At 60.2% G+C, this 57451-nt stretch carries 49 protein-coding genes (1 of these 49 running past the window's edge); 26 read left to right on the top strand and 23 right to left on the bottom strand.

Annotated elements, in window-relative coordinates:
- A protein-coding gene (locus tag AB1E33_RS09035; RefSeq protein ID WP_372576933.1) for a branched-chain amino acid aminotransferase crosses the window boundary here: on the bottom strand, window positions 1–550 show its 5' portion. The gene continues 314 nt to the left of window position 1, outside the view; only the first 550 of its 864 coding nucleotides appear in the window; the start codon lies at window positions 548–550; its stop codon lies off the left edge, out of view.
- Window positions 551–621: 71 nt separating this feature from the next.
- Entirely contained in the window at window positions 622–1080 is a 459-nt protein-coding gene (locus tag AB1E33_RS09030; protein ID WP_372576932.1) for an Lrp/AsnC family transcriptional regulator, read from the bottom strand.
- Window positions 1081–1206: 126 nt separating this feature from the next.
- Here AB1E33_RS09030 and AB1E33_RS09025 point away from each other — a divergent pair, with 126 nt between their 5' ends.
- Entirely contained in the window at window positions 1207–2256 is a 1050-nt protein-coding gene (locus AB1E33_RS09025) for a Glu/Leu/Phe/Val family dehydrogenase (RefSeq protein WP_372576931.1), read from the top strand.
- 74 nt (window positions 2257–2330) lie between these two features.
- Here the strand turns inward: AB1E33_RS09025 and trpS are convergent, their stop codons facing one another.
- The gene (trpS, locus tag AB1E33_RS09020) at window positions 2331–3359 is read right to left on the bottom strand and encodes a tryptophan--tRNA ligase (protein ID WP_372576930.1); all 1029 of its coding nucleotides are present in this window, start codon (window positions 3357–3359) and stop codon (window positions 2331–2333) included.
- An 88-nt stretch (window positions 3360–3447) separates the two neighbouring features.
- Here trpS and AB1E33_RS09015 point away from each other — a divergent pair, with 88 nt between their 5' ends.
- Entirely contained in the window at window positions 3448–4134 is a 687-nt protein-coding gene (locus AB1E33_RS09015; protein ID WP_372576929.1) for a rhomboid family intramembrane serine protease, read from the top strand.
- 533 nt (window positions 4135–4667) lie between these two features.
- Here the strand turns inward: AB1E33_RS09015 and pdxR are convergent.
- Window positions 4668–6167: a MocR-like pyridoxine biosynthesis transcription factor PdxR gene (gene pdxR, locus AB1E33_RS09010; RefSeq protein WP_372576928.1), complete on the bottom strand. Its 1500-nt coding sequence runs from the start codon at window positions 6165–6167 to the stop codon at window positions 4668–4670.
- 4 nt (window positions 6168–6171) lie between these two features.
- Here pdxR and AB1E33_RS09005 point away from each other — a divergent pair, with 4 nt between their 5' ends.
- On the top strand, window positions 6172–6912 hold the full coding sequence (locus tag AB1E33_RS09005; RefSeq protein ID WP_372576927.1) for a GNAT family N-acetyltransferase: 741 nt from the start codon (window positions 6172–6174) through the stop codon (window positions 6910–6912).
- Window positions 6909–8105, top strand: a complete 1197-nt coding sequence (locus tag AB1E33_RS09000; protein ID WP_372576926.1) for an MFS transporter — start codon at window positions 6909–6911, stop codon at window positions 8103–8105. Before AB1E33_RS09005 ends, AB1E33_RS09000 begins: the two co-directional genes overlap by 4 nt.
- Window positions 8106–8354: 249 nt before the next feature.
- On the opposite strand, the gene murJ is transcribed toward AB1E33_RS09000, so the two are convergent.
- From murJ to AB1E33_RS08985, 3 genes are read right to left on the bottom strand one after another with little or no spacing between them, the layout of a single operon-like run.
- The gene (murJ, locus tag AB1E33_RS08995) at window positions 8355–9896 is read right to left on the bottom strand and encodes a murein biosynthesis integral membrane protein MurJ (protein WP_372576925.1); all 1542 of its coding nucleotides are present in this window, start codon (window positions 9894–9896) and stop codon (window positions 8355–8357) included.
- Window positions 9893–12721, bottom strand: coding sequence for a [protein-PII] uridylyltransferase (locus AB1E33_RS08990; RefSeq protein ID WP_372576924.1), 2829 nt, complete (start codon window positions 12719–12721; stop codon window positions 9893–9895). Before AB1E33_RS08990 ends, murJ begins: the two co-directional genes overlap by 4 nt.
- Window positions 12681–13853 carry a penicillin-binding protein activator gene (locus AB1E33_RS08985; RefSeq protein WP_372576923.1) on the bottom strand — a complete coding sequence of 391 codons (1173 nt, stop codon included), beginning with the start codon at window positions 13851–13853 and terminating at the stop codon, window positions 12681–12683. The genes AB1E33_RS08990 and AB1E33_RS08985 overlap by 41 nt, the downstream gene beginning before the upstream one ends.
- An 86-nt stretch (window positions 13854–13939) precedes the next feature.
- Between AB1E33_RS08985 and rsmI the strand changes: the two genes are divergently transcribed.
- From rsmI to gshB, 3 genes are read left to right on the top strand one after another with little or no spacing between them, the layout of a single operon-like run.
- The gene (rsmI, locus tag AB1E33_RS08980) at window positions 13940–14794 is read left to right on the top strand and encodes a 16S rRNA (cytidine(1402)-2'-O)-methyltransferase (protein ID WP_372576922.1); all 855 of its coding nucleotides are present in this window, start codon (window positions 13940–13942) and stop codon (window positions 14792–14794) included.
- 1 nt (window position 14795) lies between these two features.
- The gene (locus AB1E33_RS08975) at window positions 14796–15167 is read left to right on the top strand and encodes a YraN family protein (protein ID WP_372576921.1); all 372 of its coding nucleotides are present in this window, start codon (window positions 14796–14798) and stop codon (window positions 15165–15167) included.
- Between the two features lie 60 nt (window positions 15168–15227).
- The gene (gene gshB / locus AB1E33_RS08970; RefSeq protein ID WP_372576920.1) at window positions 15228–16160 is read left to right on the top strand and encodes a glutathione synthase; all 933 of its coding nucleotides are present in this window, start codon (window positions 15228–15230) and stop codon (window positions 16158–16160) included.
- Here the strand turns inward: gshB and AB1E33_RS08965 are convergent.
- The 4 genes from AB1E33_RS08965 to cobU all read right to left on the bottom strand — a co-directional run bounded on the left by AB1E33_RS08965 (window position 16157) and on the right by cobU (window position 19612).
- Window positions 16157–17671: a YifB family Mg chelatase-like AAA ATPase gene (locus AB1E33_RS08965; protein WP_372576919.1), complete on the bottom strand. Its 1515-nt coding sequence runs from the start codon at window positions 17669–17671 to the stop codon at window positions 16157–16159. The two genes, gshB and AB1E33_RS08965, sit on opposite strands and share 4 nt — an antisense overlap.
- Window positions 17672–17741: 70 nt before the next feature.
- Window positions 17742–18431, bottom strand: a complete 690-nt coding sequence (locus AB1E33_RS08960; protein ID WP_372576918.1) for a glutathione S-transferase — start codon at window positions 18429–18431, stop codon at window positions 17742–17744.
- A gap of 60 nt (window positions 18432–18491) precedes the next feature.
- Complete coding sequence (locus AB1E33_RS08955; RefSeq protein ID WP_372576917.1) at window positions 18492–19070, bottom strand: histidine phosphatase family protein; 579 nt, start codon at window positions 19068–19070, stop codon at window positions 18492–18494.
- The gene (gene cobU, locus AB1E33_RS08950) at window positions 19067–19612 is read right to left on the bottom strand and encodes a bifunctional adenosylcobinamide kinase/adenosylcobinamide-phosphate guanylyltransferase (protein ID WP_372576916.1); all 546 of its coding nucleotides are present in this window, start codon (window positions 19610–19612) and stop codon (window positions 19067–19069) included. The genes AB1E33_RS08955 and cobU overlap by 4 nt, the downstream gene beginning before the upstream one ends.
- A 77-nt stretch (window positions 19613–19689) precedes the next feature.
- Between cobU and AB1E33_RS08945 the strand changes: the two genes are divergently transcribed.
- From AB1E33_RS08945 to AB1E33_RS08920, 6 genes are all read left to right on the top strand, one after another.
- Complete coding sequence (locus AB1E33_RS08945) at window positions 19690–20568, top strand: RNA polymerase factor sigma-32 (RefSeq protein ID WP_372576915.1); 879 nt, start codon at window positions 19690–19692, stop codon at window positions 20566–20568.
- A complete protein-coding gene (locus AB1E33_RS08940) occupies window positions 20565–21386 on the top strand; it encodes a ChaN family lipoprotein (protein ID WP_372576914.1) in 822 nt (273 codons plus the stop codon). Before AB1E33_RS08945 ends, AB1E33_RS08940 begins: the two co-directional genes overlap by 4 nt.
- An 81-nt stretch (window positions 21387–21467) precedes the next feature.
- Window positions 21468–22664 (top strand): bifunctional phosphopantothenoylcysteine decarboxylase/phosphopantothenate--cysteine ligase CoaBC, encoded by a 1197-nt coding sequence (gene coaBC, locus AB1E33_RS08935; RefSeq protein ID WP_372576913.1) that lies wholly within the window; start codon window positions 21468–21470, stop codon window positions 22662–22664.
- A 15-nt stretch (window positions 22665–22679) separates the two neighbouring features.
- Window positions 22680–23135 (top strand): dUTP diphosphatase, encoded by a 456-nt coding sequence (gene dut, locus AB1E33_RS08930; protein ID WP_372577267.1) that lies wholly within the window; start codon window positions 22680–22682, stop codon window positions 23133–23135.
- On the top strand, window positions 23135–24193 hold the full coding sequence (locus tag AB1E33_RS08925; RefSeq protein ID WP_372576912.1) for a HesA/MoeB/ThiF family protein: 1059 nt from the start codon (window positions 23135–23137) through the stop codon (window positions 24191–24193). Before dut ends, AB1E33_RS08925 begins: the two co-directional genes overlap by 1 nt.
- A gap of 36 nt (window positions 24194–24229) precedes the next feature.
- Entirely contained in the window at window positions 24230–26242 is a 2013-nt protein-coding gene (locus AB1E33_RS08920) for a M3 family metallopeptidase (RefSeq protein WP_372576911.1), read from the top strand.
- A gap of 31 nt (window positions 26243–26273) precedes the next feature.
- Here AB1E33_RS08920 and AB1E33_RS08915 read toward each other — a convergent pair whose 3' ends face one another.
- The 7 genes from AB1E33_RS08915 to AB1E33_RS08885 all read right to left on the bottom strand — a co-directional run bounded on the left by AB1E33_RS08915 (window position 26274) and on the right by AB1E33_RS08885 (window position 34967).
- Window positions 26274–27206, bottom strand: a complete 933-nt coding sequence (locus AB1E33_RS08915; RefSeq protein WP_372576910.1) for a 2-hydroxyacid dehydrogenase — start codon at window positions 27204–27206, stop codon at window positions 26274–26276.
- Window positions 27207–27220: 14 nt separating this feature from the next.
- Window positions 27221–28360, bottom strand: coding sequence for a rod shape-determining protein RodA (gene rodA, locus AB1E33_RS08910; RefSeq protein ID WP_372576909.1), 1140 nt, complete (start codon window positions 28358–28360; stop codon window positions 27221–27223).
- Window positions 28357–30303 (bottom strand): penicillin-binding protein 2, encoded by a 1947-nt coding sequence (gene mrdA, locus AB1E33_RS08905; RefSeq protein ID WP_372576908.1) that lies wholly within the window; start codon window positions 30301–30303, stop codon window positions 28357–28359. The genes rodA and mrdA overlap by 4 nt, the downstream gene beginning before the upstream one ends.
- Window positions 30300–30839, bottom strand: coding sequence for a rod shape-determining protein MreD (locus AB1E33_RS08900; RefSeq protein WP_372576907.1), 540 nt, complete (start codon window positions 30837–30839; stop codon window positions 30300–30302). Before AB1E33_RS08900 ends, mrdA begins: the two co-directional genes overlap by 4 nt.
- Window positions 30832–31743 carry a rod shape-determining protein MreC gene (gene mreC / locus AB1E33_RS08895; protein ID WP_372576906.1) on the bottom strand — a complete coding sequence of 304 codons (912 nt, stop codon included), beginning with the start codon at window positions 31741–31743 and terminating at the stop codon, window positions 30832–30834. Before mreC ends, AB1E33_RS08900 begins: the two co-directional genes overlap by 8 nt.
- 79 nt (window positions 31744–31822) lie before the next feature.
- Entirely contained in the window at window positions 31823–32869 is a 1047-nt protein-coding gene (locus tag AB1E33_RS08890; RefSeq protein WP_249707463.1) for a rod shape-determining protein, read from the bottom strand.
- Between the two features lie 139 nt (window positions 32870–33008).
- Window positions 33009–34967, bottom strand: a complete 1959-nt coding sequence (locus AB1E33_RS08885; protein WP_372576905.1) for a bifunctional 2',3'-cyclic-nucleotide 2'-phosphodiesterase/3'-nucleotidase — start codon at window positions 34965–34967, stop codon at window positions 33009–33011.
- 434 nt (window positions 34968–35401) lie between these two features.
- On the opposite strand from AB1E33_RS08885, the gene AB1E33_RS08880 reads away from it, so the two are divergent.
- On the top strand, window positions 35402–37003 hold the full coding sequence (locus AB1E33_RS08880) for an adenylate/guanylate cyclase domain-containing protein (protein WP_372576904.1): 1602 nt from the start codon (window positions 35402–35404) through the stop codon (window positions 37001–37003).
- Window positions 37004–37126: 123 nt separating this feature from the next.
- On the opposite strand, the gene AB1E33_RS08875 is transcribed toward AB1E33_RS08880, so the two are convergent.
- Window positions 37127–38701: a 2-isopropylmalate synthase gene (locus AB1E33_RS08875; RefSeq protein WP_372576903.1), complete on the bottom strand. Its 1575-nt coding sequence runs from the start codon at window positions 38699–38701 to the stop codon at window positions 37127–37129.
- Between the two features lie 259 nt (window positions 38702–38960).
- On the opposite strand from AB1E33_RS08875, the gene AB1E33_RS08870 reads away from it, so the two are divergent.
- A complete protein-coding gene (locus tag AB1E33_RS08870) occupies window positions 38961–39626 on the top strand; it encodes an SDR family NAD(P)-dependent oxidoreductase (RefSeq protein ID WP_372576902.1) in 666 nt (221 codons plus the stop codon).
- A 3-nt stretch (window positions 39627–39629) separates the two neighbouring features.
- Here the strand turns inward: AB1E33_RS08870 and AB1E33_RS08865 are convergent, their stop codons facing one another.
- Window positions 39630–41027: a 2-isopropylmalate synthase gene (locus AB1E33_RS08865; protein WP_372576901.1), complete on the bottom strand. Its 1398-nt coding sequence runs from the start codon at window positions 41025–41027 to the stop codon at window positions 39630–39632.
- Between the two features lie 157 nt (window positions 41028–41184).
- On the opposite strand from AB1E33_RS08865, the gene AB1E33_RS08860 reads away from it, so the two are divergent.
- Together AB1E33_RS08860 and AB1E33_RS08855 are read left to right on the top strand one after the other, a co-directional pair.
- The gene (locus AB1E33_RS08860) at window positions 41185–42843 is read left to right on the top strand and encodes an NAD+ synthase (RefSeq protein ID WP_372576900.1); all 1659 of its coding nucleotides are present in this window, start codon (window positions 41185–41187) and stop codon (window positions 42841–42843) included.
- A 663-nt stretch (window positions 42844–43506) separates the two neighbouring features.
- A complete protein-coding gene (locus tag AB1E33_RS08855; RefSeq protein WP_372576899.1) occupies window positions 43507–44127 on the top strand; it encodes a peptidoglycan-binding domain-containing protein in 621 nt (206 codons plus the stop codon).
- A gap of 409 nt (window positions 44128–44536) precedes the next feature.
- On the opposite strand, the gene ettA is transcribed toward AB1E33_RS08855, so the two are convergent.
- Window positions 44537–46192: an energy-dependent translational throttle protein EttA gene (gene ettA / locus AB1E33_RS08850; protein ID WP_372576898.1), complete on the bottom strand. Its 1656-nt coding sequence runs from the start codon at window positions 46190–46192 to the stop codon at window positions 44537–44539.
- A gap of 139 nt (window positions 46193–46331) precedes the next feature.
- On the opposite strand from ettA, the gene AB1E33_RS08845 reads away from it, so the two are divergent.
- Window positions 46332–46946, top strand: a complete 615-nt coding sequence (locus AB1E33_RS08845) for a nicotinate-nucleotide adenylyltransferase (protein ID WP_372576897.1) — start codon at window positions 46332–46334, stop codon at window positions 46944–46946.
- Between the two features lie 92 nt (window positions 46947–47038).
- Window positions 47039–48514 (top strand): D-alanyl-D-alanine carboxypeptidase/D-alanyl-D-alanine endopeptidase, encoded by a 1476-nt coding sequence (gene dacB, locus AB1E33_RS08840; RefSeq protein WP_372576896.1) that lies wholly within the window; start codon window positions 47039–47041, stop codon window positions 48512–48514.
- 3 nt (window positions 48515–48517) lie between these two features.
- Here the strand turns inward: dacB and AB1E33_RS08835 are convergent, their stop codons facing one another.
- Entirely contained in the window at window positions 48518–48940 is a 423-nt protein-coding gene (locus AB1E33_RS08835) for a tellurite resistance TerB family protein (RefSeq protein WP_372576895.1), read from the bottom strand.
- 273 nt (window positions 48941–49213) lie between these two features.
- Between AB1E33_RS08835 and AB1E33_RS08830 the strand changes: the two genes are divergently transcribed.
- The 3 genes from AB1E33_RS08830 to AB1E33_RS08820 all read left to right on the top strand — a co-directional run bounded on the left by AB1E33_RS08830 (window position 49214) and on the right by AB1E33_RS08820 (window position 53667).
- The gene (locus AB1E33_RS08830; protein WP_372576894.1) at window positions 49214–50788 is read left to right on the top strand and encodes a lysine--tRNA ligase; all 1575 of its coding nucleotides are present in this window, start codon (window positions 49214–49216) and stop codon (window positions 50786–50788) included.
- 57 nt (window positions 50789–50845) lie between these two features.
- Window positions 50846–51247: a DUF4864 domain-containing protein gene (locus AB1E33_RS08825; RefSeq protein WP_372576893.1), complete on the top strand. Its 402-nt coding sequence runs from the start codon at window positions 50846–50848 to the stop codon at window positions 51245–51247.
- Between the two features lie 125 nt (window positions 51248–51372).
- Window positions 51373–53667 (top strand): right-handed parallel beta-helix repeat-containing protein, encoded by a 2295-nt coding sequence (locus AB1E33_RS08820; RefSeq protein WP_372576892.1) that lies wholly within the window; start codon window positions 51373–51375, stop codon window positions 53665–53667.
- 42 nt (window positions 53668–53709) lie between these two features.
- Here the strand turns inward: AB1E33_RS08820 and AB1E33_RS08815 are convergent, their stop codons facing one another.
- The gene (locus tag AB1E33_RS08815; protein WP_372576891.1) at window positions 53710–54528 is read right to left on the bottom strand and encodes a hypothetical protein; all 819 of its coding nucleotides are present in this window, start codon (window positions 54526–54528) and stop codon (window positions 53710–53712) included.
- Here AB1E33_RS08815 and parA point away from each other — a divergent pair.
- The 4 genes from parA to AB1E33_RS08795 all read left to right on the top strand — a co-directional run bounded on the left by parA (window position 54520) and on the right by AB1E33_RS08795 (window position 56362).
- A complete protein-coding gene (gene parA / locus AB1E33_RS08810; protein WP_372576890.1) occupies window positions 54520–55152 on the top strand; it encodes a ParA family partition ATPase in 633 nt (210 codons plus the stop codon). The two genes, AB1E33_RS08815 and parA, sit on opposite strands and share 9 nt — an antisense overlap.
- A gap of 29 nt (window positions 55153–55181) precedes the next feature.
- Window positions 55182–55502 carry an antibiotic biosynthesis monooxygenase family protein gene (locus AB1E33_RS08805; RefSeq protein ID WP_372576889.1) on the top strand — a complete coding sequence of 107 codons (321 nt, stop codon included), beginning with the start codon at window positions 55182–55184 and terminating at the stop codon, window positions 55500–55502.
- A 70-nt stretch (window positions 55503–55572) separates the two neighbouring features.
- Window positions 55573–55980: a universal stress protein gene (locus tag AB1E33_RS08800; RefSeq protein WP_372576888.1), complete on the top strand. Its 408-nt coding sequence runs from the start codon at window positions 55573–55575 to the stop codon at window positions 55978–55980.
- Window positions 55981–56050: 70 nt separating this feature from the next.
- The gene (locus AB1E33_RS08795) at window positions 56051–56362 is read left to right on the top strand and encodes a DUF5665 domain-containing protein (RefSeq protein WP_372576887.1); all 312 of its coding nucleotides are present in this window, start codon (window positions 56051–56053) and stop codon (window positions 56360–56362) included.
- Window positions 56363–57451: the final 1089 nt, after the last annotated feature.

Here is a 57451-nt window from a genome sequence, read left to right as displayed (position 1 = left end):
TGCCCATCGCATCGGCAGCCAGCGCGTTTGAAAACCCCTTCTCGTGGGCCTCGCGCAGCATCCGCGCGTTGTTGGGATAAAGCGCGCCGGCCTTGGCGTTCACCACCGCCGCCTCCAGCACCGGCCGCCGGAACCGTGTCGTGGTCAGGGTTGCAGTGGCATGCGCCGGGGCCATTGGAATCTCTTCGAGGCAGATCGCAAAGCCAGTCTTGTCTTGTGACGGCACGACGGCCGTGCTGTCGCCGTCGATGCCCCAATACATCGGCCGGATATAAACCGCCGCATCCGGGGCGTATTCCTTCAGCCCTTCTTTCACGATTGCGACCATTTCGTCAGCGGTGACGGTGGGTGTCAGCATCATCGCCTCGGCCGAGCGGTTGACCCGTGCGCAATGGGCGTCCAGATCGGGGCTCAGCCCGTTCACATGCCGCGCGCCGTCGAATACATTTGTGCCCAGCCATGCGCCGTGATCTGCCGCCCGCATGATCGGCACATCACCCTCGTGCCAGTGATCGTTGAAATAGGTGCGGATGTTCTTGCCCGTCGCCATCTGGTCCTCCCTGAACGGACGAAACCTAGGCAGGATTGTCGCAGGCGTCCAGAACAGATTCACCAGAGGGATCACGCGGGCGCCGGCAACTCGTTGCGCTTCATGATGGTTCTGAGTGCGAAGTTCGACCGCAGATTGCGGATGCCGGGGATCTGCATCAGCCGGTTTTCCAGGAACCGGTCGAATGCCGCAAGATCAGCGGCGACTACGCGCAACAGGATGTCGCGCGATCCGGTCATCAGGTAACATTCCATGACCTCGTCGCAGATCAGTATCGCCTTCTCGAAGGCATCGATCGCGGATTTGTCTTGGCGGGCCAGTTCCACCGAGACAAAGATAGACACGCCCAACCCGAGCTTTCCTGGATCGACCCGTGCGCCGTAACCGGTGATGACGCCCTTTGTCTGCAACCGCTCCACTCGCCGCGCGCAAGGCGTCGCGGACAGCCCCACTATCTCGGCCAGATCAGTCACTGTCATCCGTCCGTCTTTTTGCAGGTGGTGCACGATTCGATGATCAATGGCGTCCATAGTGGAATCTCCAAAAATTCGACTGATGTTAGAGAATACTTTCAAAATTTATTTAGTGAATAGTCGAAATTGGAGGGAATTGCTGCACGCTTCGTGAGAAAATTCGATCAAGGACGGAGGAGAGAGATGAATCTGACGCAAATCGAGGCGCCCGGGCATGAAGGCGTTTACCGTATTGAGGACCTCGAAAGCGGTCTGTTGGGCCTGATCGCCATCCATTCGACACAACTTGGCCCAGCGGCGGGTGGTGTGCGGATGCGACCCTATGACAGTTTCGACGCGGCGCTCGAGGATGCGCTGCGCCTGTCGCAGGGCATGACGCTGAAGAACGCCGCCGCCGGTCTGCCATTGGGCGGTGGCAAGGCGGTTATCGTCGGCGATCCTGTGCGCGACAAGACACCCGGCCTGTTGCAGTCTTTTGGCCTCGCGGTCGCGCAGCTCGACGGGCGCTATTGGACAGCCGAGGATATGGGTATGACCCCGGCCGACATGGCCGAGATTGCGCGCGAGACGGATTGTGTGGCTGGGCTTGAGCAGGGCAGTCACGCGAGCGGCGATCCATCCCCAATCACGGCGCGCGGCATCTTCAACGCGATCCGGGCGGTGGCGCGGCACCAGTTCGGTTCCGATGATCTGTCGGGCCGGACCGTGAGCGTGCAGGGGCTTGGCAATGTCGGCTGGCATCTTTGTAGATTCCTAAGGGAACAGGGCGCGCGGCTGGTGGTGACCGATATCGACGCGACACGAGCTTCGCGAGCCGAGGCCGAATTCGGTGCACGCGCGGTGGCGAGCGATACGATTTTCGATGTCGACGCCGATATCTTCGCGCCCTGCGCCATAGGCGGGATTCTGGATGCGGACAGGATCGACAGATTGCGGGTCAAGGCGGTAGCGGGTGGGGCGAACAACCAGCTTGCGACGCCCGAAGATGGGCACCGACTGCACCAGCGCGGCATTCTTTATGCGCCGGATTTCGTGGCCAATGGTGGCGGTATCATCAATGTCGCGACCGAGATTTTGCGCATCGACGCACGCGAGGATTGGGTGGCGCAGAAACTCGAGGCGCTGGACAGGACGATGGACCGCATCCTGCACGCCGCAAAGACGCGTGATGTCAGCCCGCACTACGTGGCCGAGGCGATCGTTGCGGATGTATTGCGACCGGATGCGGCATAGCGGTCAGCGAGGTCACATGACCTGTCCCACGGCGCTTCGGAGCGCCTTGACCCAGCGCCATTGGAGGCGCTGTGTCAGAGCGCGACCGGCGGCACCATCCCGATAATGTCATAGGTCTGGCGCAGGATCGGCGCGGTGATCTCCCGCGCGCGTTCCGAACCGCGACTCAGAATGCGGTCGATTTCCGTCTGGTCGTTCATCAGCCGCGCCATCTCGGTCGCGATCGGGGCCAGTTTAGCCACTGCCAGATCTGCCAGCATCGGCTTGAATTCGCCAAACTGCTTGCCACCAACCTGGGCCAGCACCTGATCTACACTCTGATCGCTTAGCGCGGCATAGATATCGACCAGATTGCGCGCTTCGGGGCGCTCTTCCAGCCCGTTCGCCTCAGATGGCAACGCATTGGGATCGGTCTTGGCCTTGCGGATTTTCTTCGCAATTGTATCCGCGTCATCGGTCATGTTGATACGGCTGGCATCCGAAGGGTCGGATTTCGACATCTTCTTCGACCCGTCGCGCAGGCTCATCACTCGCGTTGCGGCGCCTTCGATCACCGGTTCGGTGACCGGGAAGAAATCGACGCCGAAATCGTGGTTGAACTTGATCGCGATGTCGCGGGTCAGTTCCAGATGCTGCTTCTGATCCTCGCCCACTGGCACATGGGTGGCGTGGTAGACAAGGATATCCGCCGCCATCAGCGCCGGATAGGCAAACAGTCCCAGCGAGGCGTTCTGCGCGTTTTTGCCCGCCTTGTCCTTGAATTGCGTCATCCGCTGCATCCACCCCATCCGGGCGACGCAGTTAAAAACCCAGGCCAGTTGCGCGTGTTCGGGAACCTGGCTCTGGTTGATCAGGATCGACTTTTCGGGATCGAGGCCAGACGCGATATATCCCGCGCAAAGCTCACGTGTGGCCCTACGCAGTTCAGCCGGGTCCTGCCAAACGGTGATCGCGTGCAGGTCAACCATGCAATAGATGGTCTCGAACTCTGATCCCTGCATCCGCACCCAATTCCGCAGCGCCCCAAGATAATTGCCCAAGTGCAGGTTGCCCGAAGGCTGCGCACCGGAAAACACGCGGGGCGTGAACTTGGTCTCGGTCATGGAAAGCGACTCCCGTCTGGAAAATTCGGCCTTCGTCGCTTACCCATGGGGTCAACAGACGTCAACAGGCGCAAAAGGGACCAAAGTCATGAGCAGCCCCACCCATACCCCACCCGTGAACCCGTTGCCGCCCGTGGTGGTGGCGCTGGTTCTGGTCCTGATGGGGATCGAGATTCTCTTCATGGCAGGCTCCAAAGGGTTGATCGGCGGGCCCGAGGCGGTTGGCTGGCGCGTGGCAGCGATGCAAAAATACGCCTTTTCGGGTGATATATTCGATTGGATGGTTGAGACCGGGCGCTGGCCTTTCGAGCATCTAATGCGCTTCGTAACCTATCCTTTTGTCAGCGTTACCTTCACCCAAACGATCTTTGTCTGTGTCTTCGTGCTGGCTATGGGCAAGTTGGTGGCCGAGACCTTTGGCGCGGTAGCGATGCTGCTGATCTTCGTTCTGAGCGGGATCGGTGGCGCGTTGCTTTATGCACTGTTGCTGAACGAACCTTATCCTCTGGTGGGTGGCTTCCCTCCGGTCTACGGGCTGATCGGCGCCTTTACCTTTCTGCTCTGGCGCAAGCTGTCGCTGGTGGGTGAGAATCAGGCGCGAGCCTTTACGCTCATCGCGTTTCTGATGGGTGCGCAGCTGTTGTTCGGGTTGCTGTTTGGCGGGTCAAGGGACTGGACCGCCGATCTGGCGGGGTTCGCCACCGGGTTCGGCCTGTCCTTCTTTTTGGGTCCCGGTGGCTGGGCACGGATACGCAGTCGCATCCGCCATGACTAAAGCACCTCTTGATTGACTTGAAACACCCAGCAACACCTAACGCGTTGAAATATTTGATCTCGGGTGGCGTTGGCTGATCCAGGTGTTTCGCGAAGGGTCACATGGGGGTTGTTTGCAGCAAAGTGTGATAGCCAACGTTAGTGACCGGGACACCGTTTCCTGTAATCGCGCAGGTTGCTCTTGGGATCGACCGACCGACAGAGCGTGTCGGGCTTGTCCCCAGGCTCTCTGCAGAATTCTGAATCTGACCTATTGCGGTTTTGCGATTACGTCCTGCGCCATCCGAAACCGCGCTTCAGCTCTGCGTATTGCGTTATCTTGGTCAAACCCATTTTCCCAGAGAGATCATCGCGGCAAAAATCACTAGCTTTCTGGCCGCTCAATTGGCGCTGCGTGGAGAGGGTTTAACAATTATGCCGTACGCGATGAGACCCTGCGCGTGCGTATGGCTGCACAAGTTTTGAGTTGGTAACATTTAGCGGGGGCGAGGCGCATTATGCTTCGAAGAACGCCCTTCGGATCTGAGCAATAGGCTAGCCCTTTGAGAAACAAGTCTTCAAAATAGCTAGGGCGGGCTTCATTTCTTCTTCCGAGCACGCGCAAAAGCCAATAATCAGGCCGTTATGACGGGGATTTCCAATCGAGAAACGTGATAGCGGTTGAACCACCACACCCTTGTCAAACGCCCGATGACAAATGTCTATGTCCGAGAATGCACTCGTCAGGTGGAGCACGACCTGCATACCCGCTTGATGATCAAAAAAACTCCCGAAAGCGGAGAAGTCTTGCGAAAGCTTCCCCAACAAGAATTTGCGGCGCTCGCCGTAGATGCGGCGCACGCGCCGCAGGTGCCGGTAAAACTCACCGGAAGCCATGAATTCAGCCAGTGCCTGTTGAGGCATGTAGCTTGCCTTCTGCCCGAGCAGTTTCATTGTTTTCCGGAACTGGTCCAACAGCGTTTCGGGGACAACGACGTAACCAAGCCTAAGAGAATTCGAGAAGATCTTTGAGAAACTGCCGACGTAGATCGTCCGGTTCAGTCGGTCAAATCCCGTCATGGCCGGGATTGGGCGGCCCGCATAACGAAACTCGCTGTCATAATCATCTTCGATGATCCATGCATCCTGTGTCTCAGCCCAGTTAATGAATTCCAGCCGACGATTTGGTGCCATAGCGCCGCCAAGCGGGTATTGATGTGAAGGCGTCAGAACAACGAGCCTTGGTGTGGCAGGAGGATCAGGCAATCGGGCGCCGTGTTCATCCAAATTCAGAAAAACCGACACCAAATCCTGAGCATCGGCAAACCGACGCATTGGCAAATAGCCAGGGTTTTCAAGCCCGATGATTTCACCTTTGTTGATCAGGCTGCGCATGCAGATCTCAAGCGCATCTGTAGAACCGGCCGTTACAATGATCTGATGAGGCGAGGCTTCGATACCGCGCCACTCTGATACATGTTCGGCGATGGCCTGGCGCAGGTCAGCGTTTCCAAAACTGCCCCCCCCGATGAGCATCGCCTGAGGGTTCGTCCTGCACACACGGGCAACGGATTTCGCCCATTGTCGATGCGGGAACAGGCGCATGTCAGGTTGGCTTGCCTCAAAAGGGACCGACACCTTTGCGCAATCATCTTGCGGGGATGATTTGATGTTAGGTGTCTGACCAGACAACTCGACTTCACCGAGCGCGCAGACAGTGTAACCCGACCCTCGCAGGCTATTCAAATAACCCTCGGCCACAAGCTGTTCGTAGGCAGTTACTACGGTTGAGCGTGACACGCCGAGCTCCGTTGCGAAGACGCGCGTCGGTGGCAGTTTTGTGCCCTCAATCAGTTCACCGGCAATCGAGCGCTCGCGGATGGCTGTGCAGATCTGCTCGAATACGGGCACCCTCGAAGAACGGTCGATGGAAAAGGCAAGCCAAGGACACTGTTTCATTTTGGTATGCTCGTTTTGTTCAGTATTGGACATTAAGGGATGCCAAAAATTGTGACAATTCATACCGCATTCGAAACCCTTGATGAGTGAGTGCATTACAATGTGCATCAATGAACACGGTCAGCCAATTGGATCGGCTTTGCCCGATTGGACCGGTGCTTGCCATCCCGGCCACCAAGGGATGGTGGGGCGCTTTGCCTGTTTGGTGTCGCTTGATCCGCTGGCACATGTACAGGAATTGTTTCAAGCCTTCGGTCGCGATACCTCGGGCAAGATCTGGGCCTACAATTTCATTGGGCCGTTCAATACCGTTTCAAGTTTGAGAGAATGGGCCGAAGGCGCCAGTGGCGTCCAGGAACAACCCTATTTTCCGGTGGCAGATCAGGAAACCGGCAAAGCTTCAGGCATTGCCAGGCACTGGCGCATCCAGCCTGATCATGGCGTCATCGAGATTGGCGGCATTACGTTTGCGCCAAGTCTTCAACGCACTCGGATTGCCACTGAAGCCATCTTTCTGATGATGTGGCGGACAATGCGCGACCTGGGCTATCGACGCTTGGAATGGAAATGCGATGCGCTGAATGCCCCTTCGCGGGCGGTGGCAAAGCGCTTTGGATTTCGTTATGAGGGCACTTTCGAGCAGGCAGCGACCTATGAGGACCGCAACCGAGATACCGCCTGGTATGGGTCGCTTGACCGCGACTGGTTTCCAGTTGAGCGCGGATTCCAATCCTGGCTGGCACCGGAAAACGTCGACGATGATGGACAGCAGCGCCTGAAACTTGCCGATCTGATTGTGCTTGAGCGATCAGTGCGCGCACAAAGGGAGACCGCAACATGACGCGCTCGACCATGTTTACATTGTTCTATCTGGCCAGTTTCCTTCAGGCTGGGGCCTATGGTCTTACTTTCATGCTGCCGCGCCTATTTGAAGGCTTTGGAGGCAACGAAAAGGTGGTGGGGGTTATGCTGTTCATCACGGCCATAGCAACCTTGCTCACGGTCTATTTTTCGGGCCACCTCTCAGACCGGTTTGGACGGGTACCCACATTGGGCGGAGCTTGTCTTTCTATCGCCGCCGCACTTGCATCTTACGGACTCGCCACCGACGTCGGGGTATCGCTGGTATTCGCCAGCGTCGCGCTTGGGGTCGGCTGGGGCCTGACCTACGCTCTATCACCCATCGTGCTGACCGGGCTTGTGAACGTGGAAGAGCGTGTGCGCTACTTCGCCATCCTGTCTGTGGCAGTCATGGCCGGATTTGGCCTGTCGCCTGTGATGACCTCTCTGATGGAAAAATCGGGGATGACTGTTAATGATGCCTTCTTTGTGACGGCGGTTCTTTGTGCATTAGCTGGGACGATCTTCTTTGCGATTACTGGCAGTGTGCGAAACCAGGCATCCGCCAGAGGACCTGAGGTGCGATCTTCGCTGTCTTTTGCCAGTGTTGTCGTGATCATGAAATCAAAGGCCAGGCTGCCAGTCATCATGGTCTGCATGGGGGCCTCCGTTTTTGCCGGCATGAACAATTTTCAGACGGTGTTTGCCGACGAGCGTGGGCTGAATTATGCTGACTACTTTCTGGCCTACACAATCACAGTCGTGCTGTTCCGCCTGGTGTTGGCTCGGTTCAAAGGTGGGCGGAACCCCTATCTGACCATCGCGATCCTGCAATACGTTATGTTCGGGTCGATCGCGCTGTTTCTCGGGATCGGCGGCCATGTATCCTTGTATCTGTTGGTCGCGTTCCTTTTTGGCATCGGCTATGGTGTCAGCTATCCGATACTGGCGGCCATGGCCGCCAATGATGCTGAGCCGGAAATTCTGCCCCAGACCCTGCAATTTTTTGCGTTAAGCTATTTCATCGGGATCTTCGGTTTCCCGCTGGTAGCGGGTTGGATGATGGTCGAAATGGGCAGCAGCGCACTTTTGATGTTGGTTGTGGCAATGGCGGGCATTGAGGCCACAATGGCGCTGATGCGATCTATTTCAGTTCGCGCAGCATTGGCGTCTGTTGCCTCAGACACGCGTTAGGAGCTGTGTCTGACTGGCGGGCTTTGGGTGTAGCGCTTCGATCTGCTGTATTTCGGCATCGTCGGCGACCCCCTGCCTCTTTGCGCGGCGCTTCTGTGATGAACTTGTCCCATAGAGAAGCCTTCCATTCTTGCGAAAAGATCACTGCATCAAAACCCTGGATCAAACACTTGGGTGCGCGGAACGCGAACGGCTGGTATCCCGCTAACAGAGGCTTTCACACCCACCCGTAAACGACCCCAAAAAGAGTCAGCCACGCCGCATCATCTGCCGTAACTCGCTCAGGCGGAAGGCGCCCAAGACATGCCCGGCGACGAAATAGACAACGCTTCCGAATATCACCAGCGCCAGCAAGGCAAGATAGCGCCATCCCGGCACCTGGAACGACCAGCCAAAGAGCTGATTGACGAGGGTCAGCGTCACACCCATCACGGCGGAGGCCAGAACGATCCGCCAGGCCCGGTCGAACAGTCGCCGGTCGGGGTGTGCCATCGGCCCCATGCGGCGTGATCCAAGCGCCAAAAACGCGATCATCACCCAGCCCGCGACCGAGGCCGCGATCGCGGGAGCAATCCAGCCGACAACCGGGTAAAGACCAAAGGCAAGCACCGCGTTCACCACCATGGCCACCATCGCATAACGGAAGGGGGTCTTGGTATCCTCGCGCGCGAAATAGAGCGGTTGCAGCAGTTTCTGCAGCACGAAGGCGGGCAGGCCCAGACCGTAGATCGCCACTGCCAGCGCCATAGCGGCGCTGTCCTCGGCCCCGGTGGCACCACGTTCGAACAGGACCGAGATAAGCGGCAGCGGCACCGTGACGAGCGCCACGGCGGCGGGCAGCGACAGCATCAGAGTGAACTCTCCGGCGCGGGAATAGGCGGTGCGTGCGCCCGCGTCATCGCCCGCCCGCAGTTTGCGCGACAGGTCCGGCAGCAGAACCACTCCGACGGCGATGCCAACCACGCCCAGCGGTAGCTGATAGAGGCGGTCCGCCGCAAACAGCCAGCTGACCGCGCTTTCGGTGCGCGAGGCAACCAGTTGTCCAACCACCAGATTGATCTGCGTGACTCCCATTGCCAGCGCCGCGGGAACCGCGATCGCCACCATATGGCGCATCTCGGGCGTTAACCGGGGCAGGCCGGGCCGGATGTGGATGCCCGCCCGCTCGGTTGCTCCCCAGACCAGAGCCAGCTGCGCTACGCCCGCGACCGGGATCACCCAGATCAGCCAGGTGATGACATCACCGCCGCCTTTCGCGCCCAGCAGCATCGCGGCGCAGGCCAGGATATTCAGCAGGACCGGTGCGGCAGCGGCGGCGGCAAACCGCCCGGTGGCGTTCAACACGCCTGAAAACAGCGCCGCCAGCGCCATGAACAGAATGTAGGGAAAGACGACATGGCCATAGCCAACCGCCAGATCAAATCGCGCATCCCCGGCAAAGCCGCCCGCCGTGGCCCAGACAAGCGCGGGCATGAAGACCATGCCAAGCCCAACCAGCGCCAGCACCGCCAATCCCAGCAGGTTGAAGGCCTGATTGGCAAAGCCCTGCGCGTCCTCGCCCCCTTCGAGGCGTTTTGAGAACATCGGCACGAAGGCGGCATTGAACGCGCCTTCGGCAAAGAAGCGGCGGAACATGTTGGGCAGGCGGAAGGCTGCGACAAACGCGTCCATCACTGGGCCGGGGCCAATATAGGCGGTGATAAGAATCTCACGCACAAAGCCCAGAATGCGGCTAGCCAGTGTCCAGAACCCGACGGTGAATAACCCCGAGAGCAGCCTGATCTGCTTCATGAATCGGCGCGCTCCGCGCCCTCAACGATGGCTGTGCGCAGGCGTTTCTCCAGCGTGCGCTGCTTGCCTTCGGAGTAGTATTTTAACCCGAACATGTCCTTCACATAGAATGTGTCGACCACCTGCTCGCCATAGGTCGCGATGACCGCATTGGCGACATAGACATTCGAGGCCGCCAGCACGCGGGCCAGATCATAAAGCAGGCCGGGCCGGTCGCGAGTATCGACCTCGATGATCGTGTAGATCTCGGACCCGTCATTGTCGAAGGTGATATGGGTCGGGACGTTGAACGCTTTTTCCCGCTTCTTGATCTTGTCGCGCGACTTGAACGCATCGCTGGCCACCACTTCGCCCTTCAGGGTCTTGTGGATCATCTGGGTCAGGCGCGGCAGGCGGGCGGCCTCATAAGGGCGACCTTCGGCATCCTGTATCCAGAAGGCGTCGGTCACGTAACCGTCTTTGGTGGTATAGCTGCGGGCATCGACCACGTTTGCGCCAACCAGCGCCAATGCGCCCGCGACGCGGGCAAAGATGCCCGGATGATCGCCCAAAGCGAAACAGGCGCGGGTGGCGTCGCGATCCTCGTCCGGGTGCAGGCGGATCTCCATCGCGCCGGCATCGCCGCTCACCTCGAGCGCGCGCAGCATCTCGGCGAACTCGACATGGGTCGACAGGTTCAGCCCCTGCCAATAGGGGTCATAATGGCGCCCGGTTTCTGTCTTGAGGTCGGCTTTCGACCAGTTGTCCAGCGCCGTACGCAGCGCCTTTTTTGCACCTGCGCCGCGATTGGCGCGGTTCAGGTCCTCCATCCCGGTTTCCAGCGCCCGCTTGGTTTCCGCATGCAGGGCGCGCAGCAGAGTGGCTTTCCAGTTGTTCCAGGTATTGGGGCCAACGCCACGAATGTCGCAAACCGTCAGCACCGTCAGCAGATCCAGCCGCTTGACCGTCTTCACCGCCTTGGCGAAATCGCGCACGGTGCGCGGGTCCGAAATGTCGCGTTTCTGCGCCATGTCCGACATCAGAAGGTGATACCGCACCAGCCATTCTACCGTCTCGCAGTCGGATTTGCTCAGTCCCAGACGTGGCGCGACCTTGCGTGCGATCTGGGCCCCGAGGATCGAGTGATCCTGTTCGCGCCCCTTGCCGATATCGTGCAGCAGCAGGGCCACATAGATGACCTTGCGGTTGATCCCGGCCTCAAGGATACCCGAGGCCAGAGGCAGCGCCTCGACCAGTTCTCCGCGTTCGATCTGGGCCAGGTTGACGATGCACTGTATGGTGTGCTCGTCCACCGTATAGCTGTGATACATGTTGAATTGCATCATCGCGACGATGGGTTCGAATTCAGGGATGAAGGCGGACAACACGCCCAACTCGTTCATTCGGCGCAGCGCGCGTTCGGGGTTGCCGTGCTTCAGCAGCAGGTCGAGGAAGATGCGCCTCGCCTCGCGGTCATTGCGCATGTCCTCGTCGATCAGGCCCAGATTGGCGGTTACCAGCCGCATCGCGTCCGGATGGATCAGCATGCCCGTCCGCAGACCTTCCTCGAACAGGCGCAAAAGGTTCAGCTTGTCTGCCAGAAACGCCTCGGGGGCGGAGATGTCCAGTCGGTTATGGACCACTTTGTAGCCCGCCTTCGTGCGCGGCTTGCGGCGAAAAATCCGCTCTAGCAGCGGGCCGCTTTTCTTGTGCGCCGCTTCCAGCTTGGTTAGAAAAATCCGGGTCAACTCACCCACCGCGGTGGCTTCGCGGAAATAGCGCTGCATGAACACCTCGACCGCCCGACGTCCGGCACGGTCAGTATAGTTCATGCGGTCGGCCACTTCGACCTGCAGGTCGAAATTCAGCTGTTCGGTGGCGCGTCCGGTGACCAGATGCAGGTGCGCGCGCACCGCCCAGAGGAACTCTTCGGCCCGAACGAAGCGCTCGAATTCCTCAGGCTCGAACAGGCCAAGACCCACGAGCTCTGCCACGTCATGAACGCCGTAGATATATTTGGCGATCCAGTAGAGCGATTGCAGGTCGCGCAGCCCGCCTTTGCCTTCTTTGACATTGGGCTCGACCATATAGCGCTCGCCCTGTTTGTGGTGGCGCTTTTCGCGTTCTTCCAGCTTGGCCTCAATGAATTCGCGCTCGGTCCGGTCGGACATTTCGCCCTTCAGGGTCTGGACCAGTTCCTCGGCCAGTGGCGCATGCCCGGCAAGAAAGCGTTGCTCCAGCATGGCGGTGCGGATCGTCTGGTCTTCTTGTCCCATGCGCACGCAATCGCGGATGGTGCGCGAGGAATGCCCGACCTTCAGCCGCAGATCCCACAGGATATAGAGCATGGATTCGATCACGCTCTCGGCCCAGGCGGTGATCTTGTAGGGTGTCAGAAATAGCAGATCGACATCTGAAAAGGGCGCCATCTCGCCGCGCCCATAGCCGCCGACGGCCACCACCGCGATGCGCTCGGACCGGGTCGGGTTAGCCAGCGGGTGCAGTACTTCGCTGGCCACATAAAGCGCGGTGCGCACCATGCCGTCGGTCAGATAGGTGTAAGAGCGGGTCAGCGGTCGGGCGGCAAAGGGCTTTTCGGCATAAGCTGTGGCGATTGCATCGCGGCCCGCCTTTTGCGTGTCGCGCAGGATCACTACCACCGCGTTGCGCAGCGAGGCATTGTCCGCCCCTTCGGCCGCAAGCGCTTCAACGTGATCCATGACCCGAGCGGGATCGAATATCTGTTCCGGCGGGCAGATCAGATCGCCAGCCACATCAGGTGTAATGCGCTGATACTTTTCAGGGTCAGAACCCGGCACCGGAGAATGTTTGTGGAGCAGGGTCAATCACAACCACCTGTTTGTTCTGGATCGTGGCCACTGCCAATCCCCGTTGGTTCGTGCCATCCGGCCTCAGGCGGAATATACCGCCCACACCCTGGAAACCAGCCCCTTGTGTCAGCGCCGCGCCGGTCAGGGCATTGGATTTGCCCGACCCGACCAGTGCCCCGATAGCGGCGATGCCGTCATAGGCCAGCCCGCTGATCGGATGCGGCGCGCTACCATAGGCAGACTGGTACCGCGCGCGGTAATTCTGGCTTTTGGCCGGGTCGGGCATCGCGAACCATCCGCCCTGAACGCCGGGAAGGGCAAGTGTCTGTGCCGGGATATCCCAGCGGGTCAGGCCGATGAACTGTGTGGTTTGATTGGAAACGCCTGCCTCGGGCAGAAGCTGGGTGAAGAGCGGCAGTGCGCCAGCCGTGGTGGAAGTCAGAAAGACCGAGGCGTCGCCCGCGCTGTCCACAGCCGCTTTCACTTGCGGAACAGCATTGATCACGCCCTGTTGCGAGCGTTCGTACGGGATCGAGCCTCCAAGTGTCGCGCCGCTGTTGCGAATGCCGTTCTCGATGGCGGCTTTGCCCAGTTGCCCGCCCTCGTCATTGCTGTAGACCACGACCATCCGGCCCTTGCCCTGACGGGCAGCATAGCTGGTCAGCCGGTTGGCCGAGTTCTCGAAGGTCGAGCCTAGGACAAAGACGTTGCCGCCCGCGATATTGGTATTGTTGGAAAAGGACAGGACATTGATGTTCCTGTTCAGAACCGAAAGCCCGGCTGCGTTCACGGCTTGCGAATAGACCGGGCCGATAATGATCTTCGCCCCTTCATCGACCGCCTGCTGTGCCACCGCCGAGGCGGTTGCGGAACTGCCAGCCGTGTCATAGACCCGCAGATCGATCTGCACGTTCTGCAGGTCTCCCATCGCCAGGCGGGCGGCGTTCTCAAGGCTCTGCGCCATCGAAGCGTCACCCGAGCGGCCCGATCCCCTAGGCACCAGCAGTGCCACAGGCACCGGTTTCGAGGTGTTGATGCTGGGCCCCCCGCTGGTTGCGGGTAGGTCACATGCGGCCAGAAATCCGGCAGCTGTCAGCGCAAGCGCCGTTTTGGCAAATTTGCGGGTGGGCTTGAAAAACGCAAACATCTAAATGAAAACTCCCTGATCGTGCATCCGGGCGGCCGCCTGCGGACAGGCCGCGATAATAAACGTCATGAAAGGCGGGTCCAGCTTTGAATTTCCAGAAACTCCGATTGTCCCCCGGCCTCTACTTTGTTGCCACACCGATCGGGACGGCCCGCGACATCACGCTGCGCGCATTGGATGTGCTGGCCTCTGCCGACGTGATCGCAGCCGAGGATACACGCAGTTTGCGCCACCTGATGGATATTCATGGCGTGCCGCTCGAAGGGCGGCGGATTGTGGCCTATCACGACCATAGCGGCGCGGGCGCGCGCGCGCGGCTGCTGGAAGCCCTTTCCACGGAGAAGTCAGTGGCTTATGCCTCCGAGGCGGGTATGCCGTTGATTGCTGATCCGGGCTATGACCTGAGCCGCGCTGCAGCCGAGGCAGGGCATAATGTGACGGTGGCTCCGGGGCCGTCGGCGGTTCTGGCGGCACTGACGCTGGCCGGATTGCCGACCGACGCATTCTTCTTCGCGGGCTTCCTACCGAATGCGACAAAGGCTCGGCGCACGCGCCTGGAAGAGCTGCGCGATGTGCCCGGAACGCTGGCTTTTTACGAATCGCCCAAACGGGTAGCGGACAGTCTGTCCGATATGGCGGCGGTGCTGGGCGACCGGCAGGCGGCACTGTGCCGGGAGCTAACCAAGAAGTTCGAAGAGGTTCGGCGAGGAACATTGTCCGAACTTGCCGCCGCGCTGAAAGCGCAGGGTGTGAAGGGTGAAATCGTGGTTCTGGTGGACCGCGCCCGGCAGGCCGCCGCCAGTGAGGAGGATGTCGAAAACGCTTTGTTAACGGCCCTTGAGGCACATTCGGTCAAGGATGCGGCGGAATTGGTTGCACGAATGTATTCCCTGCCGCGCCGCCCGCTTTACCAGAAGGCGCTGAAGCTTGGCAAAACGTAACATGTCAGATCGGGTATGGCGCGGATATCTGAACCATCGCACCGGAGAGGCCGCCGAGGATCGCATTGCCTCGGCCTATGGCGATCAGGGCTTCACAATCATCCATCGTCGATGGCGGGGTGCAGCGGGCGAGATTGACCTGATCCTGCGCGGACCCGGCGGGCTGATCTTTGCAGAGGTCAAGCAAAGTCGCGATTTTGCCCAGGCCGCGGCTTCATTGGGCGCAAGGCAGATGCAGCGTATCTATTCGGCTGCGGAAGAGTTTTTGGCGAATGAGCCTGCTGGCCAAAACTCCGAGGCGCGGTTTGATGTGGCGCTTGTAGACGGCTTGGGCGGGTTTCAAATCATCGAGAACGCCTTTGGTCAGATGTGATCCCCATTGAACCTGCCGCCCGGCTGCGCCATGTAGCGGGCAGATCATGAGGAGCGCGCCATGAAGATAGCCTTTCAGATGGACCCGATCGGGGTCGTGGACGTCAATGCCGACAGTTCCTTCCGTTTGGCCGAGGAGGCGCAGGCGCGCGGCCATTCGTTGTTCTTCTACAGCCCCGATAAGCTGGCCTATGATGAGGGGCGCGTCACTGCCCGCGGTCAGGACATGAGTGTGCAGCGTATCGCGGGTGACCCGGCCATTCTGGGGCCCGAGAGAGAAGTGGATCTGGCAGACTTCGACGTTGTCTGGCTGCGCCAGGATCCGCCCTTTGACATGCATTACATCACCTCGACTCACCTTTTGGATCGGCTCAATGGGCAGGCGCTGGTGGTCAATGATCCGTTCTGGGTGCGCAACTATCCCGAAAAGCTGCTGGTGCTGGATTTTCCCGATCTGACACCACCCACAACGATTGCCCGCGATCTGGACACGATTAAGGCGTTCAAGTCCCGCCATGGCGATATCATCCTCAAGCCGCTTTACGGCAATGGCGGTGCTGGTGTGTTCCGGCTGGATGCCAATGACCGCAACCTGACGTCGCTGCACGAGCTGTTCACCGGCTTCAGCCGCGAGCCGCTGATCGTGCAGAAATTTTTGCCCGATGTCAGCAATGGCGACAAGCGGGTGATCCTTGTGGACGGCGAACCGGTTGGCGCGATCAATCGGGTGCCTGCCAAGGGCGAGACCCGCTCTAACATGCATGTGGGCGGGCGGCCCGAAAAGATCGGGCTGAGCGAGCGCGATCTCGAGATCTGCGCCGCCATTGGTCCTCTGCTAAAGGAAAAGGGCCAGATCTTTGTCGGCATCGACGTGATCGGGGATTATCTGACCGAGATCAACGTGACCTCGCCCACCGGTATTCAGGAACTTGAGCGCTTCGACGGCGTCAATATCGCCGAGAAAATCTGGCAGGCCATCGAAGCACGGGTCTAGGCCGCGACCCGTGCCGAAATCCGGAAGCTAAGCGCTTCGGCTACATGCGGGCGGCGGACATGTCCTGACCCGTCTAGGTCGGCGATGGTGCGTGCCACACGCAGCACGCGGTGATAGGCGCGTGCCGACAGGCCGACCCGATCGGCGGCATTCAACAACATCTTCTTGCCTTCGGCATCCGGCGTGGCGATCTCTTCGAGCACGCCGCCTTCGGCATCGGCGTTTTGGCGCAACCCGTCATGGTCTGCGAAACGGTTGGTCTGAATCTTGCGTGCGGTGGCGATCCGCGTGGCGACTGTGGCCGAACTGTCGCCGCTTGCGGGTAGATCGAGATCGGCGAATCCGACCGGGGGCACCTCCAGCCGCAGATCGAACCGGTCCATCAGCGGGCCTGAGATGCGCCCCAGATAGTCCTCGCCGCAGATCGGCGCGCGCGAACAGGCGCGCGACGCATCGGCCAGATGTCCGCATTTGCAGGGGTTGGCCGCGGCGACCAGCATGAAGCGGCAAGGGTATTTCACATGCGCATTGGCGCGAGCGACCATGACCTCGCCGGTTTCGATCGGCTGGCGCAGGGTTTCCAGCACCGTGCGCGGAAATTCGGGAAACTCGTCCATGAAGAGCACCCCGTTATGAGCCAGCGAGATCTCACCCGGCTTGGCTCCTTTGCCACCACCCACAATCGCGGCCATCGAGGCGGTATGGTGCGGTTCGCGGAACGGACGCGAGCGGCTGATCCCGCCCTCGTCAAGCAGTCCGCAAAGCGACTGGACCATCGAGGTTTCGAGCGCCTCGATCGCTGTCAGCGGTGGAAGCAGGCCGGGTAGCCGTGCGGCCAGCATGGATTTCCCCGAGCCCGGTGAACCGATCATGATCAGGTGGTGTCTCCCGGCGGCGGCGATCTCGAGCGCGCGCTTGGCGCGTTCCTGCCCTTTGACATCGCGCAGGTCGCGTTGGGAATCGGGTTGCGTCACCTCACCCGGTACGGCGGGGGTCAGAGGTGCCTGGCCGGTATAGTGCCGGACCACGGCGGCGAGGGTGTCCGCGCCGATCACTTGCGCTGCACCAACCCAGGCGGCCTCAGCGCTGGATGCCTTGGGGCAGAGCAGGGTGCGTTCCTCTTCAGCAGCGGTCATCGCCGAGGGCAGCGCGCCCACTACCGGCACCAGCGAGCCGTCCAGCGACAGCTCTCCCAGCGCCAGCGTGGTCTCGGCCGCGTCCGCCGGGACGATCTCCAGCGCGGCGAGCAGGGCAAGCGCGATGGGCAGGTCGAAATGACTGCCTTCCTTGGGTAGATCGGCGGGTGACAGGTTGATGGTGATCCGTTTCGAGGGCAGCGCGATGGCCATGGCGCTGAGCGCGCTGCGGACCCGGTCGCGCGCCTCGGAAACCGCTTTGTCCGGCAGTCCCACCACCGCAAAGGCCGGCAGGCCGGGCGTGACGGCGCATTGCACCTCGACGGGCCGGGCCTCGACTCCCTGAAAGGCGACGGTATAGGTGCGCGCGACCATGCTTCCCCACTTGGTTAACAGGGGATTGCTACCGCGCGCATGGTTTAAGATCGGTTAACGAAGGATCGAATTAGGATAGCGGCCAGGGACCTATCTCGGCATCGATCGGGTAGGGGAACTGGTCGTATTTCGCGTCGTCGCTCAATGCCTGCGCGCGCCACGCTAGAACGGCAGGATCTGTCAACAATCCCTCGCAATAGCGGCGGTTCTGGTCCGAGACTGACAGCCCGTAGCCCACAATGCGCGCCGCGACGGGCGTGTAGAAGATATCGGCCAGCGAGTATTCACCAAACAACGCGCCTGTTTGCGCGCCTGATATAGTGCGGGCATGGGCCCAGAGCGTTTCGATCCGGCCCAAATCCGCCTGGGTCTCGGCGGAGGCCTGAAAGCCCTTGTAGAAATGCAGCAACTGCATCGGGCATTCACCCCGCAGGCTGGCATAACCGCTGGCCATTTCCGCGCACATCCAGCGGGCGGTTGCCCGCGCCGCGGTTTCTGCGGGCCACAATCCGGCTTCGGGGTGTCGCTCGGCCAGTGTTTCGGCCATGGCAAGGCTTTCACCGACTACGCTGCCCTCTGGCGTCCGGATGCAGGGCACAAGGCGCGCTGGCGCCATATCCTGCAATCCTGCGGACAGATTTCCCGAGAACAGCTCGGTCATGTGGATGCGGCAGGGGATGTTGAATTTTTCGAACATCAACCAGCCCCGCAGGGACCAGCTGGAGAACAGGCGGTCGCCGATATAAAGATCATAGGTCATGACCGGCAGTCTAGGCGCAGGGCTGAGTGCCGGTAAAACGCTGAATTGTGAGAGGGGGCATCACGGGCGGTGATTGATGCGGCCTACCGACCATCCCGTGGTGGAATGCGCGATCTCGGTCACTGACAGGTTGTCGATGCGATGGGCAAAAGCCTCGTCTGCGTCCAGCCGCAAAGCCCGCTGCAACTGCGTCAGGATCACACCGAAATGTGCCACAACGATCAGATCCCGGCCGGTATAAGCGGCTATCAGGCGGTCGATGGCGGTATCGACGCGCGCGCAGACCTCGTTCCAGCTTTCGCCATTTGGGGGGCGGACATCACCGGGCTGTTCCCAGTAGGCGCGGATGCGGTCGGGGTCTTCGGCTTCGATCTCGTCAAAGGCACGCAGTTCCCAGTCTCCGAAATGGATTTCGCGCAGGGCTTCGTCATGGGGCAGGCGGGTGCGCCCGGTTTCAACGGCCGTTGCGGTTTCGACTGCGCGGATCAGGTCTGACGAGATCACTAGAGCCTCGCCCGGAAGATGCGCCGTCAGTCGCGCGACCGCCTCGGTGTCGCTCAGATCGGCGGGCAGGTCGGACCAGCCCACCATGGTCTTGGCATGGGTCGGGCCATGTCGAACAAGATGCAACCGAGTCATGGCAGCTGGCCTTTCAGAACCTGTGTCAGACCCGCGACGACCTGCACCACCAGATCGGCCTCACCCGCCAGGGCGATGTTCAATCGCCCTTGTGCCTCGCGAAACTGCCGGGCCAGGGCATTGTCGGGAACGATCCCGTGGCCCACCTCGTTCGACACCATCACTACGTTCGCCGGACAGTTGCGCAAGGCGGTCTGCAGTCGGGTCTGTTCGGCTTGCAGATCGTTTTCCGCCAGCATGTGATTGCTCAGCCACATGGTCGCGCAATCAATCAGGCAGATCTCGTCGCCCCTGCGACCGCCGAGGGCCGGAGCTAGATCATACGGGGCCTCGATCGTTGTCCAGCCCACGCCGCGCTGAGTGATATGGCGGTCGATCTTGACACGCATCTCATCATCAAACACTTGTGATGTGGCGATGTAGTACCTATTTTTCCCTGAGATAACAGACAGATGTTCGGCAAATGCCGACTTCCCCGAGGCCGCGCCCCCCAGTACCAGGCTGTATTTCGGAAACAAACGCTTACCTCGGAACTGATCCATATGCCGCGAACCTGCGTATCTACTTCAAACGCGCAAAACAAGCGCTCGTGGTATTGCCGGCACTCTGGGAGGACTGAATGGCACTGGACACTTCTAATGACATGTCGATGTCGCGACAGGCTATGAAGGCTGAGCTTCTTGATGCCGAGACCGAGTTGAAGCTTGCTTATGCCTGGCGGGATGAGCGCGACGAACAGGCACTGCACCGTCTGATCACGGCCTATATGCGGCTGGCGATTTCGATGGCGGCCAAGTTCAAGCGCTATGGTGCGCCTATGAACGACTTGATCCAGGAAGCCGGACTTGGTCTGATGAAAGCCGCCGACAAGTTCGACCCCGATCGCGGCGTGCGCTTTTCGACCTATGCGGTCTGGTGGATCAAGGCCTCGATTCAGGATTACGTGATGCGCAACTGGTCGATGGTGCGCACTGGCTCGACCTCATCGCAGAAATCGCTGTTTTTCAACATGCGCCGGGTGCAGGCCCGGCTGGAGCGTGAGGCCGCCTCGGATGGTCTTGCGCTGGACCGGTACCAGTTGCATCAGAAAATCGCCTCGGAAATCGGCGTGCCGCTGCGCGACGTGGAAATGATGGATGGCAGGTTGGCCGGGTCGGACTTTTCGCTCAACGCGGTGCAGGCGGCGGACGAGGATGGGCGCGAATGGATCGACGCGCTCGAGGATGATGGCGAACAGGCGGCTGAAACCGTTGAACATCGCCATGATAGGGAGCAACTGCGTGAGTGGTTGCTGACCGCCATGCAGCGCCTGAACCAACGGGAACGCTTTATCGTGCGCGAACGCAAGCTGCGCGATGTACCGCGGACATTGGAGAGTCTGGGACAGGAACTTGGCCTGTCCAAGGAGCGTATTCGTCAGCTTGAGGCGGCGGCGTTCCAGAAGATGCGCAAGAGCCTTGAAGCGCAGTCCAGAGAGGTGCAAGACTTGCTGGCATGAGACATGCGTTTGTTTGGCTTGTTGCCGTTGCCGTAATCCTGGCCGCCCCGTTTCGGGCGGCTTTTGCGTCTGACCTGATCCCCCAGGACATACTGGATCGGATGAAACAGGCCGATGTGGTGATTCTGGGCGAGTTTCACGACAATCCTCGCCACCACCAGATACAGGCCGAGGCGGTGCGCGCATTGCAGCCCAATGCGGTGGTGTGGGAGATGCTGACCGCCGAAGGGGCTGTGCGGGTTAACCGCAACCTCATTTCCGACGAACAGAAGCTGGCGATCGAGTTGAAATGGGAGGAATTGGGCTGGCCGCCGCTCGCGATGTATCTGGACATATTCCGCGCCGCCCCAGATGCGCCGCTGCACGGGGCGCTGGTGCCGCGGGTCGCGGCACATAGCGCAATGGAGCGCGGCGCGGCTGTTGCGCTGGGCGCGGATGCCGCGCGCTATGGTCTGACTGTGCCCTTGCCGCCTGAGGAGCAGGCGGCCCGGATCGCCGATCAGCACGCCGCCCATTGCGAGGCGCTGCCCGAAGAGATGTTGCCACAGATGGTCGAAGTACAGCGTCTGCGCGACGCTGTGCTGGCCCGCGCCACGATTGAGGCGCTAGACGATGATGGCGCACCGGTGGTGGTGATTACCGGCAACGGGCACGCCCGCAAGGACCGCGGCATCCCGGTCTATCTTGCCCGCAGGCGGCCCGGTGTGAATGTCTTTGTTTTGGGTCAGTCCGAGGATGGCAGGCTCGATGGCGATTTTGATGCTGTGATCGACAGCCCCCCCGCCGAGCGCGAGGATCCCTGCAAGACTTTTGAGTGATCCCACAGGTGGATTCGGCTCTGGCGAAATTTGGCCCGCATGCCTAGTGTTGGCGCAATTTTTGAACCTCGAGAGGCCGTGATGCTGGCATCCAAGAAAATCCTGCTGATCATCGGGGGTGGTATCGCCGCCTACAAGGTGCTGGAACTGATCCGGCGTCTGCGCGAGCGCGGGGCTTCGGTAACGCCGGTGCTGACCCGCGCGGCCGAGGAATTTGTCACACCGCTGTCGCTGTCCGCCCTGACCGGTGAGAAGGTCTATCGCGATCTCTTTGATCTGACCGACGAGGCTGAAATGGGCCATATCCAGCTGTCGCGCGCTGCCGATCTGGTGGTGGTAGCCCCCGCCACAGCTGATCTGATGGCCAAGATGGCGGGTGGTTTGGCCAATGACCTGGCCTCGACCCTGCTCTTGGCCACCGACACGCCGGTGCTGATCGCGCCTGCGATGAACGTGCGGATGTGGGCCCATCCGGCGACCGAGCGGAACCGGGCGCAGCTTGCCGCCGACGGAGTTCGCTTTGTCGGGCCCAACGATGGCGACATGGCCTGCGGTGAGTTCGGGCCGGGGCGGATGGCCGAACCCGCCGAGATACTCTCGGCAATCGACAGCGTGTTGGGCGACAAGCCACTGGCGGGCAGGCGAATTCTCGTCACCTCTGGCCCAACCCATGAACCCATCGACCCGGTGCGTTACATCGCCAACCGTTCCTCCGGCGCGCAGGGCACGGCAGTTGCCCGGGCACTGGCGGCGCTGGGGGCCGAAGTGGTGTTCGTCACGGGCCCGGCCAGCGTTCCGCCTCCCGAAGGGGTCGAGGTGATCCGGGTCGAGACGGCACGCAACATGGCCTCGGTGGTCAAGGCGGCGCTGCCAGTCGATGCGGGCGTGTTCACTGCCGCCGTCGCCGACTGGCGGGTGACCAGCGCCTCGGACCGCAAGCTCAAGAAGACCCGCGATGGTGTGCCCGCGCTGGAATTTGCGGAGAACCCCGACATTCTCAAGACCGTGTCGCATCTGGAAGAAGACCGACCACCGCTTGTTGTGGGCTTTGCCGCTGAAACCGAAGATGTGATGTCGAATGCCACGTCCAAGCGGACACGCAAGGGCTGCGACTGGATCGTGGCCAATGATGTCAGCCCGGCAACCGGCATCATGGGCGGTCACGAAAACGCCGTGATCCTGATCACCGATGACGGTGCCGAAGAATGGCCGCGCATGCCGAAAGATGTGGTGGCACAGAAACTCGCACGCCGCATCGCGGATGCGCTGGCCGACTGAAGGGGAGAGATGTCCATGTTATCCATTCGGGTGATCCGCGAAGAGGGGGCCGACGCTTTGGTTCCACTGCCCAGCTACGAAACCACCGGCTCGGCGGGCGCGGATCTGCGCGCCAGCCTGCCCGACCGCGGATCGATTGTGCTGGAGCCGGGATCGCGGGCGCTGGTGCCCACGGGGCTGCGCGTTGAGATCCCCGCTGGCTATGAGGTTCAGATTCGCCCACGTTCGGGGCTGGCCCTGAAATACGGCATTACCCTGCCCAATACGCCCGGAACCATCGACAGCGACTATCGCGGTCCGTTGGGGGTGATCATGATGAACGCCGGAACCGAGGCATTCGAGATCACTCATGGCGACCGCATCGCACAACTTGTCGTGGCCCCGGTTGTGCAGGCGCGGTTCGATCTAGTCGATGGCCTGTCTGACACCGGGCGTGGTGCCGGCGGGTTCGGGTCGACTGGAACTGCCTGATGCTGCTGGTTTTTGCCCTCGCGGCGGCGCTCTGGGGTTTGGGATGGATGCTGGATGTGCCCCGGCGGAACCGGATCCGTGTCGTCGCGGGTCTGTTTCTGGTGGTGCTCTGCCTGCAGCTTCTGCTGCCGGTCGGGCACCCGGTGCGTGCGATGACTGGAACGTCACCCGCGCTCTGGCTGCTGCTTGCGGGGTTCGGCGTGGTGGCGGTGCTCTATGGCCGTTTCGTTTCGGGCATGCGGGCCAAGGTCGTGAAGGCAGAAACCGAGTTGCCTGCAAAGCCGGGTGGGGCGTTTTCGGGCACCGAGTTGGAGCGCTATGCCCGCCATATCGTTCTGCGAGAACTTGGTGGACCGGGGCAGAAGCGGCTGAAACAGGCACGGGTGCTGGTCATCGGTGCAGGCGGGCTGGGTGCGCCCGCGCTGCAATACCTGGCGGCGGCGGGCGCGGGGACCATCGGCGTGATTGATGACGACGTCGTGGAGAACGCCAACCTGCAGCGGCAGGTGATCCACCGGGACGCCGATATCGGAATTCCGAAAGTGTTTTCGGCACAAAAGGCGATGGAGGCGCAGAACCCCAAAGTGGTGGTACGCCCCTATCACCGCCGCCTGACAGAGGAGATCGTGGCAGACCTGTTCGCAGATTACGATCTGATCCTCGACGGCACCGATAATTTCGACACCCGCTATCTGGCCAATCGCGTCGCCGTGGCGCAGAAAAAGCCTCTGATCTCAGGCGCGTTGTCGCAATGGGAAGGTCAGATCAGTGTTTTCGATCCGCAATATGCCGGCCCCTGTTATCAATGTATCTTTCCCGAGGCGCCGGCAGCTGGTCTCGCTCCCTCCTGCGCCGAGGCAGGGGTGATCGGACCATTGCCGGGGGTTATTGGCTCAATGATGGCGCTGGAGACGATCAAGGTGATCACCGGGGCAGGCGCACCCCTGCGCGGCGAAATGCTCATTTATGACGGACTTTATGGCGAGACACGCAAGATCGTGCTGAAAAAGCGCGACGATTGCCCGATCTGCGGAGCGCCTCACACTGGACCATCCTGATCCGCGCGCCTAGCTTGACCCGCAAAGGAGACATGCATGACAAACCCGATCCTCGTCGACTGGGCCACGCCCTTTGCTATCGCACCTTTCGATACGATCTCGGATGACGATTTTGCCCCCGCGCTGGACCGTGCAATTGCGGCTCATAACGCCGAGATCGACCGCATTGCCAGCAACCCCGATACCCCCGATTTCGCCAATACCGTCGAAGCGATGGAAGCGGCAGGCGCGGATATCGACAAGGTTCTGTCAGTGTTTTTCACGGTTGCGGGTGCTGACAGCAACCCGGCGCGCGAAGCATTGCAGCGTGATTTCTCACCCCGTCTGGCGGCGCATTTTGCGGACATCTCGGGCAACAAACTCCTCTTCCGGCGCATCGCTGCCGTCTGGGAGGCCCGCGACAGCCTGAACCTGAGCGACGAGCAGCAGCGGGTCCTGATGTTGACCCACCGCGGGTTTGTCCGGGCCGGTGCGGCGCTGGAAGGCGAGGCCGAGGCGCGGATGAAAGAGATCAAGCGGCGGCTTGCCACGCTGGGCACCGACTTCACCCAGAACTTGCTCGCTGATGAGCGCGCGTGGTTCATCGACCTTTCCGAAGACGATCTCGAAGGATTGCCCGATTTCGTGGTCGAGGCCGCCCGTGCAGCAGGGGTTGAAAAAGAAGCTGCAGGCCCAGTGGTCACGCTATCCCGCTCGCTGATCGTGCCGTTCCTGCAATTCTCACCGCGCCGCGATCTGCGCGAAAAAGCCTATCGCGCCTGGGCGGCGCGTGGGGCCAATGGCGGGGGAACAGATAATCGCGGCATTGCCGCCGAGATTCTCAAACTGCGCGAGGAACGCGCGCACTTGCTGGGCTATGACAGTTTCGCCGCCTACAAGCTGGAAACCGAAATGGCGCGTACTCCTGAACGGGTGCGCGATTTGCTGATGCAGGTCTGGACCCCGGCCAAGGCACAGGCCGATGCGGATGCAGAAAAGCTGACCGCAATGATGCAGGCCGACGGCGTCAACGGTCCGCTCGCGGCATGGGATTGGCGTTACTATGCCGAGAAACGCCGCAAGGCCGAGCATGATCTCGATGAGGCAGAGCTAAAGCCCTACCTGCAGCTCGACCGCATGATCGAGGCGGCCTTTGCCTGCGCCAATCGACTCTTTGATCTTGAATTTGCACCGCTGGATGTGCCGCTCTATCACGCCGACTGCCGAGCGTGGGAGGTGACGCGCGATGGCGCGCATGTGGCGGTGTTCATTGGTGACTATTTCGCGCGCGGTTCGAAGCGGTCTGGAGCGTGGTGCAGTGCGATGCGGTCGCAGGCGAAGTTTCCGAAAGCGCAGACGCCAGTGGTGATCAATGTGTGCAATTTCGCCAAGGGTGAACCAGCGCTGCTGAGCTATGACGACGCGCGCACGCTGTTTCACGAATTCGGCCACGCGCTGCACCAGATGCTGTCGGATGTGACCTATGAGAGTATTTCGGGCACCTCGGTGGCACGCGATTTCGTGGAACTGCCCAGCCAGCTTTATGAACACTGGCTGGAAGTGCCCGAGGTGCTGGAAGAGTTTGCCACCCATGCCGAGACCGGCGCTGCGATGCCGCACGACTTGCTGGACAAGGTGCTGGCGGCGGCAAATTTTGACATGGGGTTCCAGACGGTAGAATATGTCGCTTCGGCGCTGGTCGATCTGGCCTTCCACGAACGGGCGGCCCCTTCGGACCCGATGGCGCGGCAGGCCGAGGTTCTGGCCGGGATCGGCATGCCTGCCGCGATCGGCATGCGCCACGCCACTCCGCATTTTGCCCATGTCTTTGCCGGCGACGGCTATAGCTCGGGCTATTACAGCTATATGTGGTCAGAGGTGATGGATGCCGATGCCTTCGCCGCCTTCGAAGAGGCGGGCGGGGCGTTCGACCCGGAACGCGCCAGCGCGCTTGAGGCGCATATCCTTTCCACCGGCGGTTCGAAGGAACCCGAAGAGCTTTACACCGCGTTCCGGGGCCGCTTGCCGGGAGTCGAGGCGCTGCTGAGGGGACGCGGATTGGCGGCGTAAGCCCCGGCGGAACGAATCCACCTGGGGGTGCTCAGTACCCAAAGGTGCGATCCACCAGATGCAGGAAGGGCTCACCCGCCTCGCCACGGCGGATGTTTTCGGCGATCGCGAGAACCGCTGTTTCCGGGCGGGTTTCTGACGCGATATGCGGGGTGACGGTGACCTGCTTGTGCGACCAATAGGGATGATCGGGGGGCAGCGGCTCGGTCCGGAACACATCCAGCGTTGCATGAGCGATGTGGCCGCTTCCCAGTGCGACGAGCAGTGCGTCGTCATCAATCAGTGGGCCACGTCCGGGGTTGATGACCACCGCCCCGCGCGGCAGCCTTGCAAATGTTTCGGCATTGAGAATGTTGGTGGTCGCGGGAGTGTCGGGCAGCAGCAGGACGAGGATTTCGGCACTTTCCAGCGCTGCTTGCAAACCTGACGCGCCGTCGAAACAGGTCACTCCGGGGATCGACTTGGGGGTGCGGCTCCAGCCGGTGACATTGAAGCCGAGGCTCGCCAAGGATTCGCCTGCGGCCTGACCCAGTTCGCCAAGTCCCAGTATGCAGACAGTGCGGTCCGGGGCCAACGGCGGCACATCTGTGCGCCAGATGCCATCCTGCCCGGTGATGTGGCGGTCCATGCCCAAATGGTGTCGTAACACATGGCCCGTCACCCATTCTGTCATGCCCTGTTGCAGGCCGTGATCCACCATCCGCGCCAGCGGGACGGTCAGGGTCGGGTTGCCGACAATGCTCTCGACACCCGCCCAAAGGCTCAACACTGCCTTGAGGCGCGCAAACGGCGTGAAGTCCCTGAGGCCGCTATTGGGCGCGTAGACGACGTAATCCACCTCGGCGAGGTCGAAATCGGTGGCGAGGCGGAACTCAACGTCGGTGGCGGCAATGGCGCTGGTCAGAAGTTCGCGATATTGGGGCCAGCGATCCGCGTGGGCGGAAAACAGCACATTGACACTCATCAGCGCATTCTTTCCTATCTGGCCCGGTGAATATGGGCGCTTTGAACAAGTCCGAAGGCGGCCAGCAGCACTAGCATGGCCGAACCGCCATAACTGACCATCGGAAGGGGCACGCCCACCACCGGCGCCAGTCCCATCACCATCGACATGTTCACTGCAAAGAACAAAAAGAAGTTCACCGCGATCCCCAGCGTGACCAGCGACGAGAACCGGTCACGCGTGGCCAGCGCGGTGGCGACACAAAAGATGATGATCAGCGCATAAAGCACCAGCAGAGAGAAACCGCCGACAAAGCCGAATTCTTCGGCCAGGGTGGTGAAGATGAAATCGGTATGCTTTTCGGGCAGGAAGTTCAACCGTGATTGCGTGCCCTGCATGAAGCCACGCCCGGACCAGCCGCCCGATCCCAACGCGATCTTGGACTGAGTGATGTGATAGCCCGCACCAAGAGGGTCGGTTGAAGGGTCAAGGAAAGTGTCGATCCGGCGAAACTGGTAGTCCTTGAGCAATTGCCAATCGGTTCCTCGGCTGTTGAACACGGCAGCGACCAGCCCCACGCCCGCCGCTATCACGGCACCGAAATAGGCCCAGTGGACTCCGGCAAAGAACATCATCGCGCCACCCGCGGCCAGCAGCAGGATCGCGGTGCCAAGATCGGGCTGGCGCAGCACCATGAAAGTGGGAAACAGGATCAGCAGGACTGGCAGGATGACCCAGATGGGCCGCGATGTGCGCTTGGCCGGAAGCCAGTCGTAATAGGCGGCCAGCAGCATCACCAGCGTGACCTTCATCAGTTCAGACGGCTGCAGCCGCATGAAGCCCAGATCGATCCAGCGCTGGGCGCCCATGCCCACCGTGCCGACCAGTTCCACCGCAAATAGCAGCGCGATGGAGGTCAGATAGGCCACCACCGACATGTTGCGCCAGAACCAGATCGGCACCATCGCCACGATCATCATCACCGCCAGACCCAGCGCAAACCGCTTCATCTGCGGCTCGGCCCAGGGCGTGAAGGAGCCGCCCGCCACCGAGTAAAGCATCAGGAACCCAACCGAGGCGACGCTGATCAAAAGCAGCGTTAGTGGCCAGTTCATGAACAAGATCTTTCGCAGCCCGCTCGGCGTCGATTTGACGTTATGTTCAAGATAACTCATGCGCGATCACTGCCATCCGAGGGCGCGATGCCGTCGCGCAGCCGATCCAGCCGCTCTTGCTGCTCCTTGATGCCCTCGCGATCCTTGGACGGGTAGGCCTCCAGCGGGGGATTGCCGTTGTAGAGCGCCTGCAGCATCACGTCGCGCGCCACCGGCGCCGCCGCTTTGGAGCCGCCGCCGCCATGTTCGACCACCACCGCCACCGCGTATTTCGGCTTGTCGAAGGGGGCGTAGCAGACAAAAAGCGCATGGTCGCGGCGTTCCCAGGGCAGGTCGCGGTTGCGGATCACACCGGCGGCGCGCTCAGCCTTGGTGATGTTGCGGACCTGGCTGGTGCCGGTCTTGCCCGCCATGCGATAGGCGTCTTCGATGATACGTGACCGGTAGGCCGTGCCGCGCCGGTCGTTCGAGACCGCATACATCGCATTGCGGATATAGCGCAGGTTGCGTTCGTTGATGTCCAGAGGCTCGCCCGCGCCCGAGGGCTGCTCGACCCCGTCGATGGATTTCACCAGCCGGGGCGTGACTGCGCGACCGGTGGCGATCCGGGCCGACATTACTGCAAGCTGCAGCGGCGAGGCCAGCATGAAACCTTGACCGATCGAGGAGTTGGCCGTGTCACCGACCAGCCAGCCTTCGCCATGAACGCGCTCTTTCCAGGCCTGCGTGGGCGTCAATCCGCTGCGCACGGCGGACATAGGCAGATCATGCTTCACCCCCAAGCCCAGCTTGTTGGCCATGGCCGAGATGTTGTCGATACCGGTCTTCACCGCCACGTCGTAGTAATAGACATCGCAACTGCGTTTTAGCGACAGCAGCAGGTCGACCGTACCGTGGCCGCCCCGTTTCCAGCAGTGGAAGCGGCGATTGCCGACTTTGTGGAAACCGGGACAGTAAGAGGTATCCCCGGGGCCCACCACACCTGCCTCCAACGCAGCCAGAGCGGTGACCATTTTGAAGGTAGATCCGGGCGGATATGTTCCCTGCACCGACTTGTTCGCCAAAGGGCGGTAGGGATCGTCGGTCAGGCGTTTGTAATCGGCAACCGAGATACCGCGCACGAACAGGTTCGGATCGAAACTGGGCGCCGAGACGATGGCCCGCAGGTCACCGGATTCGCAATCGATCACCACTGCGCTGGCGCTTTCGCCCTCCAGCCGGGCCTGCACATATTGCTGCAGATCGCCATCGACGGACAGCTGCAGGTCGGCCCCGGCATCGCCCTCGCGGCGGCTGAGCTCGCGCATAACGCGGCCCCCGGCATTCACTTCAACCCGTTTCGCGCCCGCACGCCCGCGCAGCAGGTCCTCACGCTTGGCCTCAAGACCAACTTTGCCAATCTGGAACCGCGGAATGCGCAGCACCGGCTCGGGGTCTTCCATCTGGCTCAGATCATAGTCGCTGACCGGGCCGACATAGCCGATCACATGGGCGAAATCGCTCATTTGCGGATAGTGCCGTGCCAGCCCCACCTCGGGCGTAATGCCAGGCAGGGACGGGGCGTTTACCGCCACTTTCGAAATCTCCTCCCACGTGACTTGATCGGCCAGAGTGATGGGTAGAAAGGCGGGCGCGCGGCGCATTTCGGCGCGGGCGCGTTCCAGGTCTTCGGGATCGAGATAGATCAGTTTGGACAGATCGCTGATCACCTTCTCGACGTCACCGGCATCCTCGCGCACGATGATAATCCGATAAGACGGAGTATTTTGGCCCAGTATCTTGCCGTTGCGGTCGAACAGTTCCCCCCGGGCTGGTGCAATCAGGCGAATGTTGATCCTGTTTTCCTCGGCCAGAAGCCGGAACTCGTCGGCCTGGTCCACCTGCATGTAGCGCATGCGCATGGCCAGACCGCCGACGAAGGCGGCCTGCAACCCGCCCACAAACAGCGCGCGGCGCGACACCTGACGATGGGTGTATTCCAGTTCCTTGAGATTGCGTTTCATGATCTGGCTCCCAGAGCATCCGCGTCCGAATGTTTCAACTTGCGTACCCCGAACAATGCCTGACTTAAGACGACTGCGAGCGGGTAGAACAGGATCGTCAAAACCAATTGCGATACCGAAAGCAGCAAGGGTGGCGCGCCGATCTCGGTAAGACCCAGGATCGCCCGGTCGGCGGCAAAGATCGCAAACAGCACCCCGGTAACCGTGAGCCATTCAGTGGCGAAATTGGTCTCACTCGCGGGCGTCGCTGCCCGGCTACGCAAAAAGGCGCAACCTGCCACAACCATTGCAGCCAGTAGACCGGGCGGCTTCTGTAGCAGCAGGTCGACCGTCAACATCACCGCCGCCACCAGCAGGGTCGGCACATAATCAGGCCGCCGCGTGACCCAAGCGAAGGTGAAGGCCACGAACAGGTCGGGCGGCGCGAAGTGCCGTGGAACCGTGTCCAGCGGCAGCAGGTGAAAGAACAGGATCACGATCATCAGCCCACAATAGACAAGCCGCATAAGCCAGACGCGCGAGGAGAGGCTAGCCATCAGTATCTCCTCCGGTCTCTGGAACCAGCGCCGTATCTGACGGCCGCATCGGCCCAACGACGCCGCCGGGATCCGTGACCGGGTCGGTGCCTTGATGGCGCAGCACCCGCAGGAATTCCAGCCGCTCGTAATCCGCTGAAAGCCGCACCCGCAACCGGCCCGCCGGGTCCGCCGCAACCTGCCCGATCAGCAGCCCCGCCGGAAAGACGCCGCCATCGCCCGAGGTGATGACCCGGTCGCCGGGCCGAACAAGCTCGCGGTTTTCCAGAAAATCCAGAACCGGCGCGGCGGAGTTGTCGCCCGCGATAAGCGCATTCTGTCCCGAGGGCTGGATCGTTGCGGGAATGGCGCTGGCCGCATCGGTCAGCAAGATCACCCGCGCCGTGTTCTGTCCCACGCCCGAGATCCGACCCACTAGCCCGATCCCGTCCATCGCCGCCCAGCCATCCACGATTCCGTCGCGCGCGCCGACATTTAACAGTACCGATTGTCGGAAGGGAGAGCCGCTATCGGCCATCACCACGCCGGTGATAAAGGTCAGGCGTGGGTCGAGCCGCACATTGTTCAGATCAAGCAAACGGGCGTTTTCCTGCTCCAGCTGCAATGCGGCCTCTTTCCAGGCGCGCATCCGCCGCAACTCGCTGCGAAGCTCCTGGTTCTGTTCACTCAGGCGCTGGTAGCTCTGGAAATCGCGCAGCAGGTTGATGGTGGCAGTGACCGGTACCATCGCCCAATCCATCGAGGGCACAACCTTGTCGGTAACCTGCGCGCGGAACCGTTCAACCCGCGGGCTGTCGATGCGCCAGACTAGAAAAGTGCCGATCAGGCACAACAGTACAACCCCCAACAGCAGACGCTTCAGGGGTCCCGAATAGTCTTCTTGCTGTGATCGGTCCTTGGCCAAAGGGCTCCTCTCAGTGGGCGCCTACCGTCGCGGGCGTGCCCGAGCGCAGTGAACTGCCCCCCAAAGAAGGGTGCGCGCCTTAGCTGTCGTAGTCAATCGCGTGGCGCAGTTGCTTTTCGTATTCCAGCGCTTTGCCGGTCCCCAGTGCAACACAATTGAGGCTTTCGTCAGCGATCGACACCGCCAGACCCGTCTGCTCGCGCAGCGCCAGATCCAGATCGCCCAGCAGTGCGCCGCCACCGGTCAGCATCACACCGCGATCGACAATGTCGGCGGCCAGATCGGGCGGAGTGGTTTCAAGCGCGGTCATCACCGCCTCGCAGATCTGCTGAACAGGTTCGGCCAGCGCCTCGGCCACCTGGGCCTGGCTGATCTCGATTTCCTTGGGCACACCGTTCAACAGGTCGCGACCCCGTATCTGCATCGACTGGCCGCGCCCGTCATCGGGCATGCGTGCGGTACCGATGGTGGTTTTGATACGCTCGGCGGTGGTTTCGCCCACCAGGAGGTTCTGCTGGCGGCGCAGATAGTTCACGATGCCCTCGTCCATTCGGTCGCCCCCGACGCGAACCGAGCGGGCATAGACGATGTCGCCCAGCGACAGAACCGCCACTTCGGTGGTGCCGCCGCCGATATCGACGACCATGTTGCCGGTCGGATCTGTGATTGGCATGCCTGCGCCAATGGCCGCCGCGATTGGTTCGGCGATCAGTCCGGCGCGGCGTGCGCCCGCCGACATGACAGATTGGCGGATCGCGCGCTTTTCCACCGGTGTCGCACCATGCGGCACACAGACGATGATCTTGGGCTTGGAGAAGGTAGAGCGTTTATGCACCTTGCGGATAAAATGCTTGATCATCTCTTCGGCGGTGTCGAAATCGGCGATCACACCTTCGCGCATCGGGCGGATCGCCTCGATGCTGCCCGGTGTCCGACCCAGCATCAGCTTGGCGTCTTCACCCACCGCGAGCACCTTCTTGACGCCATCTTTCACGTGATAGGCGACGACGGAAGGTTCCGACAGGATCACCCCGCGGCCTTTGACATAAACCAGCGTGTTCGCGGTCCCCAGATCGATGGCCATGTCCGACGAGAACAAGCCGCCAAGATTTCCAAACACCGACATATATGCGTGATCCTGTAGAGTGCTGCCCAGAGTTCCCGCGACTCTAACGATCGCAGGATTTTTAACCTTATAGGCCTCTACAGATGGTGGGGGAAGGGCCGAATCCGCCTAAATCAGCGCTATTCCGCCCTTCGTGACCTCAAAGCGCGATGCGGAAGCGGGCAAATCCGTCCGGACCATCGCCTGCAGGCTCGATGGTGACACCTTGCACATCCTCGACATAATCGGCTGCCTTGGGGCCTGTGTCGAACAGCACGCTGGTACCGGGCAGGGGCGCGAAGGACCAGTTGGCGTCGGCCTTGGGGCTGATCGTGCCTTTCTCGACGATATAGCGAACGATGACATCGCGGTTGGTATCGGGCCCCTCGAAGACCACCGTATCGCCCATCGCACCGGGGAATTTGCCGCCGCCACCCGCGCGGTAGTTGTTGGTGGCAATGATGAACTGCGCTTGCAGGTCGATGGGCGCGCCGTTGAATTGCAGTTTCACGACGCGGTTGGCGTCTGGGTTGATCACCTCGCCCTTGGTGTCGAATTTCGAGGGTTGACTGAGATCAATCTGATAGGTCACTCCGTCGATCACGTCGAAATTGTAGCTGGGGAAATCGGGGTTCAGCAGCACCTGATCGGCTTTGCCCGCCTCGACCTGATTGAACATGCCCGCCGAGCGCTCCAGCCAGTCCTTGACCTGCGCTCCGCTCACCAGCACCGCGCGCGCGGTGTTGGGATAGAGGTAAAGATCCGAGACATTCTTAATCGCCACATCGCCTTTGGGCACATCGGTGAAATAATCCGACCCGCCCCGGCCACCGGCCTTGAAGGGCGCGGCGGCTGAAAGGATAGGCAGCCCCTCATGCTCGGTGCCTTTCATCATCTGTTCGATATACCAAAGCTGCGCTATCGAGACGATCTGCACCGACGGATCATCGGCCACCAGCGCGAAGTAGGAATGCAGCGGCGCGTCGGTCTTGCCAACCGCGCGGCGCACATAGGCGAGCGTGGCGTCATGGTCACCCTGCACGCTATCCAGCACATCCTGCTGACTATCGACCAGCGCGGTGATCGAACGGTCCTCGTTGCGTTTCGAGATCGGGCGCGCCTCACTCGCGTGGCTGACAATCTTCCACTCACCGCCCGAGCGTTCCAGCATCAGATCGATCAGGCCCAGATGCGAGCCCCAGAACCCGCCCATGGCAGCGGGTTTGCCATGGATGGTGCCCTTTGCCACATCGACCCCGGCCATGCCGTCATAGTCGGAAGAGGGGAAGACCCGGTGATGGTGACCGGTCAGCACCGCGTCAATACCTTCAACCGCGGCCAACGGAACGGAGGCGTTTTCCATCCCGTCGCCGTGGTCGGCCTCTCCGATACCGGAATGGCTGAGCGCGATAATGATATCGGCACCGTCTTCCTTCATCTGCGGCACATAAGCTTGCGCGGTGGCCACGATATCGCGGGCCTGCACCTTGCCTTCCAGATGGCGACGATCCCAGTTCATGATCTGCGGCGGGACGAAGCCGATCAGGCCGACCTTGATTGGGTGGGTTTCGCCACTGCCGTCGGTGAGTTGTTTCTCAAGGATCACATAGGGTTTGATCAGCGTCTTGTCTTTGGTCGGATCGCTGCCCATCTCCAGCGCCACATTGGCGCTGACCACCGGAAACTCGGCCCCCGCCAGCGATTTTGTCAGGAAATCCAGCCCGTAGTTGAACTCATGGTTGCCCAGTGTCGTGGCATCAAAACCCACCGTGTTCATGGCGGTGATGATCGGGTGGCTGTCACCCTCCTTCATGCCACGCTCATAGGCGATGTAATCGCCCATCGGGTTGCCCTGCAGGAAATCGCCGTTGTCGATCAGCATCGAGTTGGTGGCCTCGTCCCGAATCTGCTTGATGATCGAGGCGGTACGGGCCAGCCCCACCGTGTCGCGCGGTTTGTCGGCGTAATAGTCATAGGGGAACACATGCACATGCAGGTCAGTGGTTTCCATCAGGCGCAAATGCGCTTGGTTGGAGGCCGCCCGGGCTGAGAACGGATGTAGCGCAACAAAACCGGCGGTTCCGGCAAGGAAACCCCGGCGGGTGAGCGAAAGTGACATGGTATCTTCCCTGAATGTTCGGTGCAGAGCGGCAGGCGCTGCATGGATCAACATGATAGCGGCGAAGAATTCACTGCGATAGCGCTGACATCCTGTTCAGAGTGAAGATTTTATGACCTAGGGAAACGCGGAGCACCAGCTAGGCCAGGTATCGGGTTGGCAGACAAATCTGTCACTTGTTGCGTCCGGTCGATGACAGCATGGCATTTTCTCGCGAACGTTGAATTGGGTAAAAAACAACACATAAGGCGCCAGCTACAAGCTGAATTACCTACTTGCGAATATCCGGGCCTCAATGCAGAGCACACCGACCCCGAACCTGAAAGGGCCAAGCGATACTGCTGAGTCGAGTCCTGTGCGGAGTAGCGACGATCCCGCTTCGATTTGGCAGATCTGCCGATTGCCAACATAATACTCTCACTAGGAGGTCAGGGATGGTCCACAAGAATCACGGGGCGCTGATAGAGCGGTTGGATCTATTTCGTTGGACAATAGAAGCAATCGGGCGGAATGCGCTTCCGATTCGTGTCAAGCTGCCCTTTGCTTTTTTGGTCGTCGTCGGTCTGATGGTTGCGTTGGCTCTCACAGGCGTTTCAGAGCTGCGTCAAGCCAACAAAAGAGCTTCCGATCTGGTCGATGATCAGATCCGGATCAGCACATTGCGTTCAATTGGTCGCAGCATCCAAGCTATTAGACTCGTGGGTGCGGAGCTGTTTCTAAACCATGGAGACAGCGCCACGAACAAAAGTCTCGCGAGCAGGTTCAATGATGAAGTTTTCTTGTTTCGTGCCGCCGCAGGTCAAACCGGACTTAACAATAGGGCCACGTTTTTCATTACGCCAGATTATGAACAAGATTACTACGTGAAAGAAAGAGATGTCCAATCGGTTGCGTCGCTGATGCGCAATCTGTTCGCAAAGGGCGATATCGCGGCAGCCAGAGCTGTCTACGACACGGACTTTTTAGAAGCCTTGGATACATTTGATCGGGTCGTCTCTTCGATTTCCTTCGAACTGGGACAGGAAATGCGAGCGCGCGCCGTCGAGAACGCTGCCGCTTTCGAACGCGCAAGACGCATGGTTCTGGGCGCATCTGGATTTGCTATCGCTCTTGCCCTTATTCTCGGCTTCTCAATCTCAGCCTCAATCACACGTTCTCTGGACCGCATAAGGTGGGCGTTGGGTGAAATCGCCGTTGGAAACTTCAATACACGGGTCAACGTACCCAATCGAGATGAATTGGGCGAACTTGCAGGGCATGCAAACCAAACAAGTGCGAAATTGGGAGAGCTTTATGATGCAGTGGAACGTCAGAAGGCCGAACTCGCCGAACTGAATTCAGCGCTGGAAATCAAGGTTCAAACGCAGGTCGAAGAAATCGAACGCACAAATCGTTTGCGGCGGTTTTTGCCGACCCAGGTGGCCGAGATGATTGTTGCTGCGCCGGATGAGCTCGACATTTTGCGTACACAACGGGCTGAGATCACCGTTCTGTTTGTCGATCTTCGTGGTTTTACTGCCTTCGCAAATGCCGCAACGCCCGTTCAGGTTGTCGAATCGCTCAACGCGTTTCATGGTGCGTGTGGCCCGCTGATCGAGGCTAGCGGCGGAACGCTGGAGCGCTTTCTTGGCGATGGTTTAATGGTCCTATTTGGAGCACCAGTTGCTTTGGAGAACGCACCACAAAGGGCGGCTAACCTCGCCATAGAACTGCGTGAGGCGGTCAGAAAGGCGATGGGGCCAATTGCGGCCGGATCGGAAACATGCGGCCTAGGGGTTGGTATCGGGATCGGGACAGGGGCGGCGACACTGGGCCAGATCGGTTTTGAGGGCCGGCGCGACTATTCTGCAATAGGTCCTGCACCTAACTTGGCCGCACGGCTCTGCGAGCAAGCTGTCGACGGTCAGATTCTCATTTCGCACGCGACCGCATGGCAGATCGAATCCGATTTGCAACCAGCTGGGCCTTTCGACCTAAAAGGCATCGGTGACAGTATTGCTGCGTTCGAATTGGTGGCCCAACCGGACGAAAAATAGCATCTCCCAAATTGGGTTCAATTTTGACCGCTTCGAGCTAAGAAGGAGACGCTAAAGCATGCGTTGTTCGCTGCCAGAAGATGCTTTGGCAAGGCGGCAGAATCTCCGCCTTGCGTTGTTTATTCACATCAGATCCTTGTAGCTGATCTCGCGCGTGTCTGCTCCGGGGCCGGTTTTTTCGCGTCGCACCATCAGGCGGTTCAGGGCGTGGACATAGGCCTTGGCCGAGGCGACAACCGTGTCGGTGTTGGCCGACTCGCCGGTGGCGATCATGCCGTCCTCGCTCAGGCGGACCGAGACCGTGGCCTGCGCGTCGGTTCCTTCGGTCACCGCGCTTACCTGATAAAGCTGCAGATGCGCCTTGTTGGGATGAATCACCCGGATCGCCCGGAACGTTGCGTCGACCGGGCCGTCACCATTTGAGGTGGCGGTGACATCTGCGCCGTCCACCTGCATCTCGACCGTCGCCTCGGCGGGACCATTGGTGCCGCAGGTGACGCGCATTGAGACAAGGTGCAGATGGTCGTTTTCACCGTCTTCTTCGATCCGAACCAGTGCGATCAGGTCGTCGTCGAACACCTCTTTCTTGCGGTCGGCCAGTTCCTTGAAGCGCACAAAGATATCCTTGAGTTGGTTGTCACCCACTTCATAGCCCAACGTCTTGAGCTTGTCGCGCAGGGCAGCGCGACCCGAGTGTTTGCCGAGCGGCAGCGCGGTGCCGGCGATGCCCACATCCTCGGGGCGCATGATCTCGAAGGTTTCCTTGTTCTTCAGCATCCCGTCCTGATGAATGCCGCTTTCATGGGCAAAGGCGTTCTTGCCCACGATCGCCTTGTTGAACTGGACCGGGAAGCCCGAAACGGTGGCGACGCGGTGCGAGATATGCTTGATCTTGGTGGTGTCGATGCCGGTGCGCCACGGCATGATGTCATTGCGTACTTTCAGAGCCATCACCACCTCTTCCAGCGCGGTGTTACCCGCCCGCTCGCCCAGCCCGTTGATTGTGCATTCGATCTGGCGCGCACCGCCTGCAACGGCGGCCAGCGAGTTGGCCGTCGCCATGCCCAGATCGTTGTGGCAATGGGTGGCGAAGATCACCTCATCCGCGCCCGGAACTGTTTCGATCAGCTTGCGGATCATCTCGGCCTTTTCCACCGGCGCGGTGTAGCCCACCGTGTCGGGAATATTGATCGTGGTGGCCCCGGCCTTGATCGCGATTTCGATCACGCGACAGAGGTAATCCCACTCGGTCCGCGTTGCATCCATCGGCGACCATTGCACATTGTCCACGAGGTTGCGGGCATGCGTCACCGTGTCATGGATGCGGTCGGCCATCTCGTCCTGGGTGAGGTTCGGGATGGCGCGGTGCAGCGGCGAGGTGCCGATGAAGGTGTGGATGCGGGGACGCGCGGATTTACGCACTGCCTCAGAGCAACGGTCGATATCCTTGAAGTTGGCGCGGGCCAGACCGCAGATCACGGCCTGTTTCGATCGTTCGGCGATCTCGGAAACGGCGCGGAAATCACCTTCCGAGGCGATTGGAAAGCCCGCTTCGATGATGTCTACGCCCATCTCGTCCAGCAGCTCGGCGATCTCAAGCTTTTCGGCATGGGTCATTGTTGCGCCCGGGCTCTGTTCGCCATCGCGCAGCGTTGTGTCAAAGATCAAGACGCGGTCTTGGTCGGTTGCTTTTGTCATGGGTATGTCTTTCTGTCTTCTGTCCTAAACCTCTGGGCGCGCAGGCATCCTCCTCTGAGCGGGCGCGCCGGACGGCACGCTCAGAGGCGGTTTAGGATCAGTAGGCCACGCAGGGACGCGCCGCATGCGGCGTGGGTCACTGGGATTTTTGCGTGGTTGATCATGAGGCGAGTTTATACAGGGGCGCGGGGGAATGGGAAGAGCCAATTCGATCTGGGCGCGGCATTGACGTTGTTCCCGTTCCTTCTACCTGCGCGGCATGGAACGGGCATTGGTGATCGGAGCATCCGGTGGAATAGGGCAGGCGGTCGCTGCCGCACTTCGTGCGCGTGGCGTGTCGGTCGAGGCGCTGTCGCGGTCTCAAGACGGTCTTGACCTGACAGATGAGGCCTCGGTCGTGCGTGTGCTGGGCGCGCTTGGCGGGTCTTTCGATCTGATCTTCGTGGCGTCGGGCGCCTTGGAGATTGCGGGTGCTGCCCCGGAAAAGACCATCCGGTCGATCCGGGCGCAGGTGATGATGGATCAATTCGCCTTGAATGCGGTGGGTCCGGCGCTGGTTTTACGAGATGCTGCGCGTCTTTTGCCGCGCGACCGGCGCTGCGTCTTTGCGGCGCTTTCGGCGCGGGTTGGTTCGATCGGGGGCAACCGGCTGGGTGGTTGGGTCAGCTACCGCGCAGCCAAGGCGGCGATGAATCAGATCATTCAAACCGCCTCGATCGAACTCAGCCGCAGCCATCGCGACAGTATCTGCGTGGCGCTGCATCCGGGGACAGTCAGAACCGGGTTGACCGAGAAATATGCCGGCGGGCATCCCTCTGTCACTGCGGAAGAGGCGGCAGAGAACCTGCTTTCGGTGATCGAGGGGCTAGCGCCTGACCAGACCGGGCGGTTTTTCGATTGGGCAGGCAAAGCGGTCGAATGGTAACGTTCAGCCGCCGTCCTTGAGCGCGCCGTTTTCCCAGGTACCGGATTCCTCCTGCCCGCCTGCATAGCGCATCGTGCCTTCGCCCTGGCGTTTGCCATTGCGGAAATTACCCTCGTAGACATCGCCATTAGCATAAGTGGCAACACCATTGCCACTGATCTTGCCGCCCTGCCATTGGCCGGAATATTTGAACCCGTCGGCCATGGTGATCTCGCCCTGACCTTCGCGCTGACCCTTGTTGTAGTCGCCGATATAGACCGAGCCGTCGGGGTAAGTGGCCTTGCCCTTGCCATGGCGTAACCCGTCTTTCCATTCGCCTTCGTAACGATACCCATCGAGATAGGTCATCACCCCGGTGCCGTGGTTCTTGGCGTTCTCGAACTGGCCATTATAGACGATTCCATTGGCATAGATCGCCTTGCCTTTGCCTTCGATGACGCCAGCAATCCAGCCGCCCTCATAGCTGGAGCCGTCGGGATAGACGATCTTGCCGACCCCGTCGGCCAGATCGGCCCGGAACGCGCCTTCGTAGACCGAGCCATCGGGGTAGGTGACGCGGCCTTCACCCTCGATCTGGCCTGTGACCCAGGCGCCATTATAGGTATAGCCATCGGTACCAGTGAACGTGCCCTGCCCATGGCGCTGATCATCTGCGAAGTCGCCGGCATAGGTGTCGCCATTGGCATAGGTCACCTTTCCCGTCCCCTCGCGACGACCCTCGGTCAGATTGCCTTCGTAGACATCGCCATTGGGCTGCGTCAGGCGGCCCTCGCCGCTGATCTGACCATCCGCCCACTGGCCGACATAGACAAGCCCGTCGGGCAGTTTGAGCGTCCCCGTGCCGTGCCGCTGCCCGGCCTTGATCTCGCCCTTGTAACTCGCACCATCGGGGTAGGTGATGGTGCCGGTGCCTTCCTTGCGGCCCTCGACCCAGTCACCGTCATAGACATAGCCGCCGGGGCTTTGCATCACTCCCTTGCCGTGGTGTTTGGCATTCTGGAACCCGCCTTCATATTGCACGCCATTGGCATAGTCGCCGATGCCTTGGCCATTGATGACACCGTTCAGCCAGTCGCCCTCGAAAGTGCCGCCATCAGCGAAGGTGATCTTGCCTTTGCCCTCGGGCTTGCCTTTGACGAAATCGCCCTCATAAATCGAGCCGTCAGGAAAGCGCGCCACGCCCTTGCCGCGAATCTCGCCATCGATCCAGTCGCCGGTATATTCGTAGCCGTTGGGCAGGCGATAACTGCCAGTGCCGTGCTGCAGTCCGCCGCGGAATGTGCCCTCATAGACGCCACCGATATCGTCCTGCTTGGTCAGAACCTGGCCATCCTGCGCAAGCGCGTGGCCTGCTGCCCCGAGTGCGATACCGGCGATGATGGTCCTGCGGATCGTGTTCATCTGTGCCTCTGTCTGCTCATTTCCGTGCATCGCTGCACGTGTTTACTCAAAATTAGGACAGGCGGCTACCGGGGGCAATGTCTTTTGCCGCATTTGGCTTTCCCTCTCGGCGTGATCTGGTAAATGGTCAGACTGACCTTTACTGCATGAGGGCGGCATGGCTGACAGTTTCCGCATCACATTGGCGCAACTCAACCCGGTGGTTGGCGACCTTGAGGGCAACGCCGCCCAGGCGCGCGCAGCCTGGCAGTCGGGCAAAGAGAACGGTGCCGATCTGGTCGCGCTGACTGAGATGTTCATCACCGGATACAACGCCCAGGATCTGGTGAGAAAACCCGCGTTCCATCTGTCGGCGATGGATCAGGTTCGGGCGCTGGCCGCAGACTGCGCCGATGGTCCGGCGCTGGCCATCGGGTGCCCCTGGGCAGAGGACGGCAAGCTTTATAATGCCTATTGCATCCTGAAAGGCGGCAAGATCACCAGTCGGATGCTGAAGCATCACCTGCCCAACGATACCGTTTTCGACGAGGTCCGCATCTTTGATGCCGGGCCTCTGGGCGGGCCCTATTCGGTTGGTAACACCCGCGTGGGATCGCCCATCTGCGAAGATGGCTGGTTCGAGGACGTGGCCGAGACCCAGGCCGAGACCGGGGCCGAGTTCCTGCTGATCCCCAACGGCTCGCCCTACTACCGCGACAAGATGGACGTGCGGCTGAACCACATGGTGGCGCGCTCGGTCGAAACAGGATTGCCGGTGATCTACCTGAACATGGTGGGCGGTCAGGACGATCAAGTTTTTGACGGCGGCACCTTTGCAATCAATCCCGGCGGCGCGCTGGCGCTGCGCATGCCGGTCTTTGACGAAGCGATCACTCAACTGGACCTTGAGCGAGGCCCCGATGGTTGGCGCATCCAGCAAGGCGAGATCGCGCCGCTGCCCGATGAATGGGAACAGGATTACCGCTGCATGGTGCAAAGCTTGCGCGACTATTGCGGCAAGACCGGCTTTGGCAAGGTGCTTCTGGGTCTGTCAGGCGGTGTGGATTCGGCGCTGGTCGCGGCCATTGCGGTGGATGCGCTGGGCGCCGAGAATGTGCGCTGTGTGATGCTGCCCTCGGAATATACTAGCCCGGCCTCGCTGGACGATGCCGAGGCCGTGGCCAAGGCGTTGGGTGTGCGCTATGACTATGTGCCAATCTCTGAGGGGCGCGCGGCGATCACAAACACGCTGGCCCCGCTGTTTGCAGGCACTGAGCCGGGGTTGGCCGAAGAAAACATCCAGTCGCGCCTGCGCGGTCTGCTGCTAATGGCGCTTTCCAACAAGTTTGGCGAGATGCTGCTGACCACCGGCAACAAATCCGAGGTGGCGGTGGGCTATGCCACGATCTATGGCGATATGGCGGGTGGCTATAACCCGATCAAGGACCTTTACAAAACCCGCGTTTTCGAATCCTGCCGCTGGCGCAACGCCAATCACCGGGATTGGATGAAGGGCCCGGAGGGCGAGGTGATCCGGCCCTCGGTCATCGACAAACCGCCAAGCGCCGAACTGCGCGACGATCAGAAAGACAGCGACAGCCTGCCCGATTATCCCGAGCTGGACGCGATCCTGGAGATTCTGGTGGATCGGGACGGTTCCATCGCCGATTGCGTGGCGGCCGGGTTTGACTCCGAGACCACGCGCCGGGTCGAGCATCTGGTCTATATCAGCGAGTACAAGCGGTTCCAATCTGCCCCCGGTGCTCGCTTGACGCCGCGCGCCTTCTGGCTGGACCGCCGCTATCCGATCGTGAACCGGTGGCGCGACAGAAGTTGATTACAACGCCACAACCCTGGGTTTCTGTTGGCGCTTGAAATGCAACCAAAATTGTGCCACATTTATGCCAGACAAGCTCCACAATCGCGGTGAAGGCACCTATTTTATTGTTTGAATACAGAAGCTTGTCCGAGCAGAAAGATCCGCACAGACACCGACATCAGATCGGGGCGCGGCCTGAGATCTGAACTGTTTGGTGTTTTGTCATGACCGATAAATCCGTTTACGTGCCTCCCAGAAGAGCGGGTTGGAAGCCCGTGAAGCCAAGAACGAAACCTCCGCGGGACGTGTTTTCGGAAGAGGCCATTCGCGCGTTCATGGACAAACATATCAGTGAGACCGCCGGGCCGTCTCCGCAAATGCGCGGGTTGAAAGAGCGCCGCGCACGCGCAAAGACCTCGACCGAACCGACACCATTCAAGCATATGCAAAAGCCCGAAGACCGCTGGCAAGGTCGGCTTGGCGCGCTGCTGAGGCGCCTTCGCAGCCGGTGAGGGTGCTGCCACGCATCCGGGGCTTGGCAACGCGTCCCGACCCCAGAAAAATCCACGAAACCCTCAAGTAATCCTCAGCCCTTCCGCAAGCGCGATCTTTGCGGGCCAGTTATCTGTTTTTCACCGCAGCAAGTTCGGCACCCTGCCGACCCAGATACGGAGAAATGCGATGAAACTGCTGAAGAAAGGTGCCAAGGGCGCCCCCGTCAAGAAAGTCCAGGAAAAGCTCAACAAATTAGGGGCCAAGCCGAAAGTGAGTGTGAACGGGGTGTTTGATGAGGCCATGCTGACCGCGGTCAAGGCGTTCCAGAAAAAGAACAAGCTGAAGGTCGACGGTATTGTCGGCGACAACACGATGACAGCGCTGGAGGCGCGCGGCAAGGCGCCGAAATGGGGCGTCAAGGACATCTCGCGCGGGCTGAAGCAGTTGAAGATGAAGCGGAAAGACCTCAGCGATTCCCGGATCGAGATCGCGGTTCTGGCCGGAGAGCATCACAAGAACAAGGACCTCAAGGCGTTCTACCGGATATTCAACATCTCGGCCGAGACCTATGCGAAATACCTGCACCAATTCGTCAAGGACATGGAGCGGATCGAGGAGTTGCGGGTAGATTTCGAGCGCTATCTGAAGGGCAAGCCGCATGAACAGAAACTGGCCGAGAGCGAGGCGCAAGACCTCTTCAAGGAGGCCCAGAAGAAGAACAAGATCGCGCTGAAACTGGAACGCATCTTTGAGCGCGACCACGATATGTTCCTGCAGAAGCTGGATGATTCGGCAATGGCTGCGTGACGTTGGCGAACGGTGGGATGGGTGCGGGCAACCATCCCACGGTCGCAAGGACCTAGAGGAGTCTCCATTGGTTTTCTATTTTGAGATCTCGTCCAATACCGAGTGCTTCAAGCCGTCCGTCCTTCTTGCGCCAGACCTAACGACTAAGGTTCGACCGGTCTCAAGAGTACGACGCAGATCTGTACTAAAATATGGACGCAATCGTGAATACTCTGGAGTTGCCGCGAAAGCGTAGGATAAACAATTCTCGAGGACTTTTCTTGCGCTTTCGACAGCGGCCAGTTTGGCCTGCCATCGCAATCGTCTTTCCTCAACCTTCCAATTCGCCGAGGGTGCTAGAACCGAACTGGCTGCACCGGTTAGCAACCCGGTAGCAGCCGCAGTGGCAACGATCGTCCAATCCAATACATCACCTTACAAACTTCTTATGTTTCAACCGCTTGGGCTCCAGTGCATCCGGTCCCAGACGGCGTTTCTTGTCCTCTTCGTAATCCTCGAAATTGCCCTCGAACCATTCCACATGGGCGTCGCCTTCGAACGCGAGGATATGGGTGCAGATGCGGTCGAGGAAGAAGCGGTCGTGCGAGATGACCACGGCGCAGCCGGCGAAATCGACCAGCGCGTCTTCCAGTGCGCGCAGGGTTTCGACGTCGAGATCGTTGGTTGGTTCGTCGAGCAGCAGGACGTTGCCGCCCTCTTTCAGCAGGCGGGCCATGTGGACGCGGTTGCGCTCACCACCCGAGAGCAGCGAGACCTTTTTCTGCTGGTCGCCGCCCTTGAAGTTGAAGGACGAGCAATAGGCGCGAGAATTGACCTGCGCGTCGCCCAGTTGGATGATCTCGGCGCCGCCGGTGATTGCCTCCCACACGGTGTCATTGTCGGCCAGATCGTCGCGGGACTGATCCACGTAGGACAGCTGCACCGTGTCGCCCAGCGAGATGGTGCCGCTGTCGGGCTGTTCCTGACCGGTGAGCATCTTGAAGAGCGTCGATTTACCCGCACCATTGGGGCCGATCACACCAACAATGCCGCCGGGGGGCAAGGCGAAGTCGAGCCCTTCGATGAGTTGCTTGTCGCCCATGTGTTTGGACAGGCCATCAACCTCAATCACCTTGCCGCCAAGGCGCTGGCCGTTGGGGATGACGATCTGGGCGCGGGTGAGTTTTTCACGTTCTGACTGACCTGCCAGATCGTTATAGGCGTTGATGCGCGCCTTGGATTTGGCCTGACGGGCCTTTTGACCCTGACGCATCCATTCAAGTTCACGTTGCAGGGTTTTCTGCTTGGACTTGTCCTCGCGGGCTTCCTGCTCCAGCCGTTTGGCCTTTTGTTCCAGCCAGGCGGAATAGTTGCCTTCGTAGGGAATGCCGCGACCGCGGTCGAGTTCGAGGATCCAGCCGGTGATGCTGTCCAGGAAATATCGGTCATGGGTGACGATCAGGATGGTGCCCTTGTAGTCGATCAGGTGCTGTTGCAGCCATGCGATGGTTTCGGCGTCCAAGTGGTTGGTCGGTTCATCAAGCAGCAGCATGTCGGGGGCTTGCAGCAGCAGTTTGCACAGCGCGACCCGGCGTTTCTCACCGCCCGAGAGGTTGGCGATATTGGCGTCGTCGGGGGGGCAGCGCAGGGCCTCCATGCTGACATCGATTTGACTGTCGAGATCCCAGAGGTTTTCGGCGTCGATCTTGTCTTGTAGTTCTGCCATCTCCTCGGCGGTTTCATCCGAGTAGTTCATCGCCAGTTCGTTATAGCGGTCGAGGATGTCTTTTTTGGGTTTCACGCCCAGCATGACGTTTTCTCGCACGCTGAGGCTTTCATCCAGTTGCGGTTCCTGCGGGAGGTAGCCGACCTTGGCGCCTTCGGCGGCCCATGCCTCGCCGGTGAAATCCTTGTCGAGGCCCGCCATGATCTTCATCAAGGTAGACTTACCCGCGCCGTTGACGCCGACAACGCCAATCTTAACGCCGGGCAGGAAGGACAGGTGAATGTTTTCAAAGCATTTCTTGCCACCGGGGTAGGTCTTGGAAACACCCTGCATGTGGTAGACATATTGATAGGCGGCCATTTGATGTCCTTTGAGGCGGAGAAGTCAGGTTGGGCGGTGTGATAGCGAAGCCGCGCGGGCGGGGCAAGCTGGCGAATGGTGATTGGCAAGCGGGGCTGCCGATTGACATGGGCGGGAAACTCTGGGCAGAGCAAAAACCATGAAACACGCGTTTCCACAGGTCGGGGCCAGGCAGATCGTCGGGCTGTTCGGAGGGTCGTTCGACCCGCCGCATCGCGGTCATGTACATGTCACGCTTGAGGCGATGAAGGCTTTTGGACTGGACCGGGTTTGGTGGCTGGTCTCGCCGGGCAATCCACTGAAGGAGCGCGGACCGGCCCCGATGGCGAAGCGCATGGTGGCGGCGCGGGCAATGATGTGGCACCCCCGGGTCGATGTGACGGATATCGAGGCGCGGCTGGGGACGCGGGCCACGGCGGAAACGCTTCGGCGCTTGCAGGCGCTCTATCCGCAGGTGCGCTTTGTCTGGCTGATGGGGGCTGACAATCTGGCGCAGTTCCATCATTGGCAAGACTGGCGCTATATCATGGAGTCCGTACCCGTAGGGGTGGTCGCGCGCCCGGGCGAGCGGATTTCGGCGCGGATGTCACCTGCGGCGCGGATCTACCGGAAGTGGCGGCTGGACGGGCAGGCGCGGCATCTGTTGGGTCAGGCACAGGCCCCGTCATGGTGTTTCGTCAATGCACCGATGATCGATCTGAGTTCCAGCGGACTGCGGGCCAATGGCGAGTGGATCGCGAAAGGCGCGAGCTGATCTGGCCGGCAGCGGCGTCAAGTTGCAACATAAAAGTGTAAAACTGCATTTGTCCGGTTGCCCCAGGATTTAGGCATCGGTTTTATACCGGCATGAGATCTCACGTTTCCAGACGCGCCTTCTTGGGCGGAGCGGCATCCTTGGCATTGGGCGGGCCAGCATTGGCTGCAGCGCCGCAGACCTCTCTGCGACCCCAAGCGCGGGTCAAGCGCAGTGCGGCCGAGCGGGTCATCGCCTCCTCAGGTCTGTCCGGTGAGGTGGCCTATGCGGTGGGTGATGCCTCGACTGGAGAGATACTTGAAACGGTTGGGGGAGAGGTGCGGTTGCCGCCTGCCAGCGTGGCAAAAGGGCTGACTGCGCTTTATGCACTGGCGGCGCTGGGGCCGGACCACCGCTATGAGACGCGGTTGATTGCGGATGGCCGGATCGAGAACGGGGTGCTGCATGGCAACCTGATCCTTGCGGGTGGATGCGACCCGACACTGGATACCGAAGCGCTGGCCCAGATGGCAAAGCAGTTGCGGGAATCAGGCCTGCACGAGGTGCGCGGCATATTCAAGGTTTATAACGGCGCGCTACCGCACACGCGTAGCATCGACCCCGACCAGCCGGACCATTTGGGCTACAGCCCGGCGGTTTCGGGGATCGCGTTGAACTACAACCGGGTGCATTTCGAATGGAAGCGCGGTGTGAAGGGATATGCGGTGACCATGGATGCCCGGACCAAGAATTACAGACCGCAGGTCGGCATGGCCCGGATGCAGGTCGTGAACCGGCGGGTCCCCGTCTATACTTATGACGAGGCCGCGCGGCTCGACAAATGGACGGTCGCCAGTCAGGCGCTTGGCAATGGCGGGGCGCGGTGGCTGCCGGTACGCAAACCGGCGCATTACGCGGGCGACGTGTTTCAAACCCTGGCGCGGGTGAATGGTATAGTGCTGGGCAAGGTCAATGTCACTCAAGCCCGGTCCGGGGGTGCAATCCTAGTGCGCCACCAAAGTGCGCCGCTGGTCGATATCCTGCGCGGAATGCTGAAATACTCAAACAATCTGACCGCCGAGATGGTTGGGATGAGCGCAACCAGCGCCCTTTTCGGGCGTCCCGCCTCCCTACCTGCATCGGCAAAGTCCATGAGCGATTGGGCGGCAGAGACCTACGGGATGCAGAATACGCTGTTGGTCGATCATTCTGGTCTTGGCGATGGCTCGCGCATGGCGCCAGAGGATCTGGTGCGGGCGCTTGTTGCGGCGAAGAAGGTCGATGAGTTGCAGCCGTTGCTGAAACGGTTCCCGATGCGCGATTCCGAAGGGCGCGAGAACCGCGCGCATCCGATTCGTGTGGCGGCGAAGACTGGCACGCTCAATTTTGTGTCGGCGCTGGGCGGCTATGCCACCGGCGCAGACGGGCGCGATCTGGCCTTTGCCATCTTTACCGCTGATATGGAAAAACGCGGCAAGATCGCCCGCGCCGACCGAGAAGTGCCGCCGGGCGCGCGGGCATGGAACCGACGGTCGCGCCGGTTGCAGCAAAAGCTAATTGAGCGTTGGGGTGCGCTCTACGGTAGCTGACGCTCAGACCGTGTGGCGCGCGCGGGCACCGCGTTCGATCGCGGCGGCATGCAAGCGCTCGACGTTCAGTTCGTAGCGGATTTCCTCGAGCAGGCGCAGTTCGGTATCTGCCAGCGACCCGTCAGCGGCGGCCACATCGCAGGCCAGCGCATAGGCGGTTTCATTCAACCGTTCAGGCAAATTATCACGGATCAGGCCAAACAGCGCGTCCAGTCCGTCTTCCTGCTCGAACAGGTCGAACACGGTCTGCGACACGAAGTTGATGCGGTCGATGTCATAGTCGGCAAAGACCGGCAGCATGTTCACGGCGGCCTGGATCTTGACCAGTTCCGCCGTACGGATGTTCTCGTCCGACGCGGACACAGCCACCATGATCGCCACGAGGCAATCCTGGGGCGTCATCGGGTGGGGGGCTTGTTGGGTCATTTCGGTGTGTCCTGCCGGGTTGTTATGTCTTGCGCAGGATACGAAGCGATGGGGTCGGGTTCAACTGCCGCAGACGTAATTATCCTGGTCTGGTTTCGGCGGGGTCCCGGGCTATTCGCATTGAATTAGCGGCGTTTGGCTCTGTGTACCGCCGGTCTGCGCGGTAACAGGCGATTGACTCATGCTGCATCCGCACAATAGGAGATGCCGGGCCGGTTGCATTGGGCAGTTCGGCGCAGTGGCCCTCAATGGCCAACCCCGATGGAGACTGATATGTCTGAACTGCGTGAAACCGCTCTTGCGTCCAAGGCCTGGCCTTTCGAAGAGGCGCGCCGGGTGCTCAAACGCTATCAGAAATCTCTTCCTGAAAAGGGCTATGTGCTGTTCGAGACCGGTTATGGCCCGTCTGGCCTGCCGCATATCGGGACCTTTGGCGAAGTGGCGCGGACCACGATGGTACGCCGGGCCTTCGAGGTGATCAGCGACATTCCGACCAAATTGATCTGCTTTTCGGATGATCTGGACGGGCTGCGCAAGGTCCCAAGCAACGTGCCCAATCAGGAGTTGATGCAGGAGGCATTGCAAAAGCCGCTGACCTCGGTGCCCGACCCGTTCGGCACTCATGACAGTTTTGGCGAGCACAACAACGCAATGCTGCGCCGGTTTCTGGACACGTTTGGATTCGAGTATGAATTCATCAGTTCGACCGATTTCTACGGCTCGGGTCAGTTCGACGAGGTGCTGCGGCGCTGCGTCGAGCGCTATGACGAGATCATGGCGGTGATGCTGAAAAGCCTGCGCGAGGAACGCCAGCAGACCTATTCGATCTTTCTGCCGATCCATCCCGAGACGGGTCGAGTTCTGTATGTGCCGATGAAGTCGCTGAATGCCGAGGATGGCACCATCACCTTCGATGACGAAGGCGGGCGCGAATGGACGCTGCCTGTCACAGGTGGCAATGTGAAACTGCAATGGAAGCCCGATTTCGGCGCGCGCTGGGCCGCGCTGGGCGTCGATTTCGAGATGTTCGGTAAGGATCATTCGACCAATGCCTCTATCTACGGGCGCATCTGTCAGATCCTCGGCACCAAGGCACCCGAGAACTACACCTATGAGCTGTTTCTGGATGATCAGGGGCACAAGATCTCGAAATCGTCGGGCAATGGCGTGTCGATCGACGAATGGCTGACCTATGCCAGCGCCGAGAGCCTGTCCTATTTCATGTATCAGAAGCCCAAGACCGCCAAGCGGATGTATTTTGACGTGATCCCCAAGGCGATGGATGAATACCACCAACAGCTGCGCGCCTACCCAGGCCAAGACCTGAAGGCTAAGCTGAACAACCCGGTTTTTCATATTCACGGTCATAATGTGCCGGCCTCGACGATGATCGTACCCTTCGGGATGTTGCTGAACCTCGCCTCTGTTTCGGGGGCCGAGAACAAGGACGCCCTTTGGGGGTTCATCCGCCGTTATGCGCCGGAGGCCAGCCCCAAGAGCCATCCCGATCTGGATCAGGCGGCCGGGTTTGCGGTGCGCTATTTCAACGACTTCGTGAAACCAACCCGGACGTTCCGTGCACCTACGGATCAGGAGCGCGAGGCACTTGAGGTACTGCGCGCCGAGTTGGAAGCCTATGATGGTCCAGTCGAGGATGAGGCGCTGCAATCGGTGGTCTACGCGGTCGGGCGCGACCGGTTCGACCCGCTTCGCAGCTGGTTCACCGCGCTCTATGAAGTGCTGCTGGGTGCAAGCCAGGGGCCACGATTTGGTGGGTTCATCGCACTTTACGGGGTGCAGGAAACCATTGCGCTGATCGACAAGGGGCTGGCAGGCGAATTGCTCTGATCCTTTGACGTTTTTGCATGCTGGGCTACCTCTCTGACCTGAACCGGAGAGGTGCCCATGCGTCGTTTGATACTCTGCCTTGCCCTTGGTCTGAGCCTGTCACTGTCAACACAGGCGCAGAGCAACGAGATCGAAGCCAACATCCGGGGGCAGATAGACGCCTTCAAAGCGGATGATTTCACCACGGCCTTCACCTTTGCCAGCCCCTCGATCCAGCGCCTGTTCGGCACACCGGAGAATTTTGGCGCGATGGTGCGGAACGGCTATCCGATGGTCTGGCGGCCTGCGGAAATACGATTCCTTGAACTGCGCGAAGTCGCGGGGCAGCTATGGCAGAAAGTGATGATCACCGACGAGGCGGGTCAAGTGCATGTGCTGGACTATCAGATGATCGACCTTGAAAACGACTGGAAGATCAACGGCGTGCAGATCCTCGACGCGCCTGGTTCCGTGGTTTGATGCAACACCACCGTGACGGTACGCTAAGGCGAGTTTGACCGATCCTGACTATCCCTTAGAGCAACCGGGCTGCGCCCCGGATTGGTTTTGCTGTGCGCGTAGGCGTGTTTGGGAAAGGGATCGGGATGAACAAGGCAATCACAGACGGGATCGTATTCATGCCTCCGGCATTCGGCGCCGGGCTGAATGTCTGGTCGAGCGGGGATGGCAGGCCAGGTTCAGGGACATATGCGAATGCGCCAAATGCGGCCTTTGTTCCCGCGGACGCGGATTTTGGCGGCTGTCTGGAGATGCAGAAGACCACGGCCACACAGAAGCTACGCTATATGGGGCAGACACCCTTGCTTCCGGGTTGCTATCTGCGCGTCCGTGCACGGGTGAAAGCGATCTCGGGAGCCTTGCCCATTGTGCGTATTGCTGGTTGGGCCGGTGGCGCGGGTGAGGCGCAGGTAACAGGTGTTCCCACCAGAGGACCCGCAGTAGCGCTGACAAGTTATGGCGAGGTTGTCGAGGTCTCGGCGATTGTTGGTACCGGGCGTCGTGACGGCGTCGATCTGCCTTGGGGAAGTGACGCCATTTTCGGACATTTCGGGATCAATCTAGAAGGGGCCAATGGCGGGATTGTCCGGATTGATGATATCGAGATCGAAGATGTCACCAGCTTCTTTTTGCGCGACATGATTAACATCGTTGATGTCCGTGATTTTGGTGCAATAGATGACGGGATCACGAACAACACAGCGGCTTTTGCGGCAGCGGATGCGGCGGCGGATGGACGGCGGATATTGGTGCCCGAGGGCGTTTATCATCTTGCAGATTCGTTGGCGCTGTCTTCGGAGGTTGAGTTCGCGGGAACGGTGACAATGCCGACCGCGCAGACACTGGTTCTGACCAAGAACTTCGATCTGCCGAGTTACATCGCGGCCTTCGGCAATGAAGAATTGGCGTTTCGCAAGGCGTTTCAGGCGTTGCTGAACAATGCCGATCACGAATCTCTGGACATGGGCGGGCGCAAGGTTTCGGTCACCGGTCCGATCGACATGCAAGGGGCAGTGCCGAACCGAAGCAGCTATGCCACGCGGCGGGTCATTCGGAACGGGCAGTTCGATGCCCAGCCCAGTTCGGCCTGGGATACCCAGACCTTTGTATCGCAATGCACCTATGATCCGTCAACTGACAGTCGCAAGCTGCGAAATGTCGCCAATATCGCAAATATCCCAGTCGGGGCGTTGGTCACCGGAAACGGCGTTGGCCGCGAGGTTTATGTGCGGTCGAAGAATGTGGGCGCGGGCGAGATCACGCTGAATGCGCCGCTTTATGATGCGGCGGGCACTCAGAAATTTACCTTCAAGGCGTTCAAATACCTGCTAGACTTCAGCGGCTTCAGCCAGCTGTCGAAATTCGGCATGCAGGGGATCGAATTTCAATGCAATAGCAGGTGCAGCGCGATCAGGCTGGCAACCAGTGGCATCGTCTTCAATGTCAGCGATTCCTTCATATCGCGACCCAAGGACCGCGGCATCACTTCGATCGGGGGTGGGTGTCAGGGCATGCTGATCGACCAATGTCAGTTCCTGTCATCGGAAGATGCGCTGAACGTGGCGGGTCGAAAATCAATCGCACTGAATGTCAATGCCAATGACGTCAAGCTCCGCAACAACCGCGCCACGCGGTTTCGACATTTCGCGCTTCTCGGGGGCTCGAACCACATCGTGTTGGGAAATCACTTCTTTCAGGGTGATGGGGCCCAGAACAGTACCCGCACCGCTGGCCTGGTGCTTGCGAATACCTATGTCAGCACCAGCATCGTCGGAAACTACGTCGATAACTGCTTTATCGAGTGGACCAACGAGCGGGATGCGACGCCGGACTACAATTCTGAGTTTTCGTTCAGCGCGCTGAGCATCACGGACAACGTGTTCCTGTCGAGCGATGTGGCGCCCTGGTTCAGCTATATCGTGGTCAAACCGCACGGTGTCGGCCACTTCCTGAACGGGGTAACCGTCACCGGCAACAAGTTCCGCAGCACCAACGGGGCGATTGATCGGGTCGAACGGGTCGATACCAGCTTTGCCGGATTTGACTATGGCCGGTTTAAGGATGTCCAGTTCAACAGCAATTCCTTTCACGCGATCGAACATCAGGTGGCCAACCCGATCCGGGTGCGGCACACCCAGTCGAGCGATGCCAAGACCTGGACCGTCGACCCTGGTGAAAAGCTGCCATTCGGGGCAAGGGCACGCGCCGTCGATGCGGTCGTTCCGATCGGCGCGGTGATCAACTGGGCCGGGTCGGTGAACCACGGGATGCCGTATGTGCTGCTGGAGCGCGGCTCGGACCGGGACAAGGTGGACGTGGTGTGGGAGACCGCCGTGCGCGGCACCACCGATGTCCTGGTACGTATCGACAAGGATAAGTGAGTGTGGGGCTCAGGCGGCGCTGCCATAGTGCCGCCCGAACGCTCAGAAATCCCGCCAAAAGCCGAACTTGAGCCCGAACCCGTCGGGATGCGCAGAGCGGCGCTCGACCCCGATCAGCCAGCGCATCCCCTTTTTGCCGCGAAGAAGCAAGGCAGGTGTGACGGTCCAATAAAGCACATCGTCCCGGACATGGGCGGTTTCGATTTGCAGCAGCGGGTTCACAAAACGGTCTGCCGACATCCCCAAAGTAAAGTCGAATTTGCGAATCTGCTCGTCGATACCGGTCCGGTATTCCAACGCGGCATCTGCGGCGATCCATCCCGGCCCCAGACCGGTGACGACATTGCGGCCATAGCTGAGCGTGATCTTGTGCATTGCTGCCGTCTGCCCCAGGGTGTGATGCGCGCCGGTGCCGAGCTCGATCGCGAACCGGTTGCGCCAGCCCGGGGGCGAGAGTGGCAGGCGGGCGAACGCGAAGGCGTGACCGCTGTTTGCAGCCCGGTCGTTGATATCGAGGCCCAGTGTCAGACGGTTCAGCAGCCCGTATTCGGCATAGATCGCGCTGCGATATTCTACCGCTTCACCAGGCCGGTATCCTGTCGTCGTCACGGACAGAAAGCCGCTGCCCTTTTCCTGTAGCCACGCGCCGGCACTCCCTGGTGTTGCACCACCCAGGGCCATCAGCGAAATCAGCAGGGATCGGACCGTCAGCACCATCTGACGAGAAACTTCGTAAACCTTGGTTAACGAGAGGTTATCATCGGCGAAGGTGCCTAATATTCGTAGCGTTTTCGGCATTGCCCTGCATCGGCTGATCGCTAAGCTGGCCCACAGCACAAAACGAGAGGGCGCATGGGCCACGTCATCACAATCGCGCAGCAAAAAGGTGGCTCGGGCAAGACCACCATGGCCGTCAACCTTGCTGTCGCTTTTGCTCGCGCAGGCAAGTCCGTGGCGCTGATGGATACCGACCCGCAAGGATCTGCCGGGCGCTGGTTCATGACCCGCGTGGAACATTGCGAAGACCCGGGCGTGAAGTTTTCGACCGCCTCTGCCTGGGGCGTCACCTATGAGGTGCGCAAACTGGCCGATTCCCACGACATTGTAATTATCGACACGCCGCCCAAGGCTGATAGCGATCTGCGCCCGGCCCTGCGCGCCTGCGATCTGGTTCTGGTGCCAGTGGCGACCTCGCATCTGGATCTGTGGACTGTCGAAACCATCCTCGATCTGGCCGATCGCGAAGGAAAACCCGCGATGATGGTGATGACCCGCGCCCGCCCGGGCACGCGGCTGGGCGCCGATGTGACCGAAAAGGCCGGTGAACTGGCAGCGGATGTTGCCGATGAAGCGCTGGCCAACCGGGTGGTTTATGCCGAAACTCTGGGTAAGGGCAGCACTGTGTTTGAAGCGCCGAAGGGACCCGCGCATCAGGAAGTCACTGGTTTGATGCAAGAAATTGAGCGCAGGCTGGAAAAGCTGTGATAGTCTGAAAGACAGCTAGGGAGGGCCCAATGCCATCAATCTCAAAATCCGCGACGGTCCAGACCGTCATCACGACCTTTGAAATGACACCTGGCACCTGCCAGGACCTGCTTGAGGCGCTGACTGAGGCTTATGCCGAATTCATCTCGAAGCAACCCGGCTTTGTTGCGGCAGGCCTGCATGTGAATGATGCGCAGACCCGGATCGCCAATTACTCGCAATGGGAAAAGCGTGAGGATTTCCTTGCCATGCTGCGCACACCCGAGATGCGCGACCGAAATCGCGTTATCCACCAGCTCTGCAAAAGTTTCGAGCCGGTGATGTATGACGTGGCAGAAACCTTCGGCTGATCTGATGTGAGTCAAGGCTGCGGGCGCGGGAATGCTCAAACATGATGCGGACCAAAAAGGAGAGCCCGTCATGTATAACAACATTCTCGTCCCGATCGCGTTCGAGGCGGAGCGCGATGTGTCCGGTTCGCTCAAGCTGGCGCAATTGCTGGCGACACCCGATGCCCGGATCACATTACTGCATGTGGTAGAACATATCCCGGCCTATGCGATCAGCTATATCCCCCCGGATTACTTGACCGAAATGCACAATGGGCTGAAAGCCGATCTTGACGCCAAGGCGGCTGAACTGCCCAACGCCAGCGGCGTGCTGATCGAAGGCCATGCGGGCCGGTCGATTCTGGACTGGGCAGACGAACACCACCCCGATCTGATCATTATCGCCTCGCACCGGCCCGAGCTTCAGGATCTGCTGCTGGGCTCGACCGCGGCCAAGATCGTGCGCCATGCGCGTTGTGCCGTGCATGTGGTGCGCTGATAGCGATTGCGCACTTGTCCGTTTGGCGACAGATTGAGCGCATAGCAGGCAGCCGAACAGGAGGGCGCGCATGGCCGATGGCGTCGAACAGGAACTGCGCGCGCTGCGCGATGAGATTGCCCGTTTCAACGCGCATCGTTTCGTACAGGTCCAGAACTCGCTTGGACGGTTGTTGTTCCAGGCGCTGCTGCGCGGGATGGCGGTTGGCCTAGGTACGGTGATCGGAGCATCGATCCTGGTCTCGGTCGTGGTTTATGTTCTCAGCCAGATTGACTTCGTACCGGTGATCGGGGATTGGGCCAAGGAGATCGCCGCAGAGATCAAGGTGCCGAATGGCGAGGCCGCCTCGGACGGCACAAACAGCGCGCCCGCAGCCGACTGAACTTTTTTTCACCGGCCTGCCCAATTGTTAAGAAATGGGCGACAATCATTAAGATTTAGGTGAACTGTGTTCCAGTTCACAGACGGCTTTTCATCGCTCTGTATATCCTGCCCCTGTTATTTGTTTCAATTTTACAGTGAGGGGGCCCAGCCATGCATTCCACAAAACGCTCGCCCGCCCCGGGTCGACGGAGTTCGCATTTCTGTACGCGGGACGACCCGGCCACATTTTTTGGCCGGACCTGGCATTTTTTGCTTCGCTGCTTTGACATGCAGCATCGCGTGGACCAGCAGAACAGCCGCCAGGACACGCCGACGCGGCAGCGGCTGCAATAACGCGTTTCGGGAAACGGCCAACATGTTCCCGATCGCCAATCTCCGATAGCGCGCAGCGCGGCGGGGCATTGGCAGTTTCGCGGTTGCCGAAACGCCGTCCCATCGCAGACCGCCGGATCTGCGTATTTGGTATCGCCCGAAAGCATTGGCGATCCATCCTTCCTCCAAAGTCTTACGCATCACTGCCGCTTGGGTTCGTGGCGTCCGCCCAGTGGTTGGCGGATCTCCATCGAGAGGGGGCAGCCTATTTCGTCCGAGGGCAGAACTGGTGAGGGGCTTGCGATGTTTGCGACTCCTTTTCTGAGATTCTTGGCCTATGCATTCTGTTTGTCGTGTTTGATGTTTGATTTTGGTTAGTTTTTGGGTATTTTTTGTTGTTGTTTTGTTGGTTAGTTGATTGAATTTGTTAAGGTATTATGTGTTTTGGGTGTATTTTTTGATTTTTTTGTATTTTGGGCTTGCGGTGTTTGGGGTCAGACCGTAAATACCCCTTCACCGGCGCCGACGAGGGGCTGACAACGACACACCGGAGAGACGGTGGCATCATGAGAGCGAGGCAGAGGGGCGCGCCGAGGATTTGGCGCCGCGCGGCTGTTTCGGGTTTTGCGTTGCAGTGTTGTTTGACAATTTGGTTTACTGAAGAGATATGTGGGCGGTTTGGTTCGTTTCGACGGATGGACGTCTGTATATCACGCTCTTAGGTATGGTTGTTTGCGCCACTTGTGGTGTTGGTGATTATGCCGATTATGGAGTG

The sequence above is a fragment of the Ruegeria hyattellae genome, from assembly GCF_041537925.1.
In the GTDB taxonomy this organism is placed as follows: domain Bacteria; phylum Pseudomonadota; class Alphaproteobacteria; order Rhodobacterales; family Rhodobacteraceae; genus Ruegeria_C.
This window is presented reverse-complemented; position numbering and strand designations above follow the sequence as displayed.

Excerpts from the sequence above, each read along its gene's own strand:
- parA (WP_372576890.1), top strand. The coding sequence starts at position 54,520 with ATGGGCCACGTCATCACAATCGCGCAGCAAAAAGGTGGCTCGGGCAAG.
- AB1E33_RS09005 (WP_372576927.1), top strand. The coding sequence starts at position 6,172 with ATGTGCATCAATGAACACGGTCAGCCAATTGGATCGGCTTTGCCCGAT.
- gshB (WP_372576920.1), top strand. The coding sequence starts at position 15,228 with ATGAAGATAGCCTTTCAGATGGACCCGATCGGGGTCGTGGACGTCAAT.
- ettA (WP_372576898.1), bottom strand. The coding sequence starts at position 46,192 with ATGGCCGCCTATCAATATGTCTACCACATGCAGGGTGTTTCCAAGACC.
- AB1E33_RS08855 (WP_372576899.1), top strand. The coding sequence starts at position 43,507 with ATGAAACTGCTGAAGAAAGGTGCCAAGGGCGCCCCCGTCAAGAAAGTC.
- AB1E33_RS08900 (WP_372576907.1), bottom strand. The coding sequence starts at position 30,839 with ATGGCTAGCCTCTCCTCGCGCGTCTGGCTTATGCGGCTTGTCTATTGT.
- rodA (WP_372576909.1), bottom strand. The coding sequence starts at position 28,360 with ATGAGTTATCTTGAACATAACGTCAAATCGACGCCGAGCGGGCTGCGA.
- AB1E33_RS08985 (WP_372576923.1), bottom strand. The coding sequence starts at position 13,853 with ATGTTTGCGTTTTTCAAGCCCACCCGCAAATTTGCCAAAACGGCGCTT.
- AB1E33_RS09015 (WP_372576929.1), top strand. The coding sequence starts at position 3,448 with ATGAGCAGCCCCACCCATACCCCACCCGTGAACCCGTTGCCGCCCGTG.
- AB1E33_RS08880 (WP_372576904.1), top strand. The coding sequence starts at position 35,402 with ATGGTCCACAAGAATCACGGGGCGCTGATAGAGCGGTTGGATCTATTT.
- AB1E33_RS08920 (WP_372576911.1), top strand. The coding sequence starts at position 24,230 with ATGACAAACCCGATCCTCGTCGACTGGGCCACGCCCTTTGCTATCGCA.
- cobU (WP_372576916.1), bottom strand. The coding sequence starts at position 19,612 with ATGGATCAGTTCCGAGGTAAGCGTTTGTTTCCGAAATACAGCCTGGTA.
- AB1E33_RS08830 (WP_372576894.1), top strand. The coding sequence starts at position 49,214 with ATGTCTGAACTGCGTGAAACCGCTCTTGCGTCCAAGGCCTGGCCTTTC.
- murJ (WP_372576925.1), bottom strand. The coding sequence starts at position 9,896 with ATGAAGCAGATCAGGCTGCTCTCGGGGTTATTCACCGTCGGGTTCTGG.
- AB1E33_RS08805 (WP_372576889.1), top strand. The coding sequence starts at position 55,182 with ATGCCATCAATCTCAAAATCCGCGACGGTCCAGACCGTCATCACGACC.
- AB1E33_RS09025 (WP_372576931.1), top strand. The coding sequence starts at position 1,207 with ATGAATCTGACGCAAATCGAGGCGCCCGGGCATGAAGGCGTTTACCGT.
- AB1E33_RS08875 (WP_372576903.1), bottom strand. The coding sequence starts at position 38,701 with ATGACAAAAGCAACCGACCAAGACCGCGTCTTGATCTTTGACACAACG.
- AB1E33_RS08865 (WP_372576901.1), bottom strand. The coding sequence starts at position 41,027 with ATGAACACGATCCGCAGGACCATCATCGCCGGTATCGCACTCGGGGCA.
- AB1E33_RS08795 (WP_372576887.1), top strand. The coding sequence starts at position 56,051 with ATGGCCGATGGCGTCGAACAGGAACTGCGCGCGCTGCGCGATGAGATT.
- AB1E33_RS08825 (WP_372576893.1), top strand. The coding sequence starts at position 50,846 with ATGCGTCGTTTGATACTCTGCCTTGCCCTTGGTCTGAGCCTGTCACTG.
- AB1E33_RS09030 (WP_372576932.1), bottom strand. The coding sequence starts at position 1,080 with ATGGACGCCATTGATCATCGAATCGTGCACCACCTGCAAAAAGACGGA.
- AB1E33_RS09000 (WP_372576926.1), top strand. The coding sequence starts at position 6,909 with ATGACGCGCTCGACCATGTTTACATTGTTCTATCTGGCCAGTTTCCTT.
- AB1E33_RS08965 (WP_372576919.1), bottom strand. The coding sequence starts at position 17,671 with ATGGTCGCGCGCACCTATACCGTCGCCTTTCAGGGAGTCGAGGCCCGG.
- dacB (WP_372576896.1), top strand. The coding sequence starts at position 47,039 with ATGAGATCTCACGTTTCCAGACGCGCCTTCTTGGGCGGAGCGGCATCC.
- AB1E33_RS08925 (WP_372576912.1), top strand. The coding sequence starts at position 23,135 with ATGCTGCTGGTTTTTGCCCTCGCGGCGGCGCTCTGGGGTTTGGGATGG.
- AB1E33_RS08845 (WP_372576897.1), top strand. The coding sequence starts at position 46,332 with ATGAAACACGCGTTTCCACAGGTCGGGGCCAGGCAGATCGTCGGGCTG.
- AB1E33_RS08915 (WP_372576910.1), bottom strand. The coding sequence starts at position 27,206 with ATGAGTGTCAATGTGCTGTTTTCCGCCCACGCGGATCGCTGGCCCCAA.
- AB1E33_RS08955 (WP_372576917.1), bottom strand. The coding sequence starts at position 19,070 with ATGACTCGGTTGCATCTTGTTCGACATGGCCCGACCCATGCCAAGACC.
- AB1E33_RS08960 (WP_372576918.1), bottom strand. The coding sequence starts at position 18,431 with ATGACCTATGATCTTTATATCGGCGACCGCCTGTTCTCCAGCTGGTCC.
- AB1E33_RS08820 (WP_372576892.1), top strand. The coding sequence starts at position 51,373 with ATGAACAAGGCAATCACAGACGGGATCGTATTCATGCCTCCGGCATTC.
- AB1E33_RS08800 (WP_372576888.1), top strand. The coding sequence starts at position 55,573 with ATGTATAACAACATTCTCGTCCCGATCGCGTTCGAGGCGGAGCGCGAT.
- AB1E33_RS08835 (WP_372576895.1), bottom strand. The coding sequence starts at position 48,940 with ATGACCCAACAAGCCCCCCACCCGATGACGCCCCAGGATTGCCTCGTG.
- pdxR (WP_372576928.1), bottom strand. The coding sequence starts at position 6,167 with ATGCACTCACTCATCAAGGGTTTCGAATGCGGTATGAATTGTCACAAT.
- AB1E33_RS08975 (WP_372576921.1), top strand. The coding sequence starts at position 14,796 with ATGTCAGATCGGGTATGGCGCGGATATCTGAACCATCGCACCGGAGAG.
- AB1E33_RS08940 (WP_372576914.1), top strand. The coding sequence starts at position 20,565 with ATGAGACATGCGTTTGTTTGGCTTGTTGCCGTTGCCGTAATCCTGGCC.
- AB1E33_RS08885 (WP_372576905.1), bottom strand. The coding sequence starts at position 34,967 with ATGTCACTTTCGCTCACCCGCCGGGGTTTCCTTGCCGGAACCGCCGGT.
- AB1E33_RS08945 (WP_372576915.1), top strand. The coding sequence starts at position 19,690 with ATGGCACTGGACACTTCTAATGACATGTCGATGTCGCGACAGGCTATG.
- AB1E33_RS08870 (WP_372576902.1), top strand. The coding sequence starts at position 38,961 with ATGGAACGGGCATTGGTGATCGGAGCATCCGGTGGAATAGGGCAGGCG.
- AB1E33_RS08890 (WP_249707463.1), bottom strand. The coding sequence starts at position 32,869 with ATGTCGGTGTTTGGAAATCTTGGCGGCTTGTTCTCGTCGGACATGGCC.
- coaBC (WP_372576913.1), top strand. The coding sequence starts at position 21,468 with ATGCTGGCATCCAAGAAAATCCTGCTGATCATCGGGGGTGGTATCGCC.
- trpS (WP_372576930.1), bottom strand. The coding sequence starts at position 3,359 with ATGACCGAGACCAAGTTCACGCCCCGCGTGTTTTCCGGTGCGCAGCCT.
- mrdA (WP_372576908.1), bottom strand. The coding sequence starts at position 30,303 with ATGAAACGCAATCTCAAGGAACTGGAATACACCCATCGTCAGGTGTCG.
- dut (WP_372577267.1), top strand. The coding sequence starts at position 22,680 with ATGTTATCCATTCGGGTGATCCGCGAAGAGGGGGCCGACGCTTTGGTT.
- AB1E33_RS08860 (WP_372576900.1), top strand. The coding sequence starts at position 41,185 with ATGGCTGACAGTTTCCGCATCACATTGGCGCAACTCAACCCGGTGGTT.